Below are 57671 nucleotides of genomic sequence, written 5' to 3'. Positions count from 1 at the left end.
TGTTTTGATAGAAACTTCTCTTTCTGTTGAAATTCCACCATATATTACACATACTCTCATTTTTCCACCACTTTTCTTAATTGTTCAACTACCGGATTAAAAACTATTGCATTTTCTTCATTAAGACCGGCTAATATTTCGTGCATTTCCAATATATGTTTTGGAATGTTAGAATTTGTAAAATTATTATTCTCTACTTTAACACCATTTATAGTAATCTGTTCATTAATAATTACTATAAATTTAAGTATACCCGTTTGCTTTAATGCTGTTAATACTTCATCTGTTGGCTTTATTATACTTAAATATTCACTATATTTTTGCATATATTCCATAGTATATTTAGCAATTAATCCTAAAAATGTACTATCTATGTATGTTGTTTCACTTAAATCAAGCATAACGATTTTATCTGAATTTTCAAATAAATCAAGTACAGCTTGACTATTTTTCATAGTTGCTTTCCCATAAACTTTAATAACATTTACATTATCTAACGTTGCATATAAAATATCGTTCACAAATTTTCTCCTTATTTTAACTTGAACTTTCTTAATTTAACGACTTTTCAAACTCTTTATAATCCAGAAAAATATATGGTTTTTCACAAAAACTACAAACAGCTTCTATTTTCCCATCTTCTTTTAACATATTTAGAAGTTCATCTTTTGTACTTATTCTTGTTAATAAATCTTGAAATTTTTCACGAGAACAATCACAAGTATATTCTAAATCCTTTATTTCAAGTATTTTGTAATCCTCAATATTTTTTGCTTTTGTTCTTTTATCTACATTTTCAAAAAGTATTTCTGCAATTTTTTCAAGTGAAAAATTATGTTTTAATAAAACAGGTACACTATGTATCATATCAATTTTTTTTCTAAGTTTTTCTAATACTTTTTTATCTCCGCTAGGCAATAATTGTATTAATATACCTCCCATAAATAACACATCTTTATTGTCTTCACTTTCTAAAACAGATGTAGATATGATAGTAGGTATTTGATCTGATCTTTCATAAAAATCAGTTATTACATTTGTCATACTATCATTTTCTTCAAGTTCTATTTCCGTTACATACGGGAATTTTAAACCATAGTCTGATTCAAAGTATACTACACCTTTACCCATGGTATATAACTCATGAAATTTATCAATATTTTCATTTTTTATAGCATCTAAAAATTCTGTTAATTGTTCAGGATTAAAACGGCTACTTGACATTATTTTCCCATTTGCACCATTTCTAACTTTGGAATTTCCTAATAGTTTGTCTCCTTTAACAACTATACTGTATTTTGTGTTATCCCCTTTAACATTTCCTGATAATAAAGAAGCAATAGTTATTAACTCAAATTCTGTTTTGCACATAAATGCTTCTGTAGGATATTTTTCTAAAGCTTTATTTCCTATTTCTGTAGTATCTGCTATTGCAAATCTAACATTTTTTGTTATTCCTATTAATACTTTTGAACTCATTATTATTCTTTATTACCTTCCCAGATTTGTTAAATTTGATATTGTTGAATAATATCCTCCAAAGATTTTATCAACATTATGACTTGTAAGCTTTATTTTATACTTACCTGATTTTTTTACTAATACATATTGATCCACAACTTTAATTTTTGCTAAATTGGGATTTTTAAGTACTTTAGACAATTCATCTTCAATTTTAACATCAGCATTTCCTTCAAATGCTTTTTTAAACATTGATTGAAACACTTCAAGAAATACTTTTTGTACATCAATATTTTCTACTGAAACATTTACAATAACACTCTTATCTTCTTGAACCGCAACATTAAGAATTTCATAATTAAAATTTCTATACAAAGCATTAAAGAATGTTTCTTGTATTTGATTACCATATTTAATTTCTAAATTTTTCGCAAATTCAGCATCATCTGTATATTTAATAGCTTCTTCTATTTTCTTTTCTTTAACACTTCCCAAAAATGTATCAACAGTTTTTTCAGGGCTAATTCCACAACTGAATAAAATAATTGACATTAAAACAAACAGTATGTTTTTTTTCATTTCTATTTTAATCCTTTCATAACATTAATTGTCCAAGCTACCAATACTGCCACTATTACCCCAATAAGAGTTGCAGTAAATCTTCCAAATAAATAAAGTTCTGTTGTATTTACAGGGTTTTGTATTACTAACCCCAAAAATGCAACTGCTCCGACCGAAGGCGTCGGTATACCTAAAAACTTATACCCTATCTTAAATATTAAATATGTACCTATTCCGGCTATAAGTGGAATGAATATAAGGGGGTAGGGAAAATGAGTAAAACAGTACATAACAAGTTTTGTAGCAGGATAACCTATTATTATCCCTAAAGTTGTTCCCCAAACTCTATCAAAGCCTGTTTTTGTACTTTTCTTTCCATCATAATGCGATGTTATAGCTGCTGAAATACCTGCTGAAAATATAGCGAATTTATCAAATTTAAGATAATACACACTAACATTTTTTGATGCTAAATAATAAGTTATCAAAACTGCTACATAAACAGATACTCCCACAACTAATGAATGTGCATTCCCTTGCCTACTTGTTTTTTTCATTTTTCTCCTTCTATCAAAGTAAGGACTAACATCTGCTAGTCCTTAATATATATTAGAATGTTTGACCAAATCCAAATGAGAATTTACCTTTGCTATTTCCATTTGCATTAATTAAAGGCCAAGCATAATCTAGTCTTATTACTCCTATCGGTGTAGTTATTCTTGCACCTAAACCTAAATCAATTTTTAAGTTTTCTTTTTTAAATATATCTTTAAATGCTGTATATTGTTGTAGTCCAGTAGTTGAATTCGTTCCAGTTGGTTTTGAATTTAATCCAAGTTCTCCAAATGCTACTAGTTGTATATAGTTATTGATGTATGTTCTATTTTCTGCTGTTGCTGTAAATATGGCATTGGTAGCTTCATCATTATAACCTCTTAACGTGGTTCCATCATTTACCCTAAACATCAGATTTTCAGGCGTACCTTCATTTGCATAACCTAAAGTTATTCTATATGCCATTGAATTTTTATCTTTGTACACACGATGATATGCTCTAAAGTCAACATTGAAACGATTGAAGAATCTGTGATTTAAGGTTTGGTTACTAGTATCACCTAAAGTAATTTTACCATTATTCTTTTCTTTGAATTTTTTCACTTCTTCTTCATATTTTTTCTTTGCTTCTTCTAAGTCTTTAGAATTTTTATTTTCTTTAATTTTTTTATCATATTCTTCTTTTGCTTTTTTTAGAGCTTCAGCATCATTATTTCCGTTCTTATTATTAACACTACTTCCAGCAACATTCATGCTCTGAGTTTTCTTAGTATCATTCTTTCCTTCATATAAATTTTTTAATTCTTCTTTCTTTCTTGTTAGATAACTCGGCTTAACACTCTTATCTCTAAATATGTATCCTAATTCATACGTTGCTGATAAATAGAATCCACTTCTTGGTAAATATGAGTCATTTCTTGAATCGTAAATTACAGTTGTTGCAACTGAACCCAAAGTATAGTCTACTAATACTTTTTGTTGTTCTTCAGCATTGGTACTTCTTACTCCATATATTCTTGGTTTTACTGAAAGGAAAGTGTTTCTTGCAACACCTTTACCAAGTGTAACACTTGCTCCATATACATATGAACCTGATATTCTTGTTACATTTTCAAGTATTGAAGGCAACTCTCCATCTTTTTCAAGGTCTGCTTTTCTTGCTTTTTCTCTTTTGAAAAATACATTAGTTCCTACTTGAAGTCTTGGAGTTCCTTTAATCCAAGGGTCAAAGAATGAAAAACTTAAATCGTAGTTTCCTCTTGTCCCAAAATTTGTTTGTAATGATATTTCTTGTTGATTACCTAAGAAGTTTTTATCTGAAAGTGTTATACCTCCTGTAAATCCTTCTTTTGTTTCATAAGCTACTTGTCCATTTATTGATGTAGATGGTCTTTCTTCAAGTATAAGAGTTACATTTCTACCATTTGGATCATTTGCTACACCCTCTATTTTAGGTTCAACTGAACTAAATAATCCTGTTTTATAGAACTCTTGTATAGTTTCAGTTATACTCTGATTAGTAAGAATTTCACCTTCTTTAAGAGTTGTCATTCTTTCTAATACATATGGTTTTGTTTTAAGTGTATATTGTCTTTCACTAAATCTTCTACCATCTTGTTTTTGAACTGTTTTACCAAAAGTTACTTTATTAATTTTTCCTTCTGATATTTTCATTTGTATATTTCCGTCGTTATATTTCACATCTATTATTCTTGCAGTTACTATACCGTATTTTTGATATAGTTCAAGAATAGGACTTGTATTAGGATTAAGTGCATTTGCATTTATTACCTTACCTTCAATAAGTCCTGCAACTTCTTTTATTTGTTCTACTGTAAATGCTGTAACACCATCAATAGTTATGCTTTTTAATTTTGGATTTTCTTTTACTTCAAATTTTACATTAACTGTTTTAGTATTACCATTTCTATCAACAGAAGGTTTTACACTTTCAAAATATCCTGTTGATAAAATTGCATTAGCAAGTACATTTACAGTTATAGGAGTAAAATACTCTCCAACTTTTACAGAAGAAGCATCTAAAATTTCTTTTAAATCAACCTCAGTATTTCCAACAACTTTAACACTGTTTACAATTAAATCTGTTCTTTTTGATGCATTAATAATTGCTTGTCTATTTGCTAATTCTTCTTTTGCATTATTTACTTCGTCTACTTCAAGTAGTAATGATACTTCTGAGCCATTTATTGTAGGATAGATATTTACATTTGAAAACACTCCTGTATTACGAAGTGCTAAATATATATCACTTAATTCCTTATTTGCATATTGATCTCCAACTTTTACCGGTATACTTGATAATACATATTCTTTTGTTAATTCTCTTAAATTTTTTACTTCAATTTTAGTAATTTTCATGTTTTCAATTCCAAAACTCGCCGTTGACATAATAGAGATTACGGCGGCAAGCCCAAATCCTAATTTTTTATTCATAATTACTAATCCTTTCTTATTTCAAAGTTTCTCTCTTATCAAAGATATTTGATAAATTATCAAAAAAGTCAGAAAAATCATCAAATTTCTTAGAGTAATTAATACCACCGTAGAAATGAATATTTTTAAGATTGAACTCATTTCCATTTTGTCCTTTAATTCCTATATTAGCACCAAATGAGTCCTTGAATAAATATGATATCCATAAATCATATTTTATTCTCTTTAAATCTCCATTAAATGGTAATGAAGCCTTTGTATTCCAATAAATTTCTTTATTTTTAATTAACCTACTTTGTAGATATATATCTGCCGAAGTATTATTTAATAAATTATTAAGTTCTAATTTATCTTTGTCTTCAATATTAGCATTTATATCAAATTTTGTAAGACCTATTGTTTTTCCAATCATGTTTGTTATTGGACTAAACAATTGATTTACCGCTGTTTCTGTTGCTATATTTATCACGTTTTTACCAAAACTTAGTCCAGTTTCTGTATTAAGCTTAAATCCTCTAAATGTTAATAACTCCAAGATTTCATCTCTTGATTTACCGGAATCAGATTTGAACTGGATATTTTTTTCACTAATAAAGCCTACAGAACTCACCTCAATATTTTCTTTTCCTACCCGTGTTGTTGCTCTTAAATTAATATATGGATTAATTATTGTACTTTCCACTTTATTTAAAAACTGTAGTTCAAATTGTTCTACAGAAAATACATTATTATTTATATCAAATGAACCCTTAGTTACATTAGCATCACCATAAATATGTGGTAGTCCATTTTCATATATTAAAGTTAATTTTGCACTTAACTCTCCCATTATATTTTTTGCAACAAGATATGTAGGTACGTCTATAACTATAGGTTTTGAAGTTTCTAAATCAATTGTAACCAAGTATTGTTTTAACAAATTGTTTATAACTTCATTAATAAATGTATCTATGTATCCTTGTTTTACATTTGTATTGTTATTCTTTTTCTTATCAATAAGTGATAATGATGACACTGTTCCGGAGTTTATAATAATATTACCTGTAATATTTTCTCCCTTAATATTTAAATCACCTGTAAGAATAGCTTTATTCCCTTTATATTTTATCAACATGTTATTTGCATTCATATTTAAATCAAATTTACCTAATTTTAATCTTCTAGTTTGCATAAAATCATCAGATACATTTGGTAATGTTAAACTACCTGATATATTTACAGTTCCACCATTGAATAAACCGTTAAATTTGTTAAAGTTTATGTCCTTGTTAATAAAGCTTAGGTCAACATTAAATTTACTGATATCATAATCTTTATCTTTAGTTTTAAAATTGAAATTATCAATTTTTATTGATCCTGTATGACTATTTTTATTAGCAACAAAGTCTATATTTGCCATACCCGAAGATTGTGATATATTTGAATTAAGCAATTTTAAAAAGCTTAAATCAAAGTCTTTTGCAACTACCCTTATATCATAATCTAATGGTTTATGTATAATATATCCTTCAATAAGCACAGGATTATTTTGATATTCAAAATACCCTTGCCCTATATTTATACCATCTTTATTAGCTTGTAAACTTAAAGTTAAATCCTTAATATTATTATTTTTAAATTTCATATTACTTGAATTTAACATTATTTCTGCATAATAATCATCTAAATTACCTTTTAATGCTGCTCTTACTTGAATTTTACCGTCATATTCTTTTCCAAGTTTTGATAAGTCAAATTCCTTATTTTTAATATCATAATTAAGATTTAAATTTGCTAAATTAAATTTAGCATTTGTTTTAAATAAGTTTGCTCCATCTTTACCTTGTATCGATATTTCTTTAACGTTTAATATTCCTGTTCTAAATAAGTTTGTTATATTTCCGCCTGTATATTCAATATTAAGTTTTGTATTAGGTATTTCTAATGATTTATATGATATATCTTTTAAATAAAGATCCATATACGCACTTACATTATTTGGTGTACCTTTAAAGTTTATTGTTGATTGTATATCCGTTTTAAGTGAAGTCGTATTTAATATTTTTTGCAACTGCTGTGATATAGTAACATTTATATCTATTTGCTTGCTGTTAAAATCATATGTTCCCTTTAAATTATTATCATCTAAAGTCATATTATCAATATATAATATACTATTTTTCATATTCATGTCTGAAACTAAATAACCCATTTTTACGCCATTTATTATGACAAAAGATTTGCCTAAATTTATTTTAGCTTCCAAGTCATTTAATTTACCGTTTGCAATAATATGAAGTTTTGATATATTTGTGTTTATATCTATGTACTTATTTGTAGTATAAACCATGTATTTATTTAAAAATAAGTCAGCATTTATTGATTTTGTGTCTAGGTTATAAACTAACGTTCCAGATAAATGTTCATTTTGTATATTATTAACTAATAATTTTTTATTTTCATATGATATATTTGCACTAATATTTTTTAATCTATGATATGCTTTCCATATTTCTTTTGTATTAATTGTTGCCAATGCACTAGGATTTTTTAAAATATTTGTAATATTTCCGCTAATTTTAATATCTTGAAACTCACTTATATAGTTTATATAATTTGAACTTATATTAAATTTCGCATCTAAATCTTTTCCTTTTCCTGTTAAAACAGCTGAAAAATTAAGTGGAATATATTTATTCGCATCTTTTATCTTTTTATCAATACCTAATATTTCCATTATTTTTTCAAATTGTAAATTTCCATTTATATTGTAATTATGTTCAAATTTACTATTAGTGTTTCCAGTAACTTTTACTATGCTATTTCCTTGTATAACATCTGAATTAAGAAATAAGGCGTTATCTTTTATTTTTGCATTAGTTTTTACATTTACATCATATCCGTTTACAAGAGTTGATACATCTATATCAGACATTAATTTCTTGTTATTCGTATCGTATACCAGACTTTTAATTTTAAAATTATTTGACAAATCAATACTATTATACTTAAAGTTTATTGTTTTTTTACTTTCAGCACTTAGCGTAATTTTATTATTATCATAAGTTAAAAGACCTGATATTTGGTTTGAATTTATTTTTGCCGACATCTTATTTGTCGATTTCATTTCAACATCTACACTAATTTTATCAAGTTCAAGTTCTTTTGTAAAATTAGTTATATTAACCCTACCATTCGCAAGCATTTTATTAAAATCAACATTTAAATTAAATTCTAATAATTCATCAATATTAATAGATGATTTTTTTACTATATGTGTTTTACCTTTTAACTTGCCATTTTTTAAATTTATGTCTATATTTTCTAAATTAATTCCTGATGCTTCAATGTTTTTTGATTTAATAGTCCCCGATATATCTTCTAATTTATTTTCATTTTGCAAATTAAATTTGAAAAGTATATCTGCACTTACATTACCTTTTAAATTTAAATTTTGTTTATTTATCAAAGAATATTTATTTAGATACTCGTATGGTAACTCATCAAATTTTATTTTTGCATTTAATTTTTTTGTATTTATATCTGAATTAATATCTATACTGACATTTTTCTTTTCAATATCCGCTGATACATTGACATCAACCAAATGTTTATTCATCTTTACATTTGCCGTTATATTTTTAAAAATCTTATCATAGTCCTTGTATTTAAAGTCTAAACATTCAACTTTTAAATTACCGTAAAGCTCTAAAGGTTCTTTATTTTTTGATAATATTATATCAAAATTTCCATTTAAAATATTTAGCTTTGCATCATATAACTCAAAAGGTAAAAATTGTGCCGCTTCTTGTGTAAAAGTTGCATTTTCAAAACCTAAACTTATTTTTTTATCTTTTAAACTTTTATCTTTATCATCTTTAAAACTAAATAATGATAAAACGCTTTTACCTACAAAAGGTATATTCGTATAACCAAAAGACATTTTCTCGTTATTATGTTCTCCAGTTAATGACAATTTAATGTTGTCACTCATATTTGAAATAAGCATTCCGTGTACATTTCCTAACGATTTTTCTATCTTTTGTTCATACTTTGTATTTATATACGTTGCATTTATATCCTCAAAAGTAACAATACCAATATTACTCACTCTTTTTATTGATGGCGTTTTAGAGTGTCTTAAAATATTACTTAAATTAAGTTGCCAATCTTCACCCTGTTTGATTACTATATTACCACCTTTAATCTTAACAAGAGAAACTCTTGATACTAAAAAAGGATTAGGATAAACATATGCTTTTTTTACAAAACCTACATATTCATTGCTTAAGTCTTTAAGCTCAATATTTTCTGCCACTATTTTATATTTTTCAAATTTTATTGAACCAATCTTGACATTGGTTTTCATAATATCATCTAAAATATATTCTGCCGTTTTATCAATATTTATCCACGTTAAAACAAATGTGAGAAATAAAAGTAATAGCGTTATTAATATTGTATTTATCTTAGCTTTTTTCATATATATCAGCTTCCATTAAATTTTACATTATATTATTTTACTATAATTCAACTATTTTTTCAAGAATATGAGCTATAATGGATTTTTAACAGGTATACCCGTTTTTCTTGGGTATTTTAATTCAGTCTTTTTTATTTTCTTTATTTCTAAAACTACTCTTTCATCTTTACTGTTAGGTAAGTTAAATCTATGTATATTAGTCAATTTACAACTAAGTAATTTCATTGCGTTTTCAGAGTCTTTTAATTCACCATCATTTAATTTTTGTGGCAAAAATCTTCCATTAACTTTTAAAAAAGGTATTTCATACTCAAGAATTATTCTAAGGTTTGCAACACCTCTACAAAGGCCAACATCAAATTTTTCACGCATATTTTCAATTAATTCTTCAGCCCTTTTTGTTGAAGTCTTAACATTTTTTAATTCTAATTTTGCTATAACTTCATTTATGAAATCTATTTTCTTTTTAACTGAATCAACTAATAAAAAATTTTTATCAGGATTTACTATGGCTAATACAAGACCTGGAAAACCTGCTCCTGTACCTATATCTATTATATTTTTATCTTCCTTTTTTAAAAGATCATTTAAAAGTAATGAATCCATAAAATGCTTTTCTATTATATCTTCTTTTTCTCTTATTGCTGTTAAATTCATTACCTTATTTTTTTCAATTAACATTTCTAAATATATATTTAATTTATCATTCATTTTAATTTTCCGTCCAAATACATTATTAAAACTGATATATCCGCAGGGGTAACTCCTAAAATTCTTGATGCTTGACCCAATGTATATGGTCTTTTCTTATTTAACATTTGTTTTGCTTCTCTTGTTATACCCTTCATAGCATTGTAATCAAAATCAAGTGGAATTTTTCTTTCTTCCAATTTTTTATTTTTTTCCATCATTTGTTTTGCTTTTGCTATATATCCCTCGTATTTAATACTTACTTCTATTTGATATTCTATATCATCTGAAAATTCAAGTTCATATTCCAAATTCATTATACTTGCAATATTTTTAATATCTTCATAACTTACTTTAGGTCTTCTTAAAAATTCTTTTAAAGTTACTCCACTTTTTACGGTTTCTTCATACTTTTCAAGTAACTCCGAAAATATTTTATTACTTGTACCAACATAAGTTTTACCTAAATTTTCTATTGTCTCTTCCACTATTTTCTTTTTATTTTGAACTCTTTTATATTCATCCTCACTTACAAGTCCCACTTTATATCCATATTCAGAAAGTCTCAAATCAGCATTATCTTCCCTTAATATTAAACGATATTCTGATCTTGCTGTAAACATTCTATATGGCTCTTCGATTTGCTTTGTTATTATATCATCTATCATAGTGGCTATATATGAGCTATCCTTGTATAGTATAAGGGGCTCTTCATTTTTTAAACTTAAACTTGCGTTTATTCCTGCCATAAGTCCTTGTGCCGCAGCTTCTTCATAACCGCTTGTACCATTTATTTGTCCTGCAAGATAAAGACCTTTAACTTTTTTAGTTTCTAAAGTATAATCAAGTTCTTTTGCATCAACAAAATCATACTCTACTGCATACCCATATCTCATTATTTTTGCATTTTCCATTCCTTTTATTGTATTTACCATTTGTTGCTGATAAGATGCAGGATAACTTGTTGAAAGTCCACTTATATACACTTCACTTGTATCAAAACCTTCTGGCTCTAAAAATAGGTGATGCGAATCTTTATCACTGAATTTTACAATTTTATCTTCTATTGATGGACAATATCTAGGCCCTGTACTATGTATAGTTCCGTTATAAAGAGGTGCTTTATCAAGATTATTTAAAACTATGTCGTGCATTTTTTGATTTGTTCTTGTTAAATAACAAGATAATTGGGCTCTTTTAGACACATCTTCATCTTTACTTCTGTTTGAATATTTTAAAATTTTTGATGTTTCAGCTTCTTGTTCTTCAAGTATACTAAAATCTATTGTTCTTTTATCAATTCTAGGTGATGTTCCAGTCTTAAATCTTCTAACTTCAAGACCTAAATTTAAAAGTGATGATGTAAGTTCTTTAGCACTTAATTCTCCCATTCTTCCACCTTCAATGATTTTATCACCTATGTATAAAAGACCATTTAAAAACGTTCCAGTGCAAAGTATTAATTTTTTTGTATTAAATGTTAATCCATTTTTTGTACTGACAGCTTTTATTACTCCGTTTTCACTTATTATTTTTGTTACAATATCTTGAATAATATCTAAATTTTCTTGATTTTCAACAGTTTTTTTCATATTTCTTGCGTATTCTTTTCTATCCGCTTGAGCTCTCAGTGATCTTACAGCAGGTCCCTTTTTAGTATTTAATATTCTCATTTGAACGAAACTTTTGTCCATATTAACACCCATTTCTCCGCCCAAAGCATCTATTTCTTTAACTAAATGGCTTTTTGCAGGACCTCCAATAGATGGATTACAGCTCATCATTCCTATATTATCAAGTGTTATTGTAAACATTGCAGTTTTATGTCCTAATCTTGCAGTTGCAAGAGCTGCTTCAATACCGGCATGTCCTGCACCTACAACAATTACATCATAATCTTTCACTATTCTATCATATCCCCCATTTTTTTTGTTTCACCTAGTATTATTAAGGTATCATTTTCAGTAAATGAATAGTTAGGTGAAGGTGTTACATCAATTTTGCCGTCTTTATCTTTAACAGCTATAACATTGGCTGAATACTTGTTTCTAAAATCCAGTTGCATTAAAGTTTGTCCTACAAACTTTTTAGGTAATTTTATTTCAAATATTGAATATTCATCAGAGAAATTAAAATATTCTACTACTGATGGATTCATAACAGAATAAGCAATTTTTGCTCCCATTGATTCTTCAGGATATACAATTTGTGTTGCTCCAACTTTTTCTAATACCTTACCCTGTATTTTAGTTTTTGCTTTGCATATTATATTACTTACATTTAAATCTTTTAACATAAGTGTTACAAGTATGCTATCTTGTACATTTGTTCCTATACATACAAATGCTGTATCAAAACTATCTTTAACAATGTTTTGAAGTGCATTTTCATCGGTAGCATCTATTACAATAGCATCTTCTACTATTCCCTCATCTAATACTTGTTGTACTAAATCTGATGAAGTATCTATTGCAAGAACTGTATTTCCATTTTCATATAAAGTTTTAGCTATTGTTTTACCGAATTTTCCAAGTCCTATTACTAAATAGTTTTTCATTTTTTCTCCTCTTATCCTATAAGCACTGTTTCTTCAGGATATTTATATTTACCTGTTTTTAATTTTTTCTTTGAAATTGCAAGTAGAACTGTTAAAGGTCCAATTCTTCCAATAAACATAGTTAATATTATTATTAATTTTGAATAAATTGATAATTGTCCCGTTATACCCATGCTAAGTCCTACAGTTCCAAAAGCCGATACCAACTCAAACATTAATGATAAAAATGTTTTGTCGCTATCAAACACAGAAAGTAAAAATATTGCTATGAAAATATACAAGATTGAGACTATAAGTATGGCTGTTGCCTTGTTAAATAAAGTCCAAGATAATTTTCTTTTTTCATATTCAATATTTTCTTTACCTGTTACAGCAGTTACTATACCAAATATCATTATTCCTAAAGTTGTTGTCTTTATTCCTCCACCTGTTGAACCAGGAGATGCTCCAACAAACATTAAGAACATATAAAGCAATATAGTTGGTGTTTTAAGATAAGCAAGATTTATAGTTTGAAAACCTGCTGTTCTTGTAGTTACACTTTGAAAAAGTGATACAATAAACTTTTCAGGCAACGTTAAATTACCTATTGTTTGTGGATTTGAATATTCAATTATAAAGGTTATAACTGTACCTAATATAATTAAAGAAACAGATATCATTATCGCAAGTCTTGTACTTAATGACAATTTTCTTCTAATACCTATACTTGCATTGTATAAATCCAAAATTGCTGCAAAACCAAGTCCACCAAGCACTATTAAATATATTATTATCATATTTATTGAAGTATTTGCATAATATGATTCCAAACTATTTGAGTAAAGTGAAAATCCTGCATTACAAAAAGCAGATATTGAATGAAATATTGAATAAGCTATCGCTTTTTTCAAATCATATGACCTTATATATTGAGTAAAAAGAAGTATTGCTCCTACAAACTCAATAGAAAAAACAACTAATGATACTCTTTTTAGATAACTAGGTATCTCAGTTATTATGTTATAGTTTAAATCTTCACTTACTATTTTTTTTGTATAATAACCCATTTTTCTTGATAAAAGTAATATTATCATTGAAGAAAAAGTAAGTATTCCAAGTCCACCCAATTGAACTAAAATGATTATTACAATTTTACCAAATACACTATAGCTTACACTTATATCACTTACTGTAAGTCCTGTAACACAAACTGCCGAAGTTGATGTGAAAAGTGACTCAATAAATGATTTACTCATATTATCCGCACTTGATATAGGTAAAGATAATATAAAAGCACCAATTAATATTATTAAGGCAAACGATAATAATATCTGTGTATATGGAGTCAATTTAAAAGTTTTTTTCATTTTTTCCCCATTTTTAAATTAAGGACAATCCTTAAAGATTGTCCCTATCTATTTATTTTGATATTTGTGCATTCGCATATTCAAATGCTAATTCAGTTCTAATTCTATCTTTAACTTCTTCAAATTTTGCTTCTTTATATTCAATTTCCTGAGTTTTTTGTATAATCACAAATGAATCTCCTAATTCTTTTTCAATTATATCTCCAACTTTAGAATCAAATATCGCTTTATTTGTTTCATAGTTAAATCCTAAATGTGGTAATGCATCGTTTATTGTTTGTTTTGCAAAGGGTTCTTTAATATCAAACTTATCATATGTACCACTCTTATCTTGAGCTATTGCTTCCCAAGTTAATTTATTTTCTTTTATTTTATTAGCTATTTCCCTAACTTGTTTTATAGCTGCATCTTTTGTTTCTTTAGAAATTTCGGGTTTTATTAATATGTGTTTTGTATCATACATGTTAGCATTTTTTTCATCTTTTGCTACTACATAAATTATGTGGTAACCAAATTGACTCTTAACAGGTCCTACTATAGTTCCAACTTTTGCTTCCTTTACAGCTTTTGCATATTCAGAAACAAGCTTAGTCACATCAACCATTCCTAAAGCTCCACCTTTTCCTTTTGTACCTGGATCTTGTGTAAACTTATCTGCTTGTTCACTAAAGTTTTGTACTGTTAATCCTGCTTTTATTTCATTTGCTTTTTTTAAAGCCCTTTCTTCATCTTCTTTACTCGCAACATATTTCATACCAAATATTTGACCTGACACTGTATTTGCAACATCATATCTTTTCTTATTTTGTTTAAACCATTCTTGCATTTTTTCATTTGTAGGTTGATACGTGTCAATTAAAAAATAGAAATAATTTTGTAATAAATTAAGTAGTTTGTTCATAGGGTTTAAACCATCTAAAACCTTAACTCCTTTTTCACTTGCTTCCTTATATTTTGCAATTAATGATGTAAGATTTTCTTTCATTTCATTATTTACAGTTTTTTCTAAATCATCAGTATATCCTAAAGGTGATTTAACAAAAGAACTTAAATATTTTGAAAGCATTGATTTTCTTGTATATTCGTACTCATCAACTTTAACTTCAACTTTTTTTAAATTATCAAATAATTTTACAATTTCTTTATCTTCATATTTTACACTTATTTTCATATTTTTAAATACTTCTTCACGAGCTGAACCAAGTAAAAATACTACATTTTGTTCGTAATATAAAGATTTTACATCTTCTTTAGCTTCATCAAATGTTTTTCCTTCAAATTGGCTATATTTAAATCTATTATATAATTGTTCTAATTGTGTATCTGTAGGTTTAATTTTAGCTTTTAATTTATCAACTGTTTTTTCATATAATAATGTAGTTTTAATTTCTGATTTTAACTCAGTTAAGTTTGTCCCTCTTTGTGCAAGAAGTAAAGATAATGTATCAGAACCACCGACATTTTTTTCTATTTCCTTTAGTTTATTACTAATGTCAGTTTTACTTACTTCTACTTTTAAATTATTTGCAAGTATCATATATGATGCTTTATCTATAAGCTTTGCAAGAGCCATTTCTTTTATTTTTTCTTCAGGCAATTTTTTATATGTTTTTTCATCTATTGCCGCTTTATTTTGTTCATAAAAATTATTTATTTGACTTGTTATATTTGCTATTTCTTTATCATAATCTTCTTTATAGACCTTTTCACCATTCACACTAAATAATACTTGTTTTTTATTGCTTAAATACATTGAAATGTAGTTGTATCCCATATATGCTACCGATACTACAACAGAAACTATAATTAATAATGTAACAAGCTTCATATATTTACCGAATTTTCTTAATGCCATTTCTCCTCCTAGAATTGCTTTTTTGCTATTAATTATAGCATTTTACATATTAAAATGCAAATGTTTGACTATTATGAAAATAAAAAAATCTCTTCATCTAATCATGATAAAAAGAGATCTTTTTCTGTTTTTATTTTAAAAAATTTATATATCATTAAAATTGCTAGAATTATAACAATTGAAAAGTTAAACATAACAACTTTATTTATATCAAACACTTTAAGTAAAAAACTAACCGTAAATAATATCATTACTGAAACAATACGAGCTAATGTAGATTTTAGTGATATTAATGAACTTATATTTTCTTTTGATAATTCTTTTGAAAAAATGGTATTAAAATAATAACTAATAGATGTAAAAACAAATACTAATATGGTATATATAGCAATAAATATTACTTTATTTTGTACAATTAACATAGAAATTAAACCAAACATCATTAAAACTACGACAACAACATACTTAAAATATTTTTTTATACCTTTTATTTCAACTATAGGTGTATACGATGATACTATGCCTATTACTTGAAATACAAGGTAAAATATAAAGAAAAATCTAGCATCTATATTCTTATTTATAAGTAAAGCTTGCCATAACTGGAAATGTGTTTGAAAAAATATTTGAAATACACAAAATCGCAATAAACTATATTTTAAAATTTTACTACTACGTAATTCCATTAATGAGGTTTTTATATGTAAATATACACTTTGTTTTTTCATATTTTCAGACCTTTTATAATTACTTTCAAATAAAAAATAAATAATCATAAAAGAAGTTAATATCAATAATACTGAAATTAAATATATATTTTTTCCAATTCTAAAATATAAAAATGAACCTAAAGTACTTCCTATAATTAGCGATAAAAAGTACACTTGATTAGATTTTTTAAAAAAATTATTTAAATAATTGTTATCCTCTACGTTTTTTATATCATTTATAATATCAGCATCTAATGTTCCACTATTTAGTGCCTCAGAAAATCCATAAATAAACCAACTTAAATAAAGCATGTACACATTATTAAAATAATATATTGAGAAAAAACTTATTGCTAAAAATACATTTGAACATAAAAAAACTGTTTTTCTATCGTACAAATCACTCCAAAGTCCACTTGGAAACTCAAACATTAATATACTTAAGCTAAAAGCAGACTGTATTAAAATTATATTTGAAAGTGATATGCCTTTTTTTAATAAAAATATTGTTAAAACCGAATGTGGCAATGATCTTGCAATCGTTGTCTGTACTGTTGAAATAAAGAATAAATTTATATTTTTTCTAAGTTTATTTCCCATTTAAAATTCCAAATGTTTATGATAATTTCTGTAAGTTTTTAATTGTATTTAATATGTAATTATTAATATCATCTAAACTTACTTCAAAACCATTTTCTTCACTTCTTAATTTTACCTCAACAATATTTTCAGCTGCTTTTTTCCCCACTATTATTTTTATAGGTATTCCTATTAAATCAGCATCTTTAAATTTAAATCCTGCTTTTTCATTTCTATCATCTATTATTACATCAATATTTAAACTTTTTAAATCTTGATAAATTTTTTCACTTACGTTAACAATCTCTTCATCTTTTGAGTTTGTAACTATTACATCTACTTCATAAGGGGCTATTGATATAGGCCACTTTATACCTGATTCATCATTATATTGTTCAACTGCCGCTGCTGCTATTCTTGAAACACCTATACCATAACAACCCATAATAACAGTTTGTAGTTTTCCATTTTCATCTAAAACTTTAGCATTCATACTTTTACTGTACTTATCTCCAAGTTTGAATATATGACCTACTTCTATTCCTCTTGCAATCTTTAGTGTTCCTTCTCCTACAGGGCTTAAATCTCCCTCTCTAGCTGTTCTTATATCTGCTACAATGTCATATTTTAAATCAGAAACATTTGTGTTTATATAATGATAACCAAGCTCATTTGCTCCACTTACAAAATTATACATATGCTCAACTGTTTCATCAATAACTATCTTAATTTTTTCATTTAAACCAGACAATGGTCCCATATATCCTTTTGCAACTGAAAGCTCTTTTATGTCATTTTCATCAACTAAATCAAGTTCTACATTTAATCCGAAAGCATTTTTTACTTTAATTTCATTTACTTCCAAATCTCCTCTTATAACAGCTAAATAATAATTTACCTTATCTTCAAGAACTTCTTTTAATAAAACTGATTTTATTGTTTTACTTTTAGGTACATCAAAAAACGTTGCTAATTCTTCTATTGTTTCACAATTAGGAGTTGCTATTTTTTCTATATTTTTTTTATCTTCTTTTGGCTGTTTCATATCAACTAATATACTTCTTGCCTTTTCAATGTTAGCTGCATAATCTGTTGTATCTGAGTATAAAATATCATCTTCTCCAGCTTCTGCAAGAACCATAAATTCATGACTTTCTGCACCACCTATTGAACCTGTATCAGCTTCAACAGCTCTAAAATTAAACCCACATCTTTTAAATATTCTATTATATGTTTCTTTCATATTTTGATACTCTAAATCAAGAGACTCTGTTGTTAAGTGGTAGCTGTAAGCATCTTTCATTATGAATTCTCTACCTCTCATAAGCCCAAATCTAGGTCTTATTTCATCTCTAAATTTTGTTTGAATTTGATACATGTTAAGAGGTAAATCCTTATATGACTTCACCATATCACGGAAAATGCAAACAGAAACTTCTTCATGCGTCGGACCAAGCACAAAATCTCTAGAATTTCTATCTTGAAATCTCATAAGTTCAGGTCCATATGCAAAATATCTACCTGATTCTATCCATAAATCAGATGGTTGCATTATAGGCATAAGTAATTCATTTGCCCCTGCTCTATTCATTTCTTCTCTAACTATATTTTCTATTTTTTTTATAACTTTTAACCCTAAGGGTAAATATGTATAATTTCCTCTTGAAATTTGCTTTATCATTGAAGCCCTTAACATCAACTTATGACTTATAGTCTCTGCTTCCTTTGGACTTTCTTTAAATGTTTTAATTAATGCTTTTGAAAATCTCATATTTCATCACGACTTTAAAAGTCTTTCCTTTCTACTGTATGTCATATATTTTATCATCATTTGACAAGGACTTCAACAAATAAAAAAGATAAATAAAAAAATCATATGAAAATATAATAAAACACTCCCTTATAGGGAGTGAAATCATTATTTCATTATTGCAAGTGAACCCATAGGATCCCAAGGTTTAAGAACAATAGGTTCTTGTTCTATTAATTTTCTTAATTCTTCAGGTAAATATTTTTTATTTACTACAACTTGATAAGTAAATCTATCCATCCATTCATCAGTCATAAGGAAATATCCCTTATTACCTGGTGTTTCTCCCCAGCTGTTTTCAACTTTCCAACGATTTGATTTACCATCTAATATATTAACACCTGATAATACCATTGCATGAGTCATTAAACTTTCGCAATAATCAAGCGTTACTTCCTTAGTCATATTAAAATCTATTCCATACCCTTTTTCAAATTCATATACATTAGAATCTAAAAGCCCTAATTCTCTATCTGATCTTTGACCTACATCACAACCGAACCAAACAGAAACTCCATCTTGAATTTGTGATATTGCTGCTGCTTTTAATTCATCCATAGTAACATTTAGGTATTTTATTTGTTTTCCTCCAATAACATTACCTAAATAATCAACTGTAAATGTTCTATGATATGGTTTGTCTTTTGTAGGAGCATTTATTAAACTTATATATTCATCTAAATTTATTCCTACATATTTTTCATAAAAATCTTTTGGTGTTAAAGCTAGATCTCTATGGAATTTACCATCTTTATCATAATATTCAAAATCAAAAGTTTTAGGTGGTTCTCCTAAACTTACACATAAGAAAGTATAAATTTCATCAAGCATTTCTTCTTTGATTTCTTGTAATTTTTCAACAGTTAATCCTTCTGCTCTTTTTGTTCTTAAAATATGTGCATTTTTTCTAAGTTTTTTATTTAATAAATCATTCATAACCATTGAGCTTGTGCTTTGGAAAACTTCTGGCATAATTGATTTAGGTACTACACCATATTTTTGTATTATAGATACTAACATATCCCATTGACCACCATCTTGTTGAGGTATTGCCAATAAGTGATGAACCAATCTTGAATCTAAATCTTCATCTGCTGTTTTTATTATACTTTCTAAAAAGTAATTTGATTTTTCCAATTTATCCCAGAAAAACGTATAAGTTTGTGATAATTCAAATTCAGGCATATTAAAATCTTTATTTAATTTGTGTCTAAATGTGTTAAGTGCCGCAAACATCCAGCATCTTCCAGAGCTTTTTTGATTTGACACTTTGCCTGTTTCAATATTTTCAGAATAAACATGTATGTCTCTTATAGTTGCATCGTTATTAAACGCTGCATTTTTTATTCCATTTTTTAATACAGCATTTTGAAAAGATTTTAAATCTTTTTTGTCATAGCTTTTGCTATATTTCTCAATATCATTTAATTCTATTGATTTTTGCATATATAATACTTCCTTTCATTTGTTGACTACAGAAATTATACAACAAATTAGAAAAAAAGGCAAAAAGCCAAACAAAATGCTTGGCTTTATATATTTTTATTTTTTTCTTTCATTTGCTGGATCGAAATTAAATTTAACATTTGAATCTGTATATGATTTAAAGCTAGGATTTAATTTCATAAACTTAATTAAACTTTCAGCATCAGGTAAATATGTATCTTCTCCACCACGAGATTTAACAACTTCTCCAAATGTCTTATATCCGTCTTTTCCATCTGCAATATATGCATTTGTCCCTACTTTATATGTTTTATTAACGTCTATTTCATTCCATAATCCTGTTTTTTCATCTTGTATTTCTACTTTAACAAGTCTTTTTCCATTAGCATCTTTATATTGATTTGCTTCATATCTAATACCTGCTCCATAAGGGAATGCTCCTGTTGAACCTTGAACTAATGCGAAGTCTAATGCATCTTCTAATACTTGCTTAACTTCTGCTCCTGTCATTTCAAGTAAGTATAATGTATTAGCAAACGGTAATAAAGTATAAGCATCATTAAATGTCATATCTCCAGGTAATATATCAGATCTTACTCCACCTGAATTTTGTATTGTTAAATCAATATGTGAACCAAAGCTTCTCATTTGTGTAAGCATTGTTTCAGCAACAAATCTTGTTGCAATTGAACCTTTAGGATTTGCAGTATTTGGTATTCTGTTTGCTGAACCTCCAGGCATCTTTTCTCCGCTTATGCTTCCTATCACTTTATTTCCAAGTGTTTGTTTTTCTTTTTTGAATTTTTCTAAAACTTCTGCACCTTTTTTATCTTCAACAGCTTTAACAAAATATTTGCTAGATGCTAATTCTTTTAATATTTCTTTTCTTTCTTCACCTTCAGGGTTGTATTTTTTACCTTCTGCATTTTTTCTTTCAAATGTTGAATTTTCATGATAAGGTATTACAGGTTTTCCTTCAATTGATTCAACTATACCTTTTTTATTAAACTTAACTTTTAAATGTCCAACTAATTTTGAGTATTCCCAACCTTCAACAACATAAACAGGTTCTCCTGAAGGTGATGTAAATTTAGTAGGATATTCTTGAACTACAGGTAATCCAACTTTTCTATAATCATTATTACCAAATAAGTAATGTGTATCTCCTGTTATTATTATATCAATTCCTGTTACTTTTTTTGCTATTTCAAAATTCTTTTCAGTTCCTGCATGTGACAATAGAATTATTTTATTTACACCTTGTTTTTTCAATATATCTGCGTATTTTTGTGCTGTTTCAACTTCATCTGTAAATACTATATCCTTACCTGGGCTTGATGATTCAACTGTTTTCTTAACAGTATCAAGTCCAATAATTCCTATTTTTTCTTTACCTATTTTTTTAATTGCATATGGTTTCCAATATCCTTCTAATATGCTTCCTTTATTGGGTTTAACATTTGCAGATAAAACTGGAACTTTTAAGAAATCTAAGAATTTTTTTAATCCTTCATTTCCTGCATCAAATTCATGGTTTCCTAAAATGAAATAATCAAACCCTGTTATATTCATCATTGCAGCATCTGCTGATCCCCCAAATAATGTGAAATAAAGAGTTCCTGTAATTGCATCTCCTGCGTGTAATACGATAGGATTTTTTGATGATTTTTTTAGTCTTTTTATTTCATGTATAACTTCAGGATATCCTCCAATTTTTACTTTTGTTGACTTTCCACCCAATTTAAATGTTAATGTTTCTGGTTCTAAATGTGAGTGGTGGTCATTTATGTGTAATATATTAACTTCTATAGGTTTTGAAGCGAATATACTCGTAGCGGCTAATATGGTTGCTCCCATTAAAATTGTTTTTTTCATTGATACCTCCAATTATTTTATTTACATTCTATTTGTTTGTATGCCTTTATTATCTCATCTTTACTAGGATGTTCAAGTTGCTCTCTACTCATATCAAGGTATGAATAATTATCAAGTATAATTTTATCTTTGTTTTCACCAAGAGTATTTATAAAGCTTGCATAACCTACACGAATATTTGATGCTTTTGTAACTAATATCACTCTTCTGCTTAATAAATCCATTCTACCGTTTTTATGTTTAATTATATCTTTTATAGCTTCTGAATTATTATTGTATGAAAAAATATTTGTTTCTTTTATCCCTAAACTTTTAACTAGTTCAATAATTTTTTTATTTCCATCAACATATACACGCAAATCTTTATATAAATCATTTGCCATTACAGCTATTCTTATAGCTTCATTTGCCTTTTTCACTTCATTATCATTTATACCGAATATAACTATACTGCTTACATATTTTGGAACTAACTGATGTGATGTTTTTAACACTTCTGAAAATATATAGTCAATGTCTTTGACTTTCTTTTTTGTTAAATTGTCAAGTTTAATACTTATTTTTTCTTTATTTGCCTTTGCATTTGCCAAATTATTTATTAACTCACAATTTACACTATATGACAAAATACTGCTAATTGCCATTAAAATTAAATAATATTTTTTCATAATACTGTCTCCTTTTTTGCATAACATAATTATACTATCTTTTCAAAAAAAAACAATAATAAAAAGGATAAATCACAAAGAATTTATCCTATTCATTAACTTATTTACCTTGATAATAAAATCTTACAAACGCTTTATTTCCTGTTAAAACTACAGTTGCTTCTTTATTTTCGTACATTTTTCCTGTTGTACTCTTAATTCTTGATAATTTAGTAATTGATTTATGTCCTGAAAACTTAACTATTGCTGTTTTACCTGCTGTAATTGTTACTTTTTTACCTTCTGATGTTTTGTATACTTTTGTACTTCCTTTACCTGAAGACATATTTAATTCAAATTCAACAAATGCTTCATTTCCTTTTAAAGCTAATGTTGCTTCTTTGTTTTCATAAATTTCACCAGAAGCACTTTCTTTTTTTTCTAATTTGTATAAATTTGTTACTACTGTACCATCGCTAAATATTAGATTTGCCACACCATTTGAAATCATAACTTGTAAACTATTTCCATTGTGTGACTTATACTCATACTTAGTCATCATTTGCTCTTTAGCTTCAGAAGTCATTTTGTTTTCTTGCATCATGTGATCTTTTGCTTCTTCAACTTTTTCTGTCATCATTTGTTCTTTTGATTCAGAAGTCATTTTATCAGACATATTTTTTGATTCTGTCATCATTTGTTGATGTTCTGCCTGTTTCATACTGTCTGTTGTCATAATTGTTCTTTTTTCATTTGAACTACAACTTACTATTGCTACTAATAGTAGTGGTAATATTGTTCTTTTCATAGTTTTATTATCCTTTCATATATCATAATTTTAGTAAATTATTTTCATATTTTTCATTCCATAAACTTACATATACTAATTCTTTCACTAATTAGTCTCGCTGTATTTTATCAGATACTATTATTTATTTCAACTTACTTTTTTATTTTGCAAAATCTTCAGATTTGCTACTTAATAATCTAAATTCTAAGTGTTTTCCATTAACATTTAAATATGCTTTATTATTTGTTAATGTAAGTTTTCCATATTTACTTACATATACTCTTCCATATGTTCTTGTATAATCATAAATATCTTCACCATCAAGTCTTGTAAACGCACCTTTATCATTTGCTATTACAAGTAATTTTTTACCACTATTTGATATATAGTTTCCTACAAATCTGTTTGAAATATTCCAATTCTTTTCAGAATTTCTTGAATTAGAATTTCTTGTTGTTGAAAATTCTCTTTCTCTACCATTAATTTTTAAATATGCCTTATTATTTTCAAGTATTAGTCTTGTATAGTTACTTTCATATACTCTTCCAGATTTTTTCTTCATAGTATAAAGTTCATCGCCATCAAGTTTTACAGTTGCAGTATTACCTTTTACTGTAACAGATAATTCAGAACCATCATATGAATAATATTTTCTTGTAAATCTTTCTACATAACTATCAGACTCAGATTCAAACTCAGGACGTGAATAATTCTCGTTATAATACTTATCACTTATATATGTTCTGTATTTTCCAAATGCATCAATATATGCTTTAACAACTGTTCCACTTTTTACAAGTTCTAATCTTACAGTTCTATCTGATGTTTGATATACATTTCTTGATACTCTTTTAAGTCCTGTTAAAGTATACCCATCTATTTCTAAGTAAGCCTTACCTCCTGTTATTCTTACATATGCTTTTGAGTTCCCATTTTTTTCATATAAGTAATGACGTTCTGATATTTCGCCCTTGTAATAATCATTATTATTTCTATATTCAATACGGTAGTCATCAGAATCTCCTAAATAAGCAAATCCTGTTACAGATGCAAGTATAATTGATCCTAATAATATTTTTTTCATAATTTTTTTCTCCTTTAATTTTTGTAATTTTGTTAAATAGTCTCATCGCAGCTTTATCAAACCACATATACATTCATGTATAACACCTATGTGACATAATTATACATCCAACTTTATTTTTTTGTAACAAAAATATTAAAAAATTCTAAATTTGTTTTTTAACTTTTATAATTAACTCAGCATTGACTACCATAAAAAACAAGTTATACTATATTATAACTAAAAAGATGGAGGCTTTAGTATGAGAATATATGATATTGAAAATATTAGAAACATTGCCATTTTAGGACAAACAGGAGCAGGTAAAAGTAATTTTATAGAATCACTTGAATATACCGCAGGTTTAATTAAAAGAGTATCAAATCCTAATGATGAATCAAAAATGTCAACTAGTACAACTTTAAACACTCTAGAATATCAAAACATGAAATACAATTTTTTAGACATACCAGGATATATTGATTTTATCGGTGAATTAGAATCAGGTCTTGCTGCTTGTGCGGGTGCAATTATTATAGTTGATTCAACAAGTAGTATTTCAATCGGTACTGAAGCTGCATTTGAAGTTACAGATGAAAGAAAAATACCTAAATTTGTATTTGTAAATAAAGTAGATAGTGATAAAGCGGATTATAACAAAATTATACGTGAACTAAAAGAAAAATTTGGTAAAAGAATTGCTCCATTCCATATTCCTTGGGGAGTTTCTGATAATTTTAAAGGACATATTAATGTAGTTGATTTATACGCAAGAGAATATAACGGAATTGACTGTAAAAATGCTCCAATGCCTGACAATATTGATGTATCTGAAATTCGTAATATGTTAATGGAAGCCGTAGCTGAAACTTCTGAAGAGCTTATGGATAAATATTTTGCAGGAGAAGAATTTACAACACAAGAAATACACCAAGGACTTAGAAAAGGTGTACTTAATGGTACACTAGTTCCTGTAATTTGCGGTTCAAGTTATAAAAATATAGGAATACATACTACTTTTGATATGATTAAAGAATATATGCCTTCTCCTCTTGATAATGTAAAAATAAACAGTTCTGTAAAAGAATTTACTGCACAAATATTTAAAACTGTAATAGATCCTTTCTTAGGAATTCTATCATATGCAAAAGTTATTTCAGGTGAAATTTATCCTGATACAGATGTATATAATATTAATAAAAACGAAACGGAAAGAATAAATAAAATATATACTTGGAGCCATACCGACTTAGTTGAATTAAGTAAAGCTGTAACTGGTGATATAGTTATATTTAACAAATTAAATTATACTAAAAATTCAGATACTTTAAGTATCAATCCTAAAGCTTTAACTATACCGGAAATTAATTTTCCTAAAGAACAAATGTTAGTCGCTATAGAACCCGCAAATAAAGCAGATGAAGATAAAATATCTAATGCTTTGCATAAGTTAAGAGATGAAGACTCATCATTTTATTGGAGAAGAGACCAAGAAACAGGACAAACTATACTTGGAGTTCAAGGAGATATACATGCAAATACAATAATAAATAAGCTTAGTAAAAAATATTCGGTAAAAGTTATAGCTACTGATCTTAAGGTTCCTTACAAAGAAACAATAAAAGGAGTCTCTGATGTACAAGGAAAATATAAAAAACAGTCTGGAGGACATGGGCAATACGGAGATGTTAAAATAAGATTTAGCCACAGCGATAAACATTTTGTATTTGAAGAAGAAATAGTAGGTGGGGCTGTTCCTAAATCATATATACCTGCTGTTGAAAAAGGATTAAACGAAGCATTAAAAGAGGGTGTACTTGCAGCTTATCCTGTAACAAATATTAAAGCTGTTTTATATGACGGTTCATATCATGATGTAGACTCATCTGAAATGTCATTTAAAATTGCAGCCGCTATGGCTTTCAAAAAAGGAATGGAACAAGCAAACCCTATTCTACTTGAACCTATTATGGAACTTAAAATAAAAATACCAGAAGAATATGTCGGCGATATAATGGGAGATATCAACAAAAAACGTGGTAAGGTTTTGGGTATGGAAAGTATGGGAAATAAGCAACTAATAATCGCTCAAGCACCTATGGCTGAAACTTTTAAATATATAAACGACCTTAAATCAATGACTCAAGGTAGAGGAACATTTGAAATGAGTTTTGTTAAATATGAAGAAGTTCCTGCTGAAATAGCTCAAAGAATTATTGAAAAACATAATAAAGAAAAAGAATAGTAGGATATTATGATAGTAAGTATTATAGAACCATTAATGATTTCAAAAGATATGATCGATGAAAAAATACAACAATTTAAAAATTAAGGAGTAACACTTAAATATTTTGATTCCAAACCTAAAAATTCCGATGAAATATTTGAAAGAGCAAAAGATAGCGATGTTATTATCATCGCTAACTTACCTATTCCTGATGATGTTTTATTAAGATTAGATAAAACTAAATATATATCTGTTGCATTCACCCGACTTGACCATATTAATTTAGATATTTGCAAAAATAAAGGCATACTTGTTACAAATAGTGCAGGGTATTCAGATATATGTGTTTCGGAACTAGTAATAGGGCATATATTAAACATATATAGACATCTAAATACTTTTGAATATGGGATATGAAATATATAAAAAAACAGTAGGAATTGTAGGATTAGGTAATATTGGTAAAAGAACTGCAACACTTTTAAAAGCTTTTGGGGCAAATATAGTTTATTATGATATAAATAAAAATACAGATAAATTTAAAAAAGTTTCTTTAGAAAAATTACTTGAAACATCTGATATTGTATCAATACATATACCTTACACTAAAGAAAATGAAAATATGTTTAATTATGAAAATTTATCAAAAATGAAAAAAAATGCAATATTAATAAATTGTGCCAGATCTAAAGTTATAGACCAAAAAGATTTAGTAAAAATTTTAGATGAAAACAAAATCATGGCTTGTGCTCTTGATGTGTTTGATATAGAACCTCCTTTACCTAAAAATCATATAATATTAAATAGAAAAAATGCGTATTTATCAGCATACATAGCATATTTAACAAATGAATCAATGATTAGAAGATTTAAAATTTGTACTGATAATGTAATTGAATTTATAAAAAAGGGCAAAATCTAGATGATTTTGCCTCTATTTATATTCATCAAATATAGGTGCCTTATAATTTTTTATAAATCTTTCTATTTCTTCCATATTATCTGAAAATAAGGTATTTTCTCTATCTTCTTTACTTAAAAATCCATTTTCTACCATATCATCAAACATTTTCTTTAATGGATTATAATAACCATCAATATTGTATACAATACAAGGAGAACTGTTTTTTCCTATTCTAGCCCAAGATATTACTTCAGATATTTCCTCTAATGTCCCAGGACCGCCAGGTAATGCAATGAAAACGTCGGCTTTTTCTATCATATATTGTTTTCTTTCAGGCATACTTTCTACAATTACAAGCTTAGTTAAATTAGGATTAGCAATTTCTTTTTCAACTAAAAATTTAGGCATAACTCCAATCACATTACCACCATTTGACATTATTTCATTTGAAAGGATTCCCATTAGACCTACTCTTCCACCACCATAAACTAGCGTATAATTATTTTTTAATATCCATAATCCTAGCTCTTTTGTTTTTTCACTATATATTTTTTTAGAACCAATATGAGCTCCACAATAAACAGTTATATTCATTTTATATTCCTTTCATTTTATTATGTTCCACTGCTTGCATATTTTTCCAAAAATTTATTCCATATAAAACAAATTATTATAAAATAAATTAAACTTATAATAACTGATATTATTGTAATATCAAAAATGGCAGAGAATTTTCTCTATCATTAGTCATTACTTAATTTCTTGACCAGCTGTAGGTCCTGATTTTAGTGTATATATTTTTTCTATTTTCATAACTACAGCAGCTTTTGGTACTCCCATTCTTCCTTCTGCCCATTTCACTGCACCGTCATAATATTCTCCACTTGTATATACTTCTGCTTTACCTACAAATCTGTAACCATCTAATTTTTCACGGTCTACAATCATAATTGTTATATCTTTGCTTCTTTCAATATTTGCTTGTGTTCTTCCACCTGTATTTTCATTAAAAATTATAGTTTCATCGTCAATTACTCTTGCTGATCTTTTAGGACCTAAATTAGGTGTTCCGTCTTCATTCACAGTTGCTATAATTGGAAGTTGAACTGCAAACATATCTTTCATTTCTTGTGTTAATTTTGCCATTTTAATCTCCTCCTGCTTTTTTTTCAAAATTTTGTTTATTTACAACATATCTACTATGTATACCTGTACCAATTAATACACTGTCCACGTAACATGATACATAAAGAGTTATCATTTTACCTTTAACTTCTTTAATATCACATTCACATTTTACTTTACTACCAAGAGGACTCGCCTTTAAATGCTGTATATTTACCATAGTTCCAACTGTTATTTCATCATTTTCAAGAAAAGTCTCTATACATTCAGCTGATGTTAATTCCATAAATGCTATCATGGCAGGCGTTGAAAAAACTTTTGCTTTTCCAGAACCCCAACGAGTTGCTAAATCTTGTTCTTCAACTGTCATAAATTTTTCGTGTTTAATTCCTATTTGTATATCTTTCATAACATTCTCCGATTTAATACACTATTTTATTTTCTACGTCTTTTCTAGCTTCTATTCCTTTTGTAATTTCAACTAATTCCAACCCAAATTCAATAGCTGCCGCTGCTGAACGTGCTGTTATTATTTTTCCGTCAATAACAACCTTTGTATCAACAACATTTGCTCCATTTTCTTCAAGTACTTTTTCATAACTTGGAAATGATATTGCATTTTTACCATTTAATACATTATATTTAGCAAGTACAGAAGGTGCTGCACAAATTGCAGCCATATATTTATTTTTTTCATAAAAGTATTTTATTGCATTTATAACTTTTTCTGATTCATAGTATTTATGTGTTCCTGCTCCACCTGGCAGTATCATTAAATCATAATCTTCAAGATTTACTTCTGATAATTTTTTATCTACTGATATTTTTATCTTTTGAGCACTTTCAACAAGTTCTTCATCAAAAACTGAAACTAAATCAATATCTGAACCTGCCCGTCTTAACATATCAACAGGTGCAGCTGCTTCAACTATTTCAAATCCTTCAACTAAAAGCATAACTAATTTCATAATTACCCCCTTATATTAGGCATTCTAAAACTTCTTCCGGTGTATCTTTACTTAGTATTAAATCTCTATATTTTTGTGCTTCCACATAAGATGCATCAATTATTTTTTTCTTAACTCCAAGTATTGAACTTGCACTCATAGAGAATGAATCAAGTCCCATACCTAAAAGTATTTCAGTTGCTTTTTTATCTCCCGCAAATTCTCCACACATACTTACAGGTATTCCTCTATCATGTCCTGCATCTATTACTTTTTGAATAGCTTCAAGTACTGCCGGATTATATGCACTGTATAATGATGAAACTTTTTCATTTCCTCTATCAACAGCTAAGAAATATTGTGTTAAATCGTTAGTTCCGATTGAGAAAAAGTCAACTTCTTTAGCAAACTTATATGCTATCATTGCAGTTGATGGTGTTTCTACCATTATTCCAACTTTAATATTTCTATCATATAGTTTACCAATTTCATCTAATTCTTTTTTACATTCATCTAATATTTGATTAGATTTTCTTATTTCATTTATAGAACAAACCATAGGATACATTATTTTTACAGGTCCATATGCTGATGCTCTAAGTATTGCTCTAAGTTGTGTCTTAAACATATCTTGATGAGTAAGTGATATTCTAATTGCTCTATATCCTAAAAAAGGATTCATTTCTGTTGGTAAATTTAAATAAGGTAATATTTTATCTCCACCTATATCCATAGTTCTAATAGTTACAGGTTTACCTTTCATTTTTTCAACTACTATTTTATATGCTCTATATTGTTCTTCTTCAGTAGGCATATGGTCTGTATCCATAAATAAAAATTCAGTTCTATATAATCCAATACCTTCTGCTCCTGCTTCAATTACAGCATCTACATCTTCTGGTTTACCTATATTCCCTTGTACAATTACAGTTCTTCCGTCTGTTGTTGTAGCTGAAAGATTTTTTAATTTTTTAAGTTCTTCTTTTTCACTTAAAAATTTTTCTCTTAAATCAGTGTATTCTTTAACTATATCTTCTGTTGGAGAAAGGAAAAATTCTCCTTTTTCACCATCAATTACAACAAGTTCATTTTCTTTAATAGTACTCATTATATTACCAACACCGACAATAGCTGGTATTTCTAAAGATCTCGCCATTATAGCTGAATGGGCTGTTTTACCACCTATTTCAGTTATAAATCCGATACAATTTTCAAGATCAAGTTGTGCTGTGTCAGACGGAGTCAAATCATGTGTTACAACTACTGTATTTGGTTCTAAATTAGATAAATCTTTAATTTTAATACCTAAAATATTTTTTATCCATCTTGACCCTATGTCTCTTAAATCCGCAGCCCTTTCTCTCATATATTCATCATCTAATTTTGATAAAAGATTGCAATATTCTTCAATTCCTTCATTCAACGCATACGCAGCACTCATATTTTGAGTTTTAATTCTTTCTTTTACTTCAAAAAGTAAGTCTTCATCTTCTAGTAATTCAATGTGTGCATCAAAAATAGAAGCTTTGTCTTCGCCTAACTTTTCTTTAACTCTTTCTCTAATTGCAAGAAGTTGTATTTTTGTTTTTGTCATACCATCTTCAAGCTTTAAATTTTCTGCCTCTACCGGAATAATTGAAACTCTAAGTTTTTCCATATCTATTTTTTCTTCTGTATAAAGAAGTGCTCTTCCAATAGATATCCCCTCTGAAGCTCCAATTCCTGTTAATCTCATCATATCGCTTTCCTCCAAAATCTTATTTTTTTCATTTCAGAATCTCTTAAAATTTTAACCATTTTACCTTTGCCATGTATAGTTGCAATATCATAGGCATCATTTCCATTTTTATCTGTTTTTCTAATAATTGCCCCATTTTCTAAAAGTAATTTTAAAATTTGCTCATTTTCTTTTAAAACCGCTTCTTGTATAGGTAGCCAACCGTCAGAATCGGAACCTCTATTTATGAACTCTTTATAATTTTCAATAATATATTTTGCAACATCATTTGAATTATAGTAAATAGCTGTATTTAAAATTGTTTTACCTAAAATCGGGTGTTTAGTTTCTAAGCTTGCACCTTTTTTTAAAAGAGCTTTAAATATCTCTAAATTATTATACACAGCAGATATTATAAGTGAACTGTATCCGTTCAAATCTACTGAATTTATATCTATATTATTAAATAGTTCAAAAGCTTCGGAATTTCTATCACTTAGGACATCGTATGAATTTTTGGAAACTTCCTTTTTTTTCTCTGGTTCCAAAAATTTCATAGCATATACGTTTGTATGTAATTTTATTGCTTTATAAAATTCTGTTAAACTTGAATCCACGAATAAACGATGTTCTAAATTTGATAGATAATTACTATCATTTATAGATATTGAAAATGAATAATTTGATAAGATTAGTAAAATAAGTATAAATATTTTTTTCATCATACTCACCCCATTTTAACACATTTACTTTTTGTTTTCAAACATATCCAAAACCTGTTTTTTAAACTTTTTGTCATTTATTTTTTGAGAATATAAATCAGGTCTATTTATTATTGTCTTTTCTATGCTTTTATTCATTCTATATTTTTCTATATTTTTATGATGACCGCTAAGAAGAACATCAGGTACAGACATTTTATCTATAATTTCAGGTTTTGTATATTGAGGATAACCTAAAATACCATTGTAGAAAGAATCAGTAGTATAAGACTCTTCTTTTATTACCCCTTCTTTCATTCTTATAATACCATCAATTATAGATAAAGCCGGTAAATCTCCACTACTTAATACAAAATCACTTGTTGATAATTCTAAATCAACAAATTTATCAATAACCCTTTGATCTAAACCTTCATATCTTCCTGATATTATACAAATATCATCATACTGCGATATATCTATTATTTTTTGTTGAGTTGCTTTTTCCCCTTGTGGTGTCACAAATATTGTAAATGGTTTTTTTATTTTTTTTCTTCTAAGACCTACAAAATATGCCCAAAAAGGTTCCGGTTTTAAAACCATTCCTGCTCCGCCACCATATGGACTATCATCTACACTTTTATGTTTGTCTTTTGAATAATCTCTTATATTTTCTATTTCAAACTCAATATTTGCTCTTTTTAATATTGTTTGATCAAGATACATTGAAAACAACTCCGGAAATAGCGTTAATACTCTTATTTTCATATTACATACCTTCAATTAAATCTGTATAAATTTCTCTTTTATCATCATCTATTTTTGTTATAAAGACATCTATAAATGGAATTAAAATTTCTCTTTCTCCACTTACTTCAAGTATATCATGGGCTGCTGTCTCCATAATATCAATTACTTCTCCAATATATGTTCCCTTATTGTATACACTATATCCTATAACACTATCTTGAACTTGTTCATAATCAGGTATTAAATCTTTTCTAACATATATTTTATATCCTATTAATTTTTTTGCTTCTTCTATGTTTTGTACTTGTTCAAAGTCAAGCAAAGCTCTACCTTTAACAATACCTTTTACATCTTTTAATGTTACTAATTTTATATCTTCATTTTTTTCAAGTATAAGTTTTTCACCTATTATATCATCTATAAAATCGTACATTGTTGAAACTTTAACTGTTCCGGCTAAATGATGCGTTCCCTTTATAGTTCCGATTAAATATGTATCTTCCATTATTCTCCCTTTATGATATTTTTTCTTTCAAAGTAGTTATATAACACATATGAATTGATTGCTAAAACTAAATGAACTGCTAGATTATAGTAAGCAGTATTTTTTATTACAAAATTTTGTAAAAATTCTTGAGTTATATTAACGTCGTTCATATTTGATATAACAAATGTTGTAATAAATCCTGATAATATTGCTATTATAATAATATGGACAATATTAGTAAAAAATATTGTAACAAAATTTAAACTAAGCATTCTTTTTAAAACTATTGCTGCTTGCTTAATATTTACTCCTCTTATTAAAATTGCATAAACAAAATAAATAAAAAATACAATAAAAACTTTAAATAAAATCATCATAAATCCCATTATTACATATGCAACCATAAATGAGATAAATTTTTTTTGTCTTCTTTTAAATATAGCATAATCTAATACTTCAATTGTGAAAATATAAATTATAGTTAAATACATGTCATAATTTGACACATCATATTTTACAAATATCAAATAAAGTAAAACAATAGGTGCTATTAAAATAATATTATTAAAAATAGCAATATACGTTAAACTAAATATTTCAAAAAAAGTTAAATTATCACTTTTTAATTTTAATGCCAAATTAAAATTACTCATTTTTTACCTTCTTAAAATTAATACTGTCTTGTGCTATCTCTTTTAAAGTTTGTAAATCAATATCTACATCATTTGCAGCTACTGCTGATATACAACCTTCAACAACAGGACAATCAGCAATTTCAACATCTATTTCACCTTTTAACATTTTTTTAGCATTTAATGCATAGTCTATTGAACTTCCTAAATCTACAAATACAAGAACTCCTTGACCTGAATCTGCTTTTTTTATTGCATCAACTAAATATGGTACTGATGTTCCAAAATCTTTTGAACTGTCTGCTCCATTTAAAATATTAAAATCATTTGCTTTAAACATATCTAAAAATTCTATAAAATTTTCAACCATTTTATTACTATGACATACTATAACTATTCCTACCATTACTTTACTCCTCTCCTAAAAGTCTATCTAATATTATACTTACAGCTGATCTTACAGATAAATGATTATATTTAGTATTTGCTCTTATAGGCTCTAATATCTTATATGACATATCCATTATTTCATCTGTAAGTCCAAAACCAGTTCCAAATAACAATAAAATTGGACTATCCATTTCTTTTATTTTTTCTGACATTTCTTTATAACTTATGCTATTACTAAATATTCTAGCAGATGTTGTTATTATTTTAGGTTTTTGACCTGTAATTTTTTCTATATCTTCCATAGCCAAATCAATACTTTCGCTTATTTTAGTATTTTCAAACGCTTCATTTCTATCTTTGTTATGAGCTATACCGTCTCCTTCTTGCCAATATCCTATTATTCTATTAGTAAGTTCTATCTGCGATTTTACAGGTGTTATTATATAATATTTATTAATATCATACGTTCTACAACTTCTTGATATATCATGAATATCAAAATTTGTAACAGATGTTGCCACAACTTCATTATTTTTATTATATACCGGATAATGGACCAATCCTAAAAATATTTTATCTCTCATTTTACCACCTTAATATATACAAACCATAGCTTGTTTTAATATTGTTCTTTGATGTGAATAAGTTAGCGTATTAAGTACATTTTTATAGTCTAACCACAACGCAATTCCTATTTCCTGTTCATCAACTTTTATATCTTGTGTTTTTGAATGTCCTATAAATAAAACAACTTCTTTTAACGTATTTTCATTTATAGCATATTTAATTGTATGTCTAAATTTACTTTGATAAAGTATATCTATATCTATATTTGTTTCTTCTTTAACTTCTCTAATTGCAGTCGCATATTCATATTCATTTTCTTCAATATGACCTTTAGGAAATCCCCAGTTTCCACCATTTAAACCACGAGCTATTAAAAATTCAAAACCTTTATCTGTTTTTCTATAAACTACTGCTCCTGCACATTTTTCAATAATTAATTCTTTTTTTATCTTAAGTATTTTATAAATATACCTTATAATATCATCTTTTGAGTTAGGAATTTTTCCATTTACAACTTCTGAATATATTTTTTCCTTTATTTTATTAAATAAATTCTTATCTATTCCAAGATTATATAAATCAACATTACCTATTTCCAAATCACTGAAAAATATCACTTCATCTTTTAAATATAGGCTTTGAATATTATTTAAAATTTTATTAACTAAACTACTTATATATTCTTTATCTTCATTGTTTAATTCATACATTGATTTAATATAGTTTAAAAGTTTACATATATTTTTATTGGTTTTTAAATCTCTTGTCATTCTTTTTAACATCATAAGAGAGGGATTTTTAAAGATTATTGTATGATAATATATTAAATTTTTTATGTTATCTATCTCTGTTTGTGTAAAATATACCTTTTTACTAAATTTTTCAAAATATGAGATACTGTAGCTTTCATACCCTTTTAAACTTCTTATTAAACGTTGATTTTGATTAAATTTATTTCTTCCTATATGTGCAAATAAAGTTGCATAATATAATTCTTTATTTATGTATTTATGTTTTTCTAAAATTTTATATATCTTATTAAACAAATGTTTATCAAAATTGACATCAATTTCAGGTATAAAAAATTTCAATATATTAAGTTCATACATTTTTTTAATTGCTTTATATGAAAATTGTGACGATATTATTTTTGTAAGTTCTAAATTAAGTCTATCTTTTGAAAATTTTATAAACAACCTTTTATCTTTTGATAATTTACTAATAGCCTCTTCAAGATTTTTATCCATTTTAAAATCATATTTCGCCATAAATCTAAATGCACGAAGTATTCTAATTTTATCTTCTTTTAATCTTTTTTCAGCATTTCCTATTACTTTTATTATACCGTCTTTAATATCATCTTTACCATTCAAAAAATCATGCGTATTATTTCCGTCATAATATATTGAGTTTATTGTAAAATCACGTCTTATTGCATCAATTTCAATATCATCCACAAACTTTATATACTCAGGATTTCTTCCGTCTAAAATACCTATATCTTCTCTTAACCTTGCAATTTCATACTTTTTTCCATCATGCTTAAAATGTATTATTTGATATTTATTGTTTAATATTACCGGATTATATTCACGCAAAATATTTACAAGTACATTTAATTCAATGTTTGCAACAAAATCTATATCGTTTGTAGTCACATTAAGATATTTATCTCTTACAAAACCGCCAACAATATATGCCCTACCATATTGTTTTAATATTTCAAATATTTTTATCGTGCTATTATCCAGTATAATTTTCATTACATATCCTTTATTTTTTTAAATTTTATTATATAAAAGCCATCAAGATACTTATTTTTATGACTTATATATACACCACCAAATTCATCTGTTTCATATTGTACATTTTCAGGAATTTCAAGTGGCAATACTTTTAAATTATTGTATTTTTCTAAAAAGTATTTAACATTATTTGTATTTTCATTTTTAGTTATAGTACAAGTACTATAAATCAATTCCCCATCATCTTTAAGATAAGTTAAATTGGTTTCAAATATTTTCTTTTGCAATTTTTTTAATGCTTTTATATCACTTAATTGTAAACTATAAACTTTTTCAGGCTTTTTTCTTAATACTCCAAGACCTGAACAAGGTACATCAAGTAATATTTTATCAAAATATTTTTCATAAAATGAACCTTCATGTGAAGCATCGTTTTTTATAACTTCCATATTTTCATAATTATATTTTTCTTTTAAAGATTTTAATAAATCTATTTTATGATCATATATATCGGTACAAATAATTTTTTTGGGATTATATAAAGAAAGCATTGCAAGTGTTTTACCACCTGGTGCACAACAAGCATCGAGTACTCTAGCACTATCTTTTATATCCATATTCTTTGCTACTATATATGAAGATGCATCTTGGAAAAATATTTCATCATCATTAAAAATTTTTGCTTCCATTATTTTTGAATTAGACACATAAAATACATCTTCAACTTCAAATAAAATTTTAGTATCAATATCTTTTATTCTATCTAAAAATTGTTCTCTATTTATTTTTTTTCTATTTATTCTAACAGATAAATATGATTTTTGTTTAAATGATTTAAGTATTTCCTCATAATCATCAGACCAATCTATTTTAATTTTTTCAACTATCCATTTTGGATATGAAAGCATTATAGATAATTTATTATTTTCCGCTATACTTTCATTTACTTTATCTATATTATTTATCACATTTTTTAAAACTGAATTAACAAATTTTCCTTGATGTATATTTACAAGTTTAGCAATTTCAACAGCCTCGTAAACAACACCTTTGTTATCAGAATCCATAAATAAAATTTGTGCTACTGATATTCTAAGTAATTGTCTTATTTTTCTTTTACTTACATTTTTAGCAAAAAAATCTATTATATAATCAATGTATATTAAGTTTTTCATTGTTTCACTTAATACATTTTTAATAAAAGCTTTTTCTGCTTTCGTATAATTTTTTATATTAAAATAATAATTAATTTCTATATTACTAAATTTATTTTTTTCAATAATATTATCAAGAAGATGTATTATATCATCTTTAATCATTATTATACTTCTCTCTTTCTTAGTCTTTAGGTTCTCTCATATGTTGAAATTTTGGACTATTTTCTGTTAATACTTCAAAAGTATATCCATGTTCTTTATATTTATCTATTATGTGTTGTAATGCCAAAACTGTTGATTTTTTAGTATCATGCATTAATAAATTAACCTTTTTAAAATTACAAAAACTATTTTCTGCCTCTTCTTCAGGTGAAAATAACTTTCCACTTGCATCTTTACTATCACAGTTCCAATCTTGGAAAATGAAACCTTCTTTTTTTAATCTTCTTAAAATTTGTTTTTTTAACTCTCTTGAAGCTCTTGTTGTACTTGAACCTCCAGGCATTCTAACTATTTTAGGATCTAGCCCTGTTGTTTCTTTTATTAAGTCTCTAAGTCTATATAAATCTGCAAAATAACTATCTACTGAAGCATAAACTTCTTTATACTTATGTGTATAAGTATGTATTTCTAATTTATGACCTTGTTCAACTATCTGTTTATATATTTCTGGATTTTGCCCTATTACAAAAAAAGTTGCTTTTATATCATTTTCTTTTAAAATTCTTAAAACCTCTAAAGTTGTAGTTTTTGTAGGTCCATCATCAAATGTTAAATATACAACTTTTTTATTTTTATCTTCCTTTTGCTTTTCTTCTATTTTCTCTTCTTTTTTTTCTTCTTGCTTTTCTTCTTTATTTTCAATTTGTACTACTTCTGTTTTTAAAACTGGCTTTTCCTGTTTCTCTTTTTTATTGCACGAAACAATGTTTAGTAACATTAAAAATAAAATCAAATATTTTTTCATTATTGTTTTGTCTCTCCTTTTATTTCACTACTCTCTCTATATCAGTTGATATACTTGTAACAATTTCATCAGGTATTGTTTTATATTTTTTTGCAATCATGTTTACTGTTATACCATTTCCTATTATATATACATCATCAAAAAGATTTACTTTAATACCGCTTATATCAATTACAGACATATCCATACAAGGTTTAGCTAATATTTTTGCTCTTTTATTATTTATCATAACGTGATTATAAAAAATATTTCCATGACTATAACCAACAGGAATTATTGCAACAGTCATGTCCTTTTTTGCTATATAATCACTAGAGTAAAGTATATATTCACCTTTTTTTATATTTCTTACAGCTATTATTTTTGTCATTAAAGCAAAAGCATTAACTAATCCCATATCCTCATTTAATCCGTAAATTGACATCCCGACTCTACAATAATCATATAAATATTTATCTTTAAATTTAAAAAGTCCTGGTGTAGCAAGTAAATGTGCTTTTTTTATTTTAGTTTTACTTATTGCTTTTTCAAAATTTTCAATTTGCTTTTTTGTTCTATCTTTATTATTTACATCTGCAAGATGAGAATATATAGACTTAATATTTAAATTAAAATTATTTAAAACATTAAGTTCATCAATATTAAACCCCAGCCTATTTAAACCTGTATTAATTTTTATATGAACAGGTATATTAAACAAATTAATATTTGTAAATTTTAAATATTCTTTTAAAATTTCTACACTACTTAAACTAATTTCCAAGTCGTATTCTTTTGCTTTTTTTAAATCCTTAGGTTCTATAACTGAAAGTATTAAAATTCTTGCATCTTTTACATTTTTTCTTATTTTTAAAGCTTCATCAACTGTTGAAACCCCATAATATTTAAATCCAAGCTTGCTTATAACCTTGGCTATATTTTCTATGCCCATTCCATATGCATTATCTTTTAGTATATATATATTGTTTTTAGATAAACTGTTAATTATCTCTAAATTATGCTTTATTCTATTTTTGTATATTGTCAGTTTTGTCATTTTCTTTTCCTTGTTTTGATATATATAAATAGTAAAATAATATGACTAATTCAACTATAGCTTCAATATTTAATAGTATTTCAACAAAACTAAGTAATGACAGGAACAAAAAACCTATTGATACAGGTAAGTACTTTTTATTATCTTTTTCAAAGCATTCATTAACTAACATTAAACAAGAAATTGTAAATACTAATTTTGCTAAGATAACCATAGTCATAAATGTAAAAGAAAATAAAACTAAATCATTAAAATATGCTGAAGCATTTATAACTGTGGTAAATAAATTAGTTATTATTACCGAACTTAAAATAAATTTTCTCCATTTTACATTTACATCTGCTATTAAATGTTTAAAAATATGATAATGAAAAAATGTTACCAATAATCCAAATGTTGTCATCATTATATTAGGAATAGAAGTTGTATGTAATAAGTATTTTATAATCATTAAAATTATAAGCATCAAACAAGTAAGTTTTTTATTTATTTTTTTCATCTCATTCCCCATATATCATTTCAAATTTTTTCATAATTTCACTATTACAATTATTTTCTATAAGTATATTGTAAATTTTATTATTATATTTCATCTTTAATTGTGGAAAGTTTGATTTTTGTATGTATAAAACTAATAAAAGTAAATTTATGTTTACAGTTACTTGATTTTTTTGTTCTATTTCAGATATTAAATAGTCAATAACCTTTTTCGTCTGAAATAATTTATTAGCATTATCCTTATTTATATTTAGCACCAAATCTATTATTATATTGTAATATGATAAAACATTTTCTTGTGTTATTGAAATTTCAGGCATATTAATGGCAAAACTTTCTTTCATACATAGATTTATAAGCTTATCAAGTACTCTATGGGTAGTCTCACAATTAACATTTGTGTCATAAATATTTGTTTTTGTCTTTTCATTTAAGTCATACTTATATACACTTAAAATAAAAGTTCCATCTTCTTTAATATCATGTATAACTCCAGATACAATATAATCTAAATCAGGATTTTTACTTTTTATTGCCTCAAAATATTTTATAGGATAATCTTGTGTGTACTGTACTATTCCCAAATCATCATAAACTAAAAGGCTTTTTATATTCCCATTACTACTTATATACATTGATTCAAATATATATGATGATATTGTTTTAGCAAAAACTTTAACTCCTTCAGGTACATTTTTACTACTTTTACCCAAAATAAAAGGTAATATTAATATTTGTGAACCCTCTTTTTCTATTTTTTCAGTTTCAAATATTAAGTTATCTATTGAATTATACAGTAATTTTATTTTATCATTACCAACTTTTTTATTATTTATATACGCACTATGTTTTTCTTTTTGTTCTTTTTCAAATTTAAGCAATATGTATTTTAATTCATATTCAGAAAAGCTTTCATCATAGATATCATTATTAAATAATTCCAAAAGTAGCTTAAATCCATTTTCATATTGTTTATCTTTAAGATAAAAATTAAGTACAGATAAGTGAAAGCTCATACTCGCATTTCTTAAATCGTATTTAGGTAATACATAATTATCATATTCAATATTTCTGTCATTTGACATTAAAATATTTGCTATTTCTAAAATAATATCTTCTCTATTGGTGACCAAAAGAGCTTGAATTAAATAATTAGTAGCTTTTTCATTTTGGTTAATACTATACAATATTTTAGCAACCTCTTTTTTTAAATACCATGAATTACCATTTGATGCTAATTCTTCAATATATAAATAATAATCTTGAGGTTTTACATTTTTCATATGCTCTATATATTTATTTATAGCTTTTTTAAAATTTTGTTTTTCTTTTAATGCAAAAAATAGATTTTTTTCCATTTCTTCCATATTACCTATTTTTTCTTGTAACATAGCTAAGTTATAGTACATGTTATCGGTCATTTTATTGCCATTTTCAATATATGTTTCATATAACTCTATTGCTTCTTTATATAACCCGTTATGGCTATAATAACTACAAAGTATATTTGTTTTTCTTTGAGTATTTTCATCTACCATGTATAATTGCATACAAGCATCCATAGTTTCAGTATAAATACCATAATCAAATGCTAATAATATTAAATTGTACAATTCATCAGGATTACTTAAATTCTTTTCAACCAATTTATAAAAATCTTGAAGCCAATCATTCTTTTTTACTTTTTGTGGCTCTCCATCTTCATTTATTATTTCTAAATACTCTTCTTTATCAATTTGTTCTTCTTTTTTATTGCTTTTAAAAAAATCAAAAAATCCCATCAATTGCTCCTCCACCAATACATATATTTCCTAGATAACCTACAACAATTTGACCTTTTGTAACAGCTCTTTGTGGTTTGTCAAAAACAAATTTTACTTTACCATTCTCTTCCTTAGTTGCTGTTGCACTTACATCTTCTTGTCTATATCTGAATTTAACTGTACATCTTAATGGAAAACTTACAATTTCTTTATTAATTAAATTAAAATCATTTGTTATAAGCCCGTTTGAATACAAAATAGCAGTATCTCCTTGTGAAACTATAAGCTCATTTGTATCTATATTTTTATCAGCTACAAACCAAGGATCACCAGTTCCCTCTTTTGTATTACCTATACCTATTCCTTTTCTTTGTCCTATTGTATAATACATAAGACCGTTATGTTTACCTAAAATTTTCCCATTCTTATTTACAATATTACCTGGTTTTGCCGGTAGATATTTACTTAAAAATTCATTAAAATTTCTTTCTCCAATAAAACAAATACCCGTGCTATCTTTTTTATTTGCCGTCGCTAAATCATATTTTTTTGCTAATTCTCTTATTTCAGGTTTCGTGTAATCTCCTAAAGGAAACATTACTTTTTCAAGTTGTTCACTACTTAATTCTGATAAAAAATATGATTGATCTTTATTAGAATCTACACCACGAAGAAGTATTGAACCTTTATCGCTATGAATAACCTTAGCATAATGGCCTGTTGCAACATAGTCTGCTCCAAGTTTTATTGCATAATCTAAAAATGCTTTAAATTTTATTTCCTTATTACACATAACATCAGGATTTGGAGTTCTTCCACGTTTATATTCTTCTAAAAAATATGTAAATACTCTATCCCAATATTCTTTTGTAAAATTAACAGAGTAATATGGTATTCCTAATTTTTGTGCCACTGCAATAACATCGTTATAATCAGTTTCAGATGTACATACGCCATTTTCATCTTTTTCTTCCCAATTTTTCATAAAAACACCGATTACATCATAACCTTGCTCAAGTAATAGGGCTGCGGCAACTGAAGAATCAACACCTCCGGACATACCCAAAACTACTTTTTTACTCATATATTTATTTTCCTTTTTTACTTTTATTATACATTATTTTTGACTTTCTTACAATCAAAGTATAATAAATATTAAGTAATTTAAAAACTGACCTACAAAAGGTCAGTCGTATTATTTATCTACATTCAAGTATTATTTGTGTATCTTTGTTAAGTAATGTACCCGCAGGTATATTTTGACTTTGAACTATACCTACACCTGTAAATTTTAAATTTGGAAACTTAGAATAAGGGAAAACCTTTATAATTGATTTTATACTAAGTCCCGTAACATCAGGCATATACCCTATTTCAAATTGATGTTTAATATATTCTAAATCTTTCGGTACTTTTTTTATGTTATTTATAGAATCTTGTATAGGTGTTTCAGGCTGTTCTATAGGCAATGTTGGTAATAAACCTTTGTATTTTATAAGTCTTTCAAGAAGTACTTTTACAGGCGGTAGTGCAACTGCTGCACCATAATAAGCACCTTTTGGCTCATTTACTGTAATAAGTATAGAATATTTAGGCTTATCTGCCGGAATAAACGCAAAAAATGATGAAAAGTATTTTCCTTTTTCATATCCTCTTGCTCCTGCTTTTTGTGCCGTTCCTGTTTTACCACCTATTCTATATCCTTCTATTGCTGCTTGTCTACCGGTACCTGAGGTAACAACTTTTTCAAGCATTTCTTTCATTTGGTTTGATGTTGATTCACTTATAACATTATGTAATACTTCCGGCTTATTTTCAAATACAACGTTATTATTAGAATCTATAGCTTTATCAACTATATATGGTTTTAATAATTTACCGCCATTTATAGTTGCATTTAATGCCATTATCATTTGTAACTGCGTCATTGATATACCTTGACCAAAAGAAACGTTGGATTTTCTTACTTCACTAAAATCTTTTAAAGAAAATAATTTACCATTTGCTTCATAAGCTGTGTCTATTTTAGTTTTTTGACCTAAGCCAAATGCCTTTAAATATTCATAGAATTTATCTGTTTCCATCATTTGCCCTATTTTAACTAAGGCAACGTTTCCTGAATTTGCTACTATTTGTTCAACTGTAAGACTTCCAACAGTAGTTTTATCGTGATCATGAATTATTCTATTTTTTACTCTAATATTACCGTCAGAAGATATAACAGTGTTTTTATTAATAAGTTTTTCTTCCATAGCAGCTGAAATAGTTATAGGTTTAAATATCGAACCTGGCTCAAATAAGTCAGTTATTACTCTATTTTTTATTTCACTTTTATTACTTGCTTTAGGGAAAGAATCCATAGCTATAACTTTTCCTGTTTGCGTTTCAATAACTACACCCATCACAGATTCTGCTTGGAATTTATTAAACGTATCTTTTAAAACCGTATCAAGTTCATATTGAATTACACTATCTATAGTTAATTTTATACTATGCCCTTCTTGTGCCGGTTCTAATATCTCATAATCTGTAAGTGATTGCAAAGTATAATTTTTCAAAGAACCAAGTGCCGCTCTATATATTCTTGCTTTACCAGGCTTTCCTCTTAAGTGTTCATCATATACTTTTTCTAGACCATAAACAGGTTGATTTTCCTTATTTAAAAATCCAAGTATAGATTCAAAAGCATTATCTTCTATTACATATCTTTGAGAAAATTGATTAAAAAATATCCAATTTTCTTTTATTTTTAATTTTTTCAAGTTTTCTTTAAGTTCTTTTTCTTTTTCATATGTAATTTCAATTTCTAAATCTAAGTACTTTTTCTTTTTTTCTCTTTTTTCATTTATTTTATTTTTTAATTCCTGTCTGTCAAGTGAAATTGTCTGAGATATAATAGTTATTACATCTTCTAATTTTACTTCAGGTATGTTAGTAGGGTCTATTATAATTTTGTATTTATCAATATCAAATGATAATTTATGATTATCACTTGTTATAATAGCACCTCTTTTTGCTTGTATATTTTCTATACCATGACGTTTTTTATCCAAATTTTCTCTTGCATCAATACCTGTAAAAGCTTGTAGATATACCAATTTACCTATTGCAATTACAAAAAATGCAAATACAAGAAATAAATATGCTGCTACATAACTACGATATATTACCAAATAAATGCAAGTACTCAAAACGAAAAAAATAATTAAGTATATAATAATATTAGTCATTTTTTCTCCATTATTTACATTTGCTTAATATTAAATCAGTCACAAGTTTTGGATTTGCTTTTCCTTTTGAAAGTTTCATAGCTTGACCCATTAAATGTTTTATTGCTCTATCCTTACCTGCTTTTAAATCTTCAACTGATTGTGGATTATCATGTAATACCTTATCTACTAGTTCTTCTATATATTTTGTATCCGTTACTTGAACAAGACCCTCTTTTTCAACTATATCTTTTGGATTTTCACAAGTATTCAACATTTTAGCAAATACTTCTTTTGCTATTTTTGAACTTATTACTTCATCATCAATTAATTTTATTAGTTGCGATAATCTCTCTGCACTGATACTAAAATTCTCAATAGTTATATTTTGTTCCTTAAGTACCCTTAAAACTTCTGTTAGTACCCAACTACATGCGTGTTTTGGCGAATTTGTAAGTTTTACTATCTTTTCAAAATAATCTGCAAGAAATAAATCACTTACCAACGGTTTTGCTTCAAGCATAGCTATACCGTATTCACTAATAAATCTTTGCATTTTTTCATCAGCAAATTCAGGCATATCAGCCTTCATTTTATTAAGTCTTTCTTCAGATATTACAACTGCCGGTAAATCAGGTTCAGGGAAATATCTATAATCCATGGCTTCTTCTTTTGATCTCATTGTTCTTGTAATACCATTTTCTTCATCCCATAATCTTGTTTCTTGAACTACTTTTTTTCCTTTTTCAAGTAAATCAATTTGTCTGCTTGTTTCATATTCTATAGCTTTAACTACAGCTTTGAAAGAATTAAGATTTTTTGTTTCCGTTCTGGTTCCAAGCTTTGTATCACCTTTTTTTCTAACTGAAACATTGGCATCACATCTTAATGATCCTAACTCCATACTTACATCACTTATTTTTGTATACTTTATTCTTTCTTTTAAAGTTGTAAGATAAGCATATGCTTCATTTGCATTTTTTATAACAGGTTTTGTTATTATTTCAAGTAAAGGCATAGATGCTCTGTTAAAGTTAAGTAAACTTTCTTTTGAAATATGTATACTTTTTGCGGTATCTTCTTCTATTTGTATTCTTTCAATTTCAACAAACGACTTATTTCCATTAGGAAGTGTTATTTCAAGTCTTCCATCTTGTGCATATGGTTTAAAAAATTGTGTTATTTGATAATTTTTTGGTGAATCAGGATAAAAATAGTTTTTTCTATCAAAATAACTAATTTTATTTATATTACAATTTAACGCTAATGCTGCTTTAATTGCATAGTTTAATACTTCATCATTTAATTTTGGAAGTGCTCCAGGCTCTCCTATACAAGTTGGACTTATACAAGTATTAGGTTTTTCATCATCATAATTTGCTGATGAACTGCACCATATTTTTGATTTTGTCTTTAATTGAATATGAACTTCAAGACCTATAACTGTTTCGTAATTCATTTTATTTTAAGCCTTTCTTATACTATATTTGTGGATATTGAATTTTTCCTCTTATATTTTCATAAACATTTGATACATTTAATAATAAATCTTCTCTAAAATAATTTGATATTAATTGCATTCCAACAGGTAAACCATCAACTAAACCTGAAGGAACTGATATTGCAGGAAGTCCTGCTAAATTTATAGATACAGTATATATATCTGATAAGTACATAGTCACTGGATCTTTTATTTTTTCTCCTTTTTTAAATGCTAATACTGGCGATGTCGGAGTTAAAATAAGGTCTACTTCTTTTAAAGCTTCTTCAAAATCTTGTTTTATAAGTCTTCTAACTTGTGAAGCTTTTTTATAATACGCATCATAAAATCCTGAACAAAGTACATAGTTTCCTACCATTATTCTTCTTTTAACCTCAGAACCAAATCCTTGTGTTCTTGTTTTTACATACATATCTTCAACGCTTTCATTAGAACCTCTATATCCATATCTAACTCCATCATATCTTGATAAATTAGAAGCTGCTTCCGCAGAAGATATTATGTAATATGTAGCAACAGCATATTTTGTATGTGGTAAACTTATTTCTTTAAATTTAACACCTACATTTTTTAAATTTTCTATTGCTTCTTCTATATTCTTTTTTATTTTAGGATCTAAATCTTTTGTGAAATATTCTTTAGGAAGACCTATAGTTAAATCTTTAATATCTTTATCAAGCAGTTTTGTATATTGCGGAACAGGTATATTTGCAGTAGTTGCATCCATTTCATCATATCCGGCTATAACTTCAAGAAGTGCTGCTATATCTTTACTATTTCTTGCAAGCACACCTATTTGGTCAAGAGATGAACCAAACGCCATAAGACCATATCTTGATACTCTACCATAAGTAGGTTTAAGTCCAACAACTCCACATAAAGCAGCTGGCTGTCTAACACTTCCCCCAGTATCTGAACCAAGTGCTATAAAAGCTTCATTAGCTGCAAGCATAGCAGCTGAACCTCCGCTTGAACCTCCAGGTATTCTTTCAAAATCAAAGGGATTTGAAACTGTTTTTACATATGAAGTCTCATTTGATGAGCCCATTGCAAATTCATCCATATTTGCTTTCCCCATTGGTATTATATTCGCAGCTCTCATTTTTTTCACAACTGTTGCATCGTAAGTTCCAATATATGAATCTAACATTTTTGAGGATGCACTTGTTTTATCACCATAAGATACAATATTATCTTTAAGGGCTACCGGCACACCGAATAAAAGACCTTTTTTATCCTCTATATTATCTAGTTTACACGCATTTTCTATTGCATTTTCTTTATTTAAACTAACATATGCACCTATTTTATCATCAACTTTTTCTATTCTATCCAATAGTGATAATACAAGCTCTTTTGCACTTATTTCTTTTGCTTTTATTTTTTCACTAAGCTCTGTCGCTGTATATTCAAATATTTTCATTTTAATATCTTACCCTTTCATTATTCACTTGCTACTATCTTTGGTACTATAATAAAGTTTTCATCTTTTTGGTTTGCATTTTTAAAAAAATCTTCTTTTTTTGTTGCATTAAATACAACATCTTCTCTTGTTCTATCTTGTATATCTAAAACGTTATATAACGGTTCTACACCTTCAACATCAACTTCATTAAGAGTTTCCATATAATCAAAAATACTATTTAATGTACTTTGAAAATCTAATAGCTCTTTTTCATCAAACTCAAGTTTAGATAACTTTGCAATTTTGATTACTTCTTCTCTATCAAACATTTTTAGTCCTTTCCAATTTCATTGAAGTTATTAAATTCTTTAAAATCAATTTTATTTTCCCTCAAATATTTTACAGCTCTAGTTTCACTTCTTGCAAAAACAAAATCCGCTACTTTCATTGCATCATAATCAGATGGACCATCTCCAATAAAAGTAACTTCATCATACTTTTGCATTTCTTTTACTATGTCTTTTTTATTTTCCAATTTATTTATTATATTTACTTTTTTATCTTTTATTTCTATATCGTTAGCGTATACATCTTCCTTTGAGATGTTTATTCCGTATTTTTTAAGAACAGAGACTATATTTAATTTTGTTCCAAAACTAACTATTTTTACATTATGTGAATTAAAAAAATCAATAAAAGTTTCATCAATATCTACATTATCTACTAAACACTTTATATACTGCTCTTTTGTAATATTAAGTGATAAAAGTGCAGATTCTATGTAATCATACATTGAAATTTCACCATTTCTGTACTTTTGCTTAATTATACTTATAGCTTCCGGATTATATTCTCTCATAATGGTTTCTAACGTATCTTGTTTTGTTACTGTTATATCAAAATCAACTAAATAAATCATAATTATAGACTCTTTAAATATTTAATTTCTTCTGGAGTTAAAGCTCTATACTTTCCAACTTCTAAAGTGCCTAAAACTAATTCTCCGATTTTTACTCTTTTTAAAGTTTTAACAGTATAACCCAAAACCTCAAACATTTTTCTTACTTGTCTATTTTTACCTTCAAATATGGCAACACGTACTTCATTTTTACCAAGTCTTTTTACTTTTGCAGGTGCCGTTTTATATCCGTCAATAACTACACCATGTTTCATTGCTTCTAAATGTTCTTCTGTTATATCTTTATCTATTGTTGCAATATAACTTTTATATAATTTTTGGCTAGGGTGCATGCTGTGATTATATAAATCACCGTCATTACTTATTATTATTAATCCTTGCGTTAAATAATCTAGTCTACCATATGTAAAAAGTCTTTTATTTGATTTAATAAGAGAAACTGCTGTAACTCTTCCAAATTTGTCTTTGTTTGAACAAATAACCCTTTTAGGCTTATTTAATATATAGTACTCATATTGATTATTTTTTAATCTTATTCTTTCACCATCAAGTTTTACTATATCAGTATCACTCACTTCATCACCTATTTGTGCAGGTTTGTTATTTATCCATACTCTTTTTTCTTCAATTAACTTATCAGCTGCTCTTCTTGAGCAAAATCCTGATAAGGCTATAAATTTATTAATCCTCATTATTATTTTCTTCTCCTGTATAGTCAAGCGATCTTAACCATTGTGCTTTATCAAGTGAATAAAGCTCTTCTTTATCTTCAAACCCTAAATAACCATAAAATTCATTTGTTACTTCATACAATTTAGGACTACCTAGTGCTTTTTTTCTTCCTACTGAATGTATTAATTTTTTTTCAAGTAAAGTTGATATACTGTTATCTACACCAACACCTTTTATTTCTTCTATTTCTCCCTTAGTTATAGGTCCTTTGTATGCAATTATTGTAAGTGTTTCCATACTTGATTTTGAAAGTTTTTTTATTCTAATTTCAGGATTAAAATATTTGCTTACCATTTCACCAAGAAGCGGATTTGAACTCATATAAACAGTATTTTCTTTTATAACTAAATTTATTCCAGTATTTTCCATTAAAATTTGTAATTCTTTTAAATGTTCAAGTAATATTTCTTTTGTGATTTCATAAAAATTAGCTAATTCTTCTATGTTTACCTTTTTTCCTGATAAAAATATTATAGCTTCAATTTCTTTAAGTATATCACTCATAATACTACTCCATATTAGGGGCTACAATTACATTTGAATATTTATCAAAATCTTCATATATTTTTGAAATTCCATTTATAACTGCATAAATAGGTTCTTTAGTTATTGTTACTTTTAATTTAAATTCTTTTTCCATTAATTCTTTTAATATTCTAATATTTGCTCCTCCACCTGATAAGTATATCCCAGTTTCATAAATATCTGCTGATATTTCAGGAGCTATATCTTCAAGTGTTAGTTTAACACTGTCTATAATCTTTTTAACGTTTCTTAATATAGCTTTTTCAACTACTTCTCCTGTTATTGCTACATTTTTTGGAAGACCTGATATAAGTTCTCTACCTCTTATTTCATATGAAGCTTTGTTATCTTTAACAGATGTTGCAGCTATTTTTAATGCTTCTGCTGTTTTTTCGCCAATTAAAAGACTATATCTATCACGAATAAATTCAATAATATCCTCATTCATATGATCGCCTGCAACTTTAATTGATTTTGAAAGTGATGACCCTCCTGAAACTATGAAAGCAATTTCAGTTGTCCCTCCACCTATATCAACAATTAAATGTCCTTTAGCTTCAAATAAATCTATTCCAGAACCTATTGCAGCAGCTATTGGTTCTTCAACTAAGTAAACTTCATTAACACCAGCATCTTTTACAGCATTAACAACTGCTCTTTTTTCAACTTGTGTAACTCCACTTGGAACACATATTATTACTTTTGAAGTACTTCCTTTTTCTTTATTTACTCTTTTCAAAAATTCAGTAAGCATTTGTTCTGTAACTTCATAATTTGATATTACTCCATTTTTTAATGGTCTTATTACATCAATATGTGTTGGTGTTCTTCCCATTTTAGCTTTAGCTAATACTCCAATATCCTCAACTGCTTCTGTTATATTATTTTTAGCTATGTATGTAGGTTCATCTATAACTATACCTTCTCCTCTTACATATACAACTGTATTAGCAGTACCTAAATCAATTCCAACCTCTCTTACTATACGAGGTTTAATTATTTTTTTCTTTAAATTTGATAAATAAGTTCCTAGTTTCATTAAAATTCCCTTCTAATCATTTATAATCTGATTATTATCATCTATTATTCCATTATCCTTTAAATCTTTACATATTCTTGACGCTCTATTAAATCCTATTTGTAATTCCCTTTGTAACATTGATATCGAAATTCTATCATCACATTGTCTTACTAAATTTACAGCCTTTTCATAATATGGATCAAGATTATTCATATCTTCTTGTGGCGGTTCTAATATTTCCATATTATATTTTGCCGGTCTATTCTTTTTAAGTACCATTGTTAAATTTGTTATTTCTTCATCAGAAATATATGCACCTTGTATTCTATCAAGTTTTGATTTTCCATTTTCAAGAAGTAACATATCTCCTTGTCCAAGAAGTTTTTCAGCTCCTGCTTGATCAAGTATTGTTCTTGAATCAATTTGTGTTCTTAGTGCAAAAGATATTCTACTTGGTAAGTTAGCTTTAATCATACCCGTTATTACATCTGTTGAAGGTCTTTGCGTTGCAACTATAAGGTGTATTCCAACAGCTCTTGCTTTTTGTGCAATACGTGCAATTGAAATTTCTACGCTATTTGCAGATACCATCATAAGATCTGCCAATTCATCAATAATTATTACTATATATGGCATTTTATCAGTTTTCATATACTCATTATATGACTTAATATTTCTAACACCTAAATTAGCAAGTTTTTTGTATCTTTCTTCCATTTCTGTAACAGCCCATTTTAAAGCTATTGCAGCTTGTGTAGGATCAATAATTACTGGAACTAAAAGATGTGGTATTCCATTATACGGCATCAATTCCACCATTTTTGGATCTACAAGTATAAACTTAACTTCTTCTTCCGTTTTTTTAGATATTAACGTAGAAAGTATTGTATTTATCGCAACACTCTTACCTGAGCCTGTTTGACCTGCAATTAATAAATGCGGCATTTTTGCTATATCTATTATTCTTTCTTTTCCTATTATATCCTTACCTAAAATTACACTTAAATCACCATTTTCAAGTTCTTTACTATGTAATAAATTTGCAAAATAAACAGGTTCTTTTGTTTCATTCGGAGTTTCTATACCAATTGTATCTTTTCCAGGTATAGGAGCTTCAAATCTTATACTTTTTGCAGACAGATACATTGATATTTCATCTGACAATTGAGTTACTTTATTTACTCTAACTCCTGCCGGTATTTTTATTTCATATCTTGTAATTGTAGGTCCAGTTACATAATCTACAACTCTTGCATCAACACCATAATCTTTTAATACTTGCTCAAGTTTTGAAATATTTTCCTTTATTTGTTTTATCATGACACTTTTCTTTGATTCGTCCATTTTTTTATACACAAACACTTCATCTATTGATTGTTGCAATGCTTTTCTGTCTTCAATTTCAAAGGTTTTTTGCTCTTCTATTTTTTCAAATTTATCTTCTGTATTTTGTGGCTCAACTAAATAATCATCAATTTGTTCCTGTTCCTTTTCTATAGAAGGTTTAGGGAAAATCTCTATACTCTTTTCTTTATTTTCAATATTTATATCTTTTGTAGTTTCATTTGTTTCTATAGTTTCAGTTTTTTGCTTTTCATAATATTCCAACCATTGCTTTTGCTTTTTCTCCAACTCTTCATCATCATAATATTCACTTTTATTAAAAATTGAAGTTTTAGGCTTTTTTGCTATTTCTTTATCAAGCTTATCTTTTGCAAGAGTTATAAATACATTTTTAAATTCTTCTTCTTTTAATTTTTCTATTTTTTTCTCTTCTTGTAATTCTATTTCTCTTTTTGCTTTAAGTATTTTCATTTTTTGCTTATATTCTTCACTATTATAGTAATTCATTGTTGTTTTAAACATTGAATATATTACAATTACTCTTGCTTTAAAATAAATAAATAATAAAGAAATTATTAAAAATAGATTTATATAACTAAATACACTATTTCCTACTAATGAATATAGCGGTATAGTTAAAATCGAACCAAATAAACCTGCTCCATTATGTTCAAAACCAAATTTTAAAATTTTCTGTCCTGCATTTATTATATTACTACCTTCTATAGTAGGTAATGTATTCATTGTAATGTATAGTGATGTTAATATGAATAAAGATACAAAATATATTATTCTTTTTATTTTAAATTTTTCTCCTGTAAAAACTGTCTTCCCATATATTATAAGCCAAAACGAAAAGGCATAAATCATTATATCTCCAAAAATTAAATGAAGTATATTGAATATAAACAAAAGTGCTGTATTTAATATACCTTTATTAATTTCCAAGTTTGTCTTTAAAATTCCAACTAAAATTATAGCAACAGCTGTTGCTATTATACCTATTCCCTTTATTTTTCTTATAAATAAATTTGTTTCACTTTTCTTTATTCTATTTTCACTTTTTGTGTTACTTTTTTTCATAGTTCCACCTTTTAAAATACATTATTATTCATAATATAATACCATAAAATATAGTTTTTTTAAATACTTTAATGGTAAATAAAAATTGGTAATTAAGTAATTAATCACCAATTATTTCTATTTTAATAGCTTATTATTTCTTGTTTAGGCGGTACGTAATTTATGAAATATTCCATACTATTAACCTCAATATTAGGAAGACATTTTTCATAAGTTCCAAATCTTAACCCTGTTCTAAGTCCAAGTTTATGAGTCTTACTTTTTTTGCTATATTTTCCGTCATAAAGACCTTCCATAACAAAATTATCTATTTCAAATCCTAAGCCTACACCATAGTATAAGCCTCCATCATAACTATTACTCTCTACATCGTCACTTGCAACAACATATCCAAGTCTTGTGAAAGAATATACAGCCATTTTATTATTATACGTTCTTACATAATTTATTTTCCCTAACAAATATATAGGTGATGAATAACCTTTTTTATCATTCAATGTTTTATAATACCACGTTGCATTCCCAAAGTTATACTCTCCACCTATTCCAATTTCAAATACACCTCTATTAAAAGGAATATATTCAACATTTAATATAAAACCATTGTCAAATTGCCCTTTAGTTCCACCTGATATAGTTCCATATCTATAAATGTCATATCCACCTTTTATTTGTACTTCCCAAGAAAATGATATTAAAGTTAATAATATAGATGATATAAATAATATTATTTTTTTCATCTTCCCTCCTTAATTACATATGTATTATACCTTATTCAAAATAAAAAATAAAGAGCAAGAATAATCTTGCCCTGATTAATTTTTAATTATTTATTTAACTATTGTTTTTTCTAGTATTAAATCGCTAAATTTAATTACTACTCTTCTATTTAAATATCTTCCTTCTGGTGTAGCATTAGTAGCCATAGGCTCTCTTTCTCCTCTACCAATTATGCTTGATATTTTTATACCATCAGTAAGTCCTGATTCTTGTAATAATTTTGCTACATTTTGTGCTCTTGATAATGATAATTTATCATTATACGCATCTGAGCCTTTTGAATCTGTATGCCCTATTATTTCAGCATATCCTGTTCCAGCAAAATCATTTATTAATGCTGCTATTTCTCCTATATTTTGTTGTTCTTCAGCACTTGGTACTCCACCATCAACTGCAAAACCATGTATAATACATTCTTTTGTAGCTTCATCACAGGATGCATTTATTAATTTACCATAAGTTTTGTATACTTTTGGCTCAGGTTTAGGTTCAGGTTCAGGTTTTGGCTCTGGCATTGGTTCAGGCTTAACAACAATAGGTTCAACCGGTATAATAGGTTTAACTACTGGTTTTTTCTTAGAAAAATCTCCAAATCTAAATCCTGTTCTTATTCCTGCTTTGTGGTCTATATTATGAGTATTTGAAGAAGGTGATGTTGACATTTGTGCTACTGTAGCACTACCGTTTGTTTGACTATAATGATAAACTGCATCATATAATCCTTCAAACACAAAGTATTTGATTTCAAATCCTAATCCTGCTCCAAAATACAGTCCACTATTTTTAGGATATGATTTTTCTGCTTTATCTGCTGAAAAAGAATAACCTAATCTTCCTAAGGCGTATAAAGCTTTTGTATTTGTATTATCTCTTAAAATATTCCCTTTAAATAGAGCATATAAAGGTATAGTATATCCTCCATTTTGGTGTGTATTTTGTGTTTTAGTATATAAAGGATGTACTGTAGCAAAGTTATATTCAGTTCCTAATCCAAATTCAAAAACACCTTTATTAAACGGTATAACTTCAACACCTAAAGTAAATCCTGATTCACTTAAATTATGTGTTGATGTTAATTTTGAACCTGCAACTTTTATATCTTTACTTCTTCCTCTATAAAAATCATACCCACCCTTAATCTGTACTTCCCAAGCAAAAGCGTTTAATGTAGCTAAAGATAACGCTATAATTGCCAGTTTTTTCATTTCAACTCCTCCAATAATCAATGTTTTTTCAATTAGATATAATCAATGTATTTTTACTAATTATACCCCATTTTCTAACATTTGCAAATAAAAAAGCAAGAATATTTCTTGCCCTTTATATACTTTTTTATTTTTCTATTCCATTTTTACAAGTTCTACATCACTGAACTTTATTTCTACTCTTCTATTTAAATATCTTCCTTCTTCTGTATCATTAGTAGCTATTGGTTCACTTTCTCCTCTACCACTTATAATTGATATTTTTATATCATTAGTAAGCCCTGATTCTTGTAATAATTTTGCTATATTCTGTGCCCTTTTAAATGATAAATTTATATTATATGCATCTGACCCTTTTGAATCTGTATGCCCTACTATTTCAACATAACCTTTTCCTATAAAATCATTTATTAATGTAGCTATTTCTTTTATATCTTCCTGTTCTTCTGCACTTATTGCTCCACCGTCAGCTGCAAAACCGTGTATTATACATTTCTTTGTAGCTTCATCACATGAAGCATTTATTAATTTACCATGAGTTTTATATATTTTTGGTTCATGATTTGGTTCTTCAGTTTTAACACTTGATTTAACAGGAATTATTGGCTTAACAATCACAGGCTTTTTCTTAGAAAAATCTCCAAATCTAATTCCTGTTCTTATTCCTGTTTTGTGGTCTATATTATGAATAGAAGAACCATTAATAGCACTATAATGATATATTGCTTCATATAATCCTTCAAACACAAAGTATTTGATTTCAAAACCTAGTCCTGCACCAAAGTAAAATCCACTATTTTTAGGATATGATTTTTCTGCTTTATCAGCTGAAAAAGCGTAACCTATTCTACCAAATGTGTATAAAGCTTGTGTATTTGTATCATTTCTTAAAAGATTTCCTTTAATTAAAGTATATATAGGTATTGTATATCCTGAATCATTTTGATGTGTATTTTGTGTTTTGGTATATAAGGGATGTGTTGTACCAAAGTTATATTCCGTACCAAATCCAACCTCTATAAAACTTTTATTAAATGGTATAAATTCGAGGCCTAAAGTAAATCCTGGTTCACTCAAATTATGTGTTGAGTTGGCTGATATTTTTATATCCTTACTTCTACCTCTATAAAAATCATAACCACTCTTAATTTGTACTTCCCAAGCAAAAACATTTAACGCAGATAAAGATAATGCTATAATTCCAAGTTTTCTCATACTTTTTCCTCCGTATCATATTTTTAGTATCAAATATTTCTCACGTATTATACAACTATTAGCTAAAATTAACAAATAAAAAAAATGAGTTTGGCAGTTACCGATTTTCCCGTTAACACAGTATCTTAGGCGTATACAGGCTTAACTGCCGGGTTCGAAATGTTTCCGGGTGTATCCCTGTAGCTATTACTACCAAACTCTTTTTTTGGACAATTAGAAATAAATAGTTAGGTAAAAAGATCTTTCCTCTTCTTT

52 protein-coding genes and 1 rRNA gene (1 of these 53 running past the window's edge) are annotated in these 57671 nt (G+C 26.9%); 3 read left to right on the top strand and 50 right to left on the bottom strand.

Features of this window, described 5'->3' with window-relative positions; genetic code table 11:
- From AWT63_RS04435 to AWT63_RS04345, 19 genes are all read right to left on the bottom strand, one after another.
- Positions 1–60, bottom strand: partial view of a D-alanine--D-alanine ligase gene (locus AWT63_RS04435; RefSeq protein WP_068268614.1) — the start only. 831 nt of this gene lie to the left of the window's left edge; the window shows 60 of its 891 coding nt (coding positions 1–60); the start codon lies at positions 58–60; its stop codon lies beyond the left edge, outside the window.
- The gene (locus AWT63_RS04430) at positions 57–521 is read right to left on the bottom strand and encodes an STAS domain-containing protein (RefSeq protein ID WP_068268613.1); all 465 of its coding nucleotides are present in this window, start codon (positions 519–521) and stop codon (positions 57–59) included. Before AWT63_RS04430 ends, AWT63_RS04435 begins: the two co-directional genes overlap by 4 nt.
- Before the next feature lie 31 nt (positions 522–552).
- Positions 553–1479, bottom strand: a complete 927-nt coding sequence (locus AWT63_RS04425) for an Hsp33 family molecular chaperone HslO (RefSeq protein ID WP_068268612.1) — start codon at positions 1477–1479, stop codon at positions 553–555.
- Positions 1480–1491: 12 nt separating this feature from the next.
- Positions 1492–2040, bottom strand: a complete 549-nt coding sequence (locus AWT63_RS04420; protein ID WP_068268611.1) for a hypothetical protein — start codon at positions 2038–2040, stop codon at positions 1492–1494.
- 2 nt (positions 2041–2042) lie between these two features.
- Positions 2043–2579, bottom strand: a complete 537-nt coding sequence (locus AWT63_RS04415; RefSeq protein WP_068268610.1) for an FUSC family protein — start codon at positions 2577–2579, stop codon at positions 2043–2045.
- Between the two features lie 52 nt (positions 2580–2631).
- A complete protein-coding gene (locus AWT63_RS04410) occupies positions 2632–5031 on the bottom strand; it encodes a BamA/OMP85 family outer membrane protein (protein WP_068268609.1) in 2400 nt (799 codons plus the stop codon).
- Positions 5032–5047: 16 nt separating this feature from the next.
- Complete coding sequence (locus AWT63_RS04405; RefSeq protein ID WP_068268608.1) at positions 5048–9493, bottom strand: translocation/assembly module TamB domain-containing protein; 4446 nt, start codon at positions 9491–9493, stop codon at positions 5048–5050.
- Positions 9494–9565: 72 nt separating this feature from the next.
- A complete protein-coding gene (rsmG, locus tag AWT63_RS04400; RefSeq protein WP_068268607.1) occupies positions 9566–10204 on the bottom strand; it encodes a 16S rRNA (guanine(527)-N(7))-methyltransferase RsmG in 639 nt (212 codons plus the stop codon).
- Positions 10201–12087 (bottom strand): tRNA uridine-5-carboxymethylaminomethyl(34) synthesis enzyme MnmG, encoded by a 1887-nt coding sequence (gene mnmG, locus AWT63_RS04395; protein WP_068268606.1) that lies wholly within the window; start codon positions 12085–12087, stop codon positions 10201–10203. The genes rsmG and mnmG overlap by 4 nt, the downstream gene beginning before the upstream one ends.
- Positions 12087–12740 carry a potassium channel family protein gene (locus AWT63_RS04390; protein WP_068268605.1) on the bottom strand — a complete coding sequence of 218 codons (654 nt, stop codon included), beginning with the start codon at positions 12738–12740 and terminating at the stop codon, positions 12087–12089. Before AWT63_RS04390 ends, mnmG begins: the two co-directional genes overlap by 1 nt.
- Positions 12741–12751: 11 nt before the next feature.
- Positions 12752–14089 (bottom strand): TrkH family potassium uptake protein, encoded by a 1338-nt coding sequence (locus tag AWT63_RS04385; RefSeq protein ID WP_068268604.1) that lies wholly within the window; start codon positions 14087–14089, stop codon positions 12752–12754.
- 52 nt (positions 14090–14141) lie between these two features.
- Positions 14142–15944, bottom strand: coding sequence for a peptidylprolyl isomerase (locus AWT63_RS04380; RefSeq protein WP_068268603.1), 1803 nt, complete (start codon positions 15942–15944; stop codon positions 14142–14144).
- 101 nt (positions 15945–16045) lie between these two features.
- Complete coding sequence (locus AWT63_RS04375) at positions 16046–17254, bottom strand: MFS transporter (RefSeq protein ID WP_068268602.1); 1209 nt, start codon at positions 17252–17254, stop codon at positions 16046–16048.
- A 16-nt stretch (positions 17255–17270) separates the two neighbouring features.
- Complete coding sequence (locus AWT63_RS04370; RefSeq protein WP_068268601.1) at positions 17271–19004, bottom strand: proline--tRNA ligase; 1734 nt, start codon at positions 19002–19004, stop codon at positions 17271–17273.
- Between the two features lie 147 nt (positions 19005–19151).
- Positions 19152–20489, bottom strand: coding sequence for a C1 family peptidase (locus tag AWT63_RS04365; protein WP_068268600.1), 1338 nt, complete (start codon positions 20487–20489; stop codon positions 19152–19154).
- Positions 20490–20585: 96 nt separating this feature from the next.
- On the bottom strand, positions 20586–22364 hold the full coding sequence (gene nadN, locus AWT63_RS04360; RefSeq protein WP_068268599.1) for an NAD nucleotidase: 1779 nt from the start codon (positions 22362–22364) through the stop codon (positions 20586–20588).
- Between the two features lie 17 nt (positions 22365–22381).
- Positions 22382–23032, bottom strand: a complete 651-nt coding sequence (locus tag AWT63_RS04355) for a hypothetical protein (protein WP_068268598.1) — start codon at positions 23030–23032, stop codon at positions 22382–22384.
- Positions 23033–23132: 100 nt separating this feature from the next.
- Positions 23133–23819, bottom strand: coding sequence for a hypothetical protein (locus tag AWT63_RS04350; RefSeq protein ID WP_068268597.1), 687 nt, complete (start codon positions 23817–23819; stop codon positions 23133–23135).
- 142 nt (positions 23820–23961) lie between these two features.
- Positions 23962–24885, bottom strand: coding sequence for a hypothetical protein (locus tag AWT63_RS04345; RefSeq protein ID WP_068268596.1), 924 nt, complete (start codon positions 24883–24885; stop codon positions 23962–23964).
- Between the two features lie 241 nt (positions 24886–25126).
- Between AWT63_RS04345 and AWT63_RS04340 the strand changes: the two genes are divergently transcribed.
- The 3 genes from AWT63_RS04340 to AWT63_RS04330 all read left to right on the top strand — a co-directional run bounded on the left by AWT63_RS04340 (position 25127) and on the right by AWT63_RS04330 (position 28013).
- Positions 25127–27109 carry an elongation factor G gene (locus AWT63_RS04340; RefSeq protein ID WP_068268595.1) on the top strand — a complete coding sequence of 661 codons (1983 nt, stop codon included), beginning with the start codon at positions 25127–25129 and terminating at the stop codon, positions 27107–27109.
- 135 nt (positions 27110–27244) lie between these two features.
- Positions 27245–27508, top strand: coding sequence for a Rossmann-fold NAD(P)-binding domain-containing protein (locus AWT63_RS06575; protein WP_082680452.1), 264 nt, complete (start codon positions 27245–27247; stop codon positions 27506–27508).
- A complete protein-coding gene (locus tag AWT63_RS04330) occupies positions 27498–28013 on the top strand; it encodes a 2-hydroxyacid dehydrogenase (protein WP_156414506.1) in 516 nt (171 codons plus the stop codon). The genes AWT63_RS06575 and AWT63_RS04330 overlap by 11 nt, the downstream gene beginning before the upstream one ends.
- A gap of 12 nt (positions 28014–28025) precedes the next feature.
- On the opposite strand, the gene AWT63_RS04325 is transcribed toward AWT63_RS04330, so the two are convergent.
- The 31 genes from AWT63_RS04325 to rrf form a co-directional block, all read right to left on the bottom strand.
- Entirely contained in the window at positions 28026–28589 is a 564-nt protein-coding gene (locus AWT63_RS04325; protein WP_068268592.1) for an LOG family protein, read from the bottom strand.
- A gap of 156 nt (positions 28590–28745) precedes the next feature.
- Complete coding sequence (locus tag AWT63_RS04320; protein ID WP_068268591.1) at positions 28746–29141, bottom strand: pyridoxamine 5'-phosphate oxidase family protein; 396 nt, start codon at positions 29139–29141, stop codon at positions 28746–28748.
- Between the two features lies 1 nt (position 29142).
- On the bottom strand, positions 29143–29529 hold the full coding sequence (locus AWT63_RS04315) for a thioesterase family protein (RefSeq protein ID WP_068268590.1): 387 nt from the start codon (positions 29527–29529) through the stop codon (positions 29143–29145).
- Positions 29530–29542: 13 nt separating this feature from the next.
- The gene (locus AWT63_RS04310) at positions 29543–30088 is read right to left on the bottom strand and encodes a DJ-1 family glyoxalase III (RefSeq protein WP_068268589.1); all 546 of its coding nucleotides are present in this window, start codon (positions 30086–30088) and stop codon (positions 29543–29545) included.
- Positions 30089–30098: 10 nt separating this feature from the next.
- Positions 30099–31805 (bottom strand): phosphoenolpyruvate--protein phosphotransferase, encoded by a 1707-nt coding sequence (ptsP, locus tag AWT63_RS04305; protein ID WP_068268588.1) that lies wholly within the window; start codon positions 31803–31805, stop codon positions 30099–30101.
- Positions 31802–32506 carry an ankyrin repeat domain-containing protein gene (locus AWT63_RS04300; RefSeq protein WP_068268587.1) on the bottom strand — a complete coding sequence of 235 codons (705 nt, stop codon included), beginning with the start codon at positions 32504–32506 and terminating at the stop codon, positions 31802–31804. Before AWT63_RS04300 ends, ptsP begins: the two co-directional genes overlap by 4 nt.
- A 24-nt stretch (positions 32507–32530) precedes the next feature.
- Positions 32531–33253, bottom strand: coding sequence for a tRNA (guanosine(37)-N1)-methyltransferase TrmD (gene trmD, locus AWT63_RS04295; RefSeq protein WP_068268586.1), 723 nt, complete (start codon positions 33251–33253; stop codon positions 32531–32533).
- A gap of 1 nt (position 33254) precedes the next feature.
- On the bottom strand, positions 33255–33740 hold the full coding sequence (gene rimM, locus AWT63_RS04290; protein ID WP_068268585.1) for a ribosome maturation factor RimM: 486 nt from the start codon (positions 33738–33740) through the stop codon (positions 33255–33257).
- The gene (locus AWT63_RS04285; RefSeq protein ID WP_068268584.1) at positions 33740–34375 is read right to left on the bottom strand and encodes a hypothetical protein; all 636 of its coding nucleotides are present in this window, start codon (positions 34373–34375) and stop codon (positions 33740–33742) included. The genes rimM and AWT63_RS04285 overlap by 1 nt, the downstream gene beginning before the upstream one ends.
- Positions 34368–34760: a PTS-dependent dihydroxyacetone kinase phosphotransferase subunit DhaM gene (locus AWT63_RS04280; RefSeq protein ID WP_068268583.1), complete on the bottom strand. Its 393-nt coding sequence runs from the start codon at positions 34758–34760 to the stop codon at positions 34368–34370. The genes AWT63_RS04285 and AWT63_RS04280 overlap by 8 nt, the downstream gene beginning before the upstream one ends.
- Before the next feature lie 4 nt (positions 34761–34764).
- Positions 34765–35328 (bottom strand): RNA methyltransferase, encoded by a 564-nt coding sequence (locus AWT63_RS04275; protein WP_068268582.1) that lies wholly within the window; start codon positions 35326–35328, stop codon positions 34765–34767.
- Between the two features lie 9 nt (positions 35329–35337).
- The gene (locus AWT63_RS04270) at positions 35338–37074 is read right to left on the bottom strand and encodes an NUDIX domain-containing protein (RefSeq protein ID WP_068268581.1); all 1737 of its coding nucleotides are present in this window, start codon (positions 37072–37074) and stop codon (positions 35338–35340) included.
- Positions 37074–38375: a 16S rRNA (cytosine(967)-C(5))-methyltransferase RsmB gene (gene rsmB / locus AWT63_RS04265; protein ID WP_068268580.1), complete on the bottom strand. Its 1302-nt coding sequence runs from the start codon at positions 38373–38375 to the stop codon at positions 37074–37076. The genes AWT63_RS04270 and rsmB overlap by 1 nt, the downstream gene beginning before the upstream one ends.
- Before the next feature lie 19 nt (positions 38376–38394).
- Positions 38395–39180 (bottom strand): polysaccharide deacetylase family protein, encoded by a 786-nt coding sequence (locus tag AWT63_RS04260; protein WP_068268579.1) that lies wholly within the window; start codon positions 39178–39180, stop codon positions 38395–38397.
- Positions 39181–39199: 19 nt separating this feature from the next.
- Complete coding sequence (alr, locus tag AWT63_RS04255) at positions 39200–40216, bottom strand: alanine racemase (protein ID WP_068268578.1); 1017 nt, start codon at positions 40214–40216, stop codon at positions 39200–39202.
- The gene (locus AWT63_RS04250) at positions 40188–40715 is read right to left on the bottom strand and encodes a hypothetical protein (RefSeq protein ID WP_068268577.1); all 528 of its coding nucleotides are present in this window, start codon (positions 40713–40715) and stop codon (positions 40188–40190) included. The genes alr and AWT63_RS04250 overlap by 29 nt, the downstream gene beginning before the upstream one ends.
- 1 nt (position 40716) lies before the next feature.
- A complete protein-coding gene (locus AWT63_RS04245) occupies positions 40717–42495 on the bottom strand; it encodes a tetratricopeptide repeat protein (protein WP_068268576.1) in 1779 nt (592 codons plus the stop codon).
- The gene (gene mnmA / locus AWT63_RS04240; RefSeq protein WP_068268575.1) at positions 42482–43561 is read right to left on the bottom strand and encodes a tRNA 2-thiouridine(34) synthase MnmA; all 1080 of its coding nucleotides are present in this window, start codon (positions 43559–43561) and stop codon (positions 42482–42484) included. The genes AWT63_RS04245 and mnmA overlap by 14 nt, the downstream gene beginning before the upstream one ends.
- A gap of 115 nt (positions 43562–43676) precedes the next feature.
- Complete coding sequence (locus AWT63_RS04235; protein WP_068268574.1) at positions 43677–45707, bottom strand: penicillin-binding transpeptidase domain-containing protein; 2031 nt, start codon at positions 45705–45707, stop codon at positions 43677–43679.
- Between the two features lie 10 nt (positions 45708–45717).
- Complete coding sequence (gatB, locus tag AWT63_RS04230) at positions 45718–47145, bottom strand: Asp-tRNA(Asn)/Glu-tRNA(Gln) amidotransferase subunit GatB (RefSeq protein WP_068268573.1); 1428 nt, start codon at positions 47143–47145, stop codon at positions 45718–45720.
- 22 nt (positions 47146–47167) lie between these two features.
- On the bottom strand, positions 47168–48610 hold the full coding sequence (gatA, locus tag AWT63_RS04225; protein ID WP_068268572.1) for an Asp-tRNA(Asn)/Glu-tRNA(Gln) amidotransferase subunit GatA: 1443 nt from the start codon (positions 48608–48610) through the stop codon (positions 47168–47170).
- Between the two features lie 20 nt (positions 48611–48630).
- Positions 48631–48921, bottom strand: a complete 291-nt coding sequence (gatC, locus tag AWT63_RS04220) for an Asp-tRNA(Asn)/Glu-tRNA(Gln) amidotransferase subunit GatC (RefSeq protein ID WP_068268571.1) — start codon at positions 48919–48921, stop codon at positions 48631–48633.
- Between the two features lie 2 nt (positions 48922–48923).
- Positions 48924–49511: an HAD-IB family phosphatase gene (locus AWT63_RS04215; RefSeq protein WP_068268570.1), complete on the bottom strand. Its 588-nt coding sequence runs from the start codon at positions 49509–49511 to the stop codon at positions 48924–48926.
- Positions 49512–49513: 2 nt separating this feature from the next.
- Entirely contained in the window at positions 49514–50203 is a 690-nt protein-coding gene (locus tag AWT63_RS04210) for a pseudouridine synthase (RefSeq protein ID WP_068268569.1), read from the bottom strand.
- Positions 50193–50747, bottom strand: a complete 555-nt coding sequence (gene scpB, locus AWT63_RS04205; protein WP_082680449.1) for an SMC-Scp complex subunit ScpB — start codon at positions 50745–50747, stop codon at positions 50193–50195. The genes AWT63_RS04210 and scpB overlap by 11 nt, the downstream gene beginning before the upstream one ends.
- A 4-nt stretch (positions 50748–50751) precedes the next feature.
- Positions 50752–51807, bottom strand: coding sequence for a rod shape-determining protein (mreB, locus tag AWT63_RS04200; protein WP_068268568.1), 1056 nt, complete (start codon positions 51805–51807; stop codon positions 50752–50754).
- A gap of 12 nt (positions 51808–51819) precedes the next feature.
- Positions 51820–54216 (bottom strand): DNA translocase FtsK, encoded by a 2397-nt coding sequence (locus tag AWT63_RS04195; protein WP_082680448.1) that lies wholly within the window; start codon positions 54214–54216, stop codon positions 51820–51822.
- Positions 54217–54338: 122 nt separating this feature from the next.
- Positions 54339–54956: a hypothetical protein gene (locus tag AWT63_RS04190; protein ID WP_068268567.1), complete on the bottom strand. Its 618-nt coding sequence runs from the start codon at positions 54954–54956 to the stop codon at positions 54339–54341.
- A 90-nt stretch (positions 54957–55046) separates the two neighbouring features.
- Complete coding sequence (locus AWT63_RS04185; RefSeq protein WP_068268566.1) at positions 55047–56201, bottom strand: OmpA family protein; 1155 nt, start codon at positions 56199–56201, stop codon at positions 55047–55049.
- Positions 56202–56336: 135 nt separating this feature from the next.
- Complete coding sequence (locus AWT63_RS04180; protein WP_068268565.1) at positions 56337–57416, bottom strand: OmpA family protein; 1080 nt, start codon at positions 57414–57416, stop codon at positions 56337–56339.
- A gap of 88 nt (positions 57417–57504) precedes the next feature.
- Positions 57505–57613: ribosomal RNA gene (rrf, locus tag AWT63_RS04175) — 5S ribosomal RNA — on the bottom strand.
- Positions 57614–57671: the final 58 nt, after the last annotated feature.

This window comes from Caviibacter abscessus, from assembly GCF_001517835.1.
GTDB classification, from domain to species: Bacteria; Fusobacteriota; Fusobacteriia; order Fusobacteriales; family Leptotrichiaceae; genus Caviibacter; species Caviibacter abscessus.
Note: the sequence above shows the minus strand (reverse complement) of the source record. Positions and strands in the feature narration are given on the sequence as shown.

What these genes read in the sequence shown, in the direction of transcription:
- AWT63_RS04260 (WP_068268579.1), bottom strand. Translation starts at nt 39,180, where the DNA reads ATGAAAAAATATTTGATTTTATTTTTAATGTTACTAAACATTGTTTCG.
- AWT63_RS04210 (WP_068268569.1), bottom strand. Translation starts at nt 50,203, where the DNA reads ATGAGGATTAATAAATTTATAGCCTTATCAGGATTTTGCTCAAGAAGA.
- rsmG (WP_068268607.1), bottom strand. Translation starts at nt 10,204, where the DNA reads ATGAATGATAAATTAAATATATATTTAGAAATGTTAATTGAAAAAAAT.
- AWT63_RS04270 (WP_068268581.1), bottom strand. Translation starts at nt 37,074, where the DNA reads ATGAAAATTATACTGGATAATAGCACGATAAAAATATTTGAAATATTA.
- AWT63_RS04340 (WP_068268595.1), top strand. Translation starts at nt 25,127, where the DNA reads ATGAGAATATATGATATTGAAAATATTAGAAACATTGCCATTTTAGGA.
- AWT63_RS04275 (WP_068268582.1), bottom strand. Translation starts at nt 35,328, where the DNA reads ATGAGAGATAAAATATTTTTAGGATTGGTCCATTATCCGGTATATAAT.
- AWT63_RS04415 (WP_068268610.1), bottom strand. Translation starts at nt 2,579, where the DNA reads ATGAAAAAAACAAGTAGGCAAGGGAATGCACATTCATTAGTTGTGGGA.
- AWT63_RS04280 (WP_068268583.1), bottom strand. Translation starts at nt 34,760, where the DNA reads ATGGTAGGAATAGTTATAGTATGTCATAGTAATAAAATGGTTGAAAAT.
- mnmA (WP_068268575.1), bottom strand. Translation starts at nt 43,561, where the DNA reads ATGAGTAAAAAAGTAGTTTTGGGTATGTCCGGAGGTGTTGATTCTTCA.
- rsmB (WP_068268580.1), bottom strand. Translation starts at nt 38,375, where the DNA reads ATGATTAAAGATGATATAATACATCTTCTTGATAATATTATTGAAAAA.
- AWT63_RS04425 (WP_068268612.1), bottom strand. Translation starts at nt 1,479, where the DNA reads ATGAGTTCAAAAGTATTAATAGGAATAACAAAAAATGTTAGATTTGCA.
- AWT63_RS04320 (WP_068268591.1), bottom strand. Translation starts at nt 29,141, where the DNA reads ATGGCAAAATTAACACAAGAAATGAAAGATATGTTTGCAGTTCAACTT.
- AWT63_RS04405 (WP_068268608.1), bottom strand. Translation starts at nt 9,493, where the DNA reads ATGAAAAAAGCTAAGATAAATACAATATTAATAACGCTATTACTTTTA.
- AWT63_RS04235 (WP_068268574.1), bottom strand. Translation starts at nt 45,707, where the DNA reads ATGACTAATATTATTATATACTTAATTATTTTTTTCGTTTTGAGTACT.
- AWT63_RS04420 (WP_068268611.1), bottom strand. Translation starts at nt 2,040, where the DNA reads ATGAAAAAAAACATACTGTTTGTTTTAATGTCAATTATTTTATTCAGT.
- gatB (WP_068268573.1), bottom strand. Translation starts at nt 47,145, where the DNA reads ATGAATTACGAAACAGTTATAGGTCTTGAAGTTCATATTCAATTAAAG.
- rimM (WP_068268585.1), bottom strand. Translation starts at nt 33,740, where the DNA reads ATGGAAGATACATATTTAATCGGAACTATAAAGGGAACGCATCATTTA.
- AWT63_RS04310 (WP_068268589.1), bottom strand. Translation starts at nt 30,088, where the DNA reads ATGAAATTAGTTATGCTTTTAGTTGAAGGATTTGAAATAGTTGAAGCA.
- alr (WP_068268578.1), bottom strand. Translation starts at nt 40,216, where the DNA reads ATGACAAAACTGACAATATACAAAAATAGAATAAAGCATAATTTAGAG.
- AWT63_RS04325 (WP_068268592.1), bottom strand. Translation starts at nt 28,589, where the DNA reads ATGAATATAACTGTTTATTGTGGAGCTCATATTGGTTCTAAAAAAATA.
- gatC (WP_068268571.1), bottom strand. Translation starts at nt 48,921, where the DNA reads ATGTTTGATAGAGAAGAAGTAATCAAAATTGCAAAGTTATCTAAACTT.
- AWT63_RS04355 (WP_068268598.1), bottom strand. Translation starts at nt 23,032, where the DNA reads ATGAAAAAATATTATTTAATTTTAATGGCAATTAGCAGTATTTTGTCA.
- AWT63_RS04215 (WP_068268570.1), bottom strand. Translation starts at nt 49,511, where the DNA reads ATGATTTATTTAGTTGATTTTGATATAACAGTAACAAAACAAGATACG.
- AWT63_RS04245 (WP_068268576.1), bottom strand. Translation starts at nt 42,495, where the DNA reads ATGGGATTTTTTGATTTTTTTAAAAGCAATAAAAAAGAAGAACAAATT.
- AWT63_RS04385 (WP_068268604.1), bottom strand. Translation starts at nt 14,089, where the DNA reads ATGAAAAAAACTTTTAAATTGACTCCATATACACAGATATTATTATCG.
- AWT63_RS04285 (WP_068268584.1), bottom strand. Translation starts at nt 34,375, where the DNA reads ATGAGTAATTTTAATTTGGCATTAAAATTAAAAAGTGATAATTTAACT.
- AWT63_RS04390 (WP_068268605.1), bottom strand. Translation starts at nt 12,740, where the DNA reads ATGAAAAACTATTTAGTAATAGGACTTGGAAAATTCGGTAAAACAATA.
- AWT63_RS04315 (WP_068268590.1), bottom strand. Translation starts at nt 29,529, where the DNA reads ATGAAAGATATACAAATAGGAATTAAACACGAAAAATTTATGACAGTT.
- AWT63_RS04410 (WP_068268609.1), bottom strand. Translation starts at nt 5,031, where the DNA reads ATGAATAAAAAATTAGGATTTGGGCTTGCCGCCGTAATCTCTATTATG.
- trmD (WP_068268586.1), bottom strand. Translation starts at nt 33,253, where the DNA reads ATGAAAATAAGAGTATTAACGCTATTTCCGGAGTTGTTTTCAATGTAT.
- AWT63_RS04375 (WP_068268602.1), bottom strand. Translation starts at nt 17,254, where the DNA reads ATGGGAAATAAACTTAGAAAAAATATAAATTTATTCTTTATTTCAACA.
- AWT63_RS04190 (WP_068268567.1), bottom strand. Translation starts at nt 54,956, where the DNA reads ATGAAAAAAATAATATTATTTATATCATCTATATTATTAACTTTAATA.
- AWT63_RS04195 (WP_082680448.1), bottom strand. Translation starts at nt 54,216, where the DNA reads ATGAAAAAAAGTAACACAAAAAGTGAAAATAGAATAAAGAAAAGTGAA.
- nadN (WP_068268599.1), bottom strand. Translation starts at nt 22,364, where the DNA reads ATGAAAAAAACAATTTTAATGGGAGCAACCATATTAGCCGCTACGAGT.
- AWT63_RS04300 (WP_068268587.1), bottom strand. Translation starts at nt 32,506, where the DNA reads ATGAAAAAAATATTTATACTTATTTTACTAATCTTATCAAATTATTCA.
- mreB (WP_068268568.1), bottom strand. Translation starts at nt 51,807, where the DNA reads ATGAAACTAGGAACTTATTTATCAAATTTAAAGAAAAAAATAATTAAA.
- AWT63_RS04185 (WP_068268566.1), bottom strand. Translation starts at nt 56,201, where the DNA reads ATGAAAAAACTGGCAATTATAGCGTTATCTTTAGCTACATTAAACGCT.
- AWT63_RS04370 (WP_068268601.1), bottom strand. Translation starts at nt 19,004, where the DNA reads ATGAGATTTTCAAAAGCATTAATTAAAACATTTAAAGAAAGTCCAAAG.
- ptsP (WP_068268588.1), bottom strand. Translation starts at nt 31,805, where the DNA reads ATGATGAGATTAACAGGAATTGGAGCTTCAGAGGGGATATCTATTGGA.
- AWT63_RS04380 (WP_068268603.1), bottom strand. Translation starts at nt 15,944, where the DNA reads ATGGCATTAAGAAAATTCGGTAAATATATGAAGCTTGTTACATTATTA.
- AWT63_RS04350 (WP_068268597.1), bottom strand. Translation starts at nt 23,819, where the DNA reads ATGAAAAGAACAATATTACCACTACTATTAGTAGCAATAGTAAGTTGT.
- AWT63_RS04250 (WP_068268577.1), bottom strand. Translation starts at nt 40,715, where the DNA reads ATGAAAAAAATAAATAAAAAACTTACTTGTTTGATGCTTATAATTTTA.
- AWT63_RS04345 (WP_068268596.1), bottom strand. Translation starts at nt 24,885, where the DNA reads ATGAAAAAAATATTATTAGGATCAATTATACTTGCATCTGTAACAGGA.
- gatA (WP_068268572.1), bottom strand. Translation starts at nt 48,610, where the DNA reads ATGAAAATATTTGAATATACAGCGACAGAGCTTAGTGAAAAAATAAAA.
- AWT63_RS04180 (WP_068268565.1), bottom strand. Translation starts at nt 57,416, where the DNA reads ATGAGAAAACTTGGAATTATAGCATTATCTTTATCTGCGTTAAATGTT.
- AWT63_RS04365 (WP_068268600.1), bottom strand. Translation starts at nt 20,489, where the DNA reads ATGCAAAAATCAATAGAATTAAATGATATTGAGAAATATAGCAAAAGC.
- scpB (WP_082680449.1), bottom strand. Translation starts at nt 50,747, where the DNA reads ATGAGTGATATACTTAAAGAAATTGAAGCTATAATATTTTTATCAGGA.
- AWT63_RS04330 (WP_156414506.1), top strand. Translation starts at nt 27,498, where the DNA reads ATGGGATATGAAATATATAAAAAAACAGTAGGAATTGTAGGATTAGGT.